This is a genomic window from Rhizomicrobium electricum (assembly GCF_011762045.1).
GTDB lineage: Bacteria > Pseudomonadota > Alphaproteobacteria > Micropepsales > Micropepsaceae > Rhizomicrobium > Rhizomicrobium electricum.
Genome location: NZ_JAASQS010000006.1, coordinates 1 through 54,225 on the forward strand (window position 1 = coordinate 1; position 54,225 = coordinate 54,225).

Consider the following 54,225-nt stretch of genomic DNA (forward strand, 5'->3'; position numbering starts at 1 on the left):
TCGCCGTCGCCAGGCGGTTACTCACCATCCTCAACGCCATCCTCAGGGATCGACGCCCATGGCAACCCGCTTGACACCCAAGACAGTCGCTCCCCCGCTATTCGCAAAACGTGCAGCTCTTCGGGCAGAACACCGCGGGGGAGGAAAGAGTGGGGATCGCATCAGAACGCGCGTCGCTCTAGCGGCCGATCCACAGCGAGAGTTCGACGTTCTCGATACACGGCAGCGACAGATACCCATTCGCAGTTTCACGCACCACGGCGACATAGTCCGGACACATATCGGAATTGTCGGCGACCACCAGCGTGCCGACGCCGAAATGCGGTTCGAGCAGCTTGAGGATTTTCGGGTAGAGCGGCTTGGCGCCGTCGAGCAGCACGAGATCGATGCGCGCCGGCAGATCGCGGGCGAGCGTTTCGAGTGCATCGCCTTCGCGGACATCCACCAGATCGGCGATGCCGGCCGCGGCCAGGTTCTTGCGCAACTGCGCCGCTTTTGCCGGTTCGAATTCGGTGGTGATGAGCCGGCCGCCGGTATCCTTCAGGGCAGCCGCCAGATGCAAGGTGGAAACGCCGAACGAGGCGCCGAACTCGACGGCGGCCTGGGCGTTGGTGGCGCGCGCCAGCACATAAAGAAGCCGCGCGGTCTCGGGCGCGACGGCGAGATAGAAATCCTTGGTGCGGGCGTAGAAATCGCGATAGTCGCCGGTGGGATCGCCGGTAAAGGCGGCTCGCTGCGCGTTCATGGCGATCTCACTGGCGTGCGCCTCGGCCAGAAGGCGGGCAATCTCGGGAGCAATCGGGGACTGGAGCAAAGCGGTCATCGGGGAAGCCTTGTATCTGTCGGTTACTCCAACAATAATGCGAATGTTTCGTCGCATTCACAATTCGCATTTCCGACGGTCATGACACAGCGCGAAAATCCCGCAGTAACCTTGCGAAAAGAGCCGCAACAGACGCGCTCGCGCCATCTCGTCGGCGCGGTTCTGGAAGCGGCGGTTCGCATTTTGAACGACGGCGGGTCTTTCACCATGGCGGCCATCGCCGACAAAGCGGGCGTCAGCGTCGGCTCGCTCTACCAATATTTTCCCAACAAGCAGGCGGTGCTGTTCCGGCTGCAGACCGAAGAATGGCGGGCGACGGCGGCGCTGATCGAAACCGCCCTCTGCGACCGCAGCAAACGCCCCGACGACCGGTTGCGCGCCATGATCCGCCTGTTCTTCCGCTCGGAATGCGAAGAGGCGCCGTTCCGCCGCGCGCTCGACGAGGCCTTGCCGCTCTACCGCCACACCCCGGAAGGCCAAGCCCAGCACCGGCGTTCGAAGAAGATCATGAGCGATTTCATTGCCGAAGCGCTGCCGCACGCAAGCCCGTCGGCCCGCGCCTTTGCGGCCGAGTTCGTGAAAACGACCATCACGGCGATGGGCGTGCGCCTCTCCGACCGCGCGCGTCCGCTGAAGGAGATCGACGCCTTCGCCGAAGCGACCGCCGATATGCTGACCGGCTGGCTGAAACGGATGGGGTGAGTGCGATGTTCAACGAGAGGGCCAGTACGCGGAGGCGCGGAAACACAAACCTGTCATTCCCGGCCGAACGATCTGAGCGCAGCGAAGAGCGTGGGAACCCAGGTGCTGTAGAGGTTTCGGTGATGAGGAGCGAGCGAAGATCGCCAGCAGCGTACTGTTGTCTCTACCTGGGTCCCCTTCCCGTCGCTGCGCTGCGCTAACTCCGCCGGGGATGACAGAGGTGTGTGCGCCCTAGATCTTCGTCGACAAGGCAATCGCCAATTTGCAGCCTTGTTTGATCGCGCTCGTGAGGAGCGTGTGGCCCAAGGCTTGTTCGGAGCCGTGGGCGAGCGCGGCGTCGCGATGGGCGATTTCGTCGGCGCGGAATTTTTCGATGGCGGTCTTCAGCTCGGGATCGCTGTCGCCCAGTACCGCAATCTGATGGGCATAGTGATCGTCGATCACCTCTTCCACCGCTTCGGTGCAGGCCATGGCGGTATGCTCGCCCAGCAAAGCGGTGGCGGCGCCGAGCGCAAATCCGGCGGCGTGCCAGACCGGCTGCAACACGGTGGGACGCACGCCGCGCTCGGCGATCAATGCATCGAAACGGGCGAGATGCTCGTCTTCCTGCGCCGCCATATGCCGGATCGCGTCGGCGGCCTTGGAGTTGCGCGCCCCGAACACCGCCTTCTGCCCGGCATAGATGCGCACGGCACCGTATTCGCCGGCGTGATCGACCCGGATCATCGCGGCGGTATCGGCGTGCGTGCCGGGCGCGGCAGGACGCGGTCTTCTCAGATGAGCCTCCTTACGAATTGGCCCAGCGGTCGAGCGCCGGAACCGGCAGTTTGATCTTCTTCAGGAGCAGCAGCGCGCCGAGGATCGCCACGCCCATGGAACAAAGGAAATTGTAGCCGGCCAACGAGATCCCGAACAGGCGCCAACCCGCGTTCTCGCAGGATACCACAGGCGAATTGATGTCCATGCTCGCGCTGAGGACGAACCGCGGGCCGCTGCAACTCGACGGTCCGGGCCACCAACGCCATTCAAGACCGGCCTGCCAGCCGCCGATCATCGCCGTCACGACGAGGAGAAGCAGAGCGAGCCACGCCAAGAGTTTGACCGTATTGCGGTCGATCACGTGCGTATAAAAGAGGACCGCGCCGCCCAATCCGGCCACAATGGCGCCATCATGCGGCCAACGCTGCCAGTGACACATCTCGCACGGCAGAACGCCGATCACGTATTGAAAGAACAACGCTCCGAGGATCATCGCCAGAGAATAGGCGCCGGCGAGCAGGGCCACCTTGTCTTCACGCATGATGCAATCGTCCTTTGAAGAAGACTTATTTCACAACGCTTCGGTGGTAAGCGAAAGCCATCCGGGATTACAAAGTCAACATGTCCGGCGGACAATTTTTCTTGCGTACGGTGATTTGAAGGCTAGAAACAATGCCGCATCCGCGTTGAGACGACGGTTTCATCGCGTATAAGAAGCGCTTCATTCCAAAAAAGGATCGAACGGTTGGCCAGACGCATTGTGCGGCGCGAGTTGTTGAAAATCGACGGACGGGCCGTCGAGCTGAACGTCAGGCTGAATCCGCGCGCGCGCCGGCTGATCGTGAAAGTGCATCCGACCACCGGCGAAGTGATGGTGATCGCCCCGTCCAAGCGCGCGCTCGACCGTGCGGTGGAATTCGCCCGCGGCGAATCCGATTGGATTGCCAAGCAGCTCGCCCACGTGCCGGCGCGCGTCGTGCTGGCCCCCGGCGCCCGCATTCCCTTCCGCGGCACCGATCATCTGATCCTCAGGTGCGAGAGCGGACCGGTGTCGGTCGAACCCGGCATCATCCGCATTGGCGGCCATGCCGAACACGCGCCGCGGCGGCTGTTGGATTTCCTGAAAAAACAGGCAAAGCGCGAACTGGAGCAGAAAAGCTTCGAATACGGCGCCAAGCTCGGCATCAAGCCGAAACGCATCACCGTGCGCGATACCGCCAGCCGCTGGGGCTCGTGCTCGTCGACGCGCTCGCTGTCGTTTTCCTGGCGGCTGATCCTGGCGCCGACCTTCGTGCTCGATTACGTGGTGGCGCACGAAGTCGCCCACATGAAGGAAATGAACCACGGCGAAAACTTCTGGCGGATCGTCGAAAACCTCATCGGCAACGTGACGCCGGCCCAAGCCTGGCTGCGCCAGCACGGCCCCGCCCTGCACCGCTACGCGCCGCGGTAAGGGTCACGTCCCAAACAATTTGTCCAGCAATTGCTGGAACGAATCCGGCTTCTGGTCGGGCGCCTGCTGGCCGTCCGCCGGCGGCTGATCGGTGGTGTTCTGCGCCGTGAGCGGTGTGCCGCCGGGCAGCGGTTTGGCGGGCAGGCCTTGTTCGGCGCCGCTCATGAAGCTCTTGAAAATGCGGGCCGGCAGGGTGCCGCCGGTGGCATGGATCATCGGCTGATTGTCGTCGTTGCCGATCCAGACGCCGCAGACGAGATCGGCGGTGAAGCCGACGAACCAGGCATCGCGATAATCCTGGGTGGTGCCGGTCTTGCCCGCGGTGGGATGATCGTCGAGCCGCGCCGCCTTGCCGGTGCCGTAGGCAACGACATCGGTCATCAGATCGTTCATGGCGGTGAGAGCGTCGGGCGCCACCACCTGGGCCGGGGCCGAGGTATTGCGCCGCCACAGCACCTTGCCCGCTTTCGTCTTGATGCTGACAATCCCGTACGGGCTGGCCGCCACGCCGCCGTTGGCGAACGGGGCATAGGCGGCGGTGAGTTCGAGCGGCGTCACCACCGAAGTGCCGAGCGCCAGCGACGACACCGCCTGCAGCGGCGTTTCGATGCCGAGGCGCCGCGCCGTATGCGCCACCGCCTTGGGGCCGACTTCCTGGGTGAGCTGCACCGCCACCGAATTCGACGAGATCGCGAACGCTTCGCGCAGCGAAACCTCGCCGCGATACTTGCCTTCGTAATCCTCCGGCTGCCAGCCGCGGATGTTGATGGGACCGTCGTTCATCACGTCGCTCGGCTTGCGGCCATGTTCGAAGGCGGTGAGATACACGAACGGCTTGAACGAGGAGCCCGGCTGGCGCAACGCATCGGTGGCGCGGTTGTAAGGGCTTTGCAGATAGGATGCACCGCCGACCATGGCGCGCACGGCGCCGTCGGGCGTCATCGCCACCAGCACCGCCTGGCTGGCGTTGAGCTTGGCGCCTTCCTCGCGAAGACCGGCGGTGACGGCGCGTTCGGCCTCGTTCTGCACGTCGACGTCGAAGGTGGTTTCCACCACCAAGGCTTCCTGCACCTCGCCGACATAGCCGGGGATCTGGCTCATCACCCAATCGGCGAAATAGCCGGCGCCGGGCGTGCCCGAGCCGCGCACGATGCGGGCGCGCGTGGTTTCGGCATCGATGCGAGTCGCCTGGTCGATGAAACCGGCGTCCTGCATGGCGGCCAGCACCACCGAGGCGCGGTTGTGACTGGCGTCGGGATCGAACATCGGATTGTAGCGCGCCGGGGCTTTCACCGAGCCCGCCAGCATCGCCGCTTCCGGCAGCGTGAGCTTCGCCGCCGGTTTGCCGAAGAAGCGCTGCGACGCCGCCTCGATGCCGTAGACGCCGGCACCGAAATAGACGCGGTTGAGATAGAGGGTGATGATCTGGTCTTTGGAATAGCGGTACTCGAGATAGAGCGCGAGCATCGCTTCCTGCATCTTGCGGCGGAAATTGCGGTCGGGAACCAGGAACAGGTTCTTGGCGAGCTGCTGGGTGATGGTCGAGCCGCCCTGCACCACATGCCCGGCGGAGGCGTTCTGGTAAGCGGCGCGGGTCAGGCCGATCGGATCGACGCCGAGATGGGAGCGGAAGCGGCGGTCCTCGATGGCGATGAAGGCATTGGGCACGTAGTCCGGCAAGGTGCGGACTTCGATCAGTTCGCTCTGGGTCAGGCCGCGGCGCGAGATCAGGCGATGGGCGTCGTCGTAGATGGTGATGTCGCGCGACGGACCGTTGGTCAAAAGACTGCCGACGTCGGGCAGTTCGGACAGAAAGCGCGAGAAGAAGATGCCGCCGAAGATCGTGCCCCAGGCGAGCAGCAGCACGATCACATACGGCCAGGTGCGATGACGCTTCGCCGGCTTCGGCGGCGTCGCCGCACGCTCGGCAATCTCATCCACCCGGTTGCGGGACCGCGCCATGCCCATGCCTCTTTCAGACCCATGATACTCGCGGCAGGTGGTTAACAGCCGTTAAACATTCCGGTTCCGCGGCACAAAAACGAACGGGCCGGAGCACCCTCCGACCCGTCCGCAAATCCGCAAAATCCGGGAAAATCAGCCGCCGATGTTCAGTTTGGCGCCGTCATTCTGGAGATTGCCACGATAGGCCTTGATGCGGACGCTGCCCGAGCCCATCGCCTCGATCTTGGGATTGACCGCCATGCCGCCGAAACTGACGTTGCCGGAACCCATGATCTCGACCTTGAACGGATCGGCCTCGCCGCCGGCGATGGTCACCGAACCGGACCCGGCAATCGAGGTCTTGACGCCTCCCCGCACGGTACCGGCCGAGAAATCGCCCGAACCGGCAATGTCGACGTCGATCGGGCCGTTGACGGCACCGACCGCGATCGAGCCCGAACCGGCGATATCGGCCTTGATGCGGGCGACGTCGCCGATGCGGATGTTGCCCGAGCCGGCGCTGTCGATCTCGACCGGACCGTAGACATTGCCGACCGTCAGCTTGCCGGCGCCGGCCATGTCGAGCTTGGCCGAGGCGACGTTGCCGACCGAAGATTCGGTGTAGCCCTGCACTTCGAACTTGAGCGGGCCCATGGTGTTGCCGATCGTCACATTACCGGCGGTCTCTTCGACGTCGACGGCGCTGCCGCGCGGCACGGCAATGTGAATCTGGAGCTGGCCGGGATTGGAATTCACGCCGCGGAAATCGAACCAATGGCGCCAGTCCCACACCGAACCGACCATCTCGGACTCGACCTTGAGGGTGCCGCCGCTGGTGCTGACATGCACCCGCTTGACCCGGTCGGGCAGGCCCGAGACCTGGATCGCCATCGGGCCGCTGTCCTTGACGTCGATGCGGACGGTGCCGACCACCGAATCCATCTTGAGCGCACGGGCGTCGTAGGTCTGCCACGAGCCGTTGATCCAGCCGTCGGCGGCCAGCGCCGGAAGCGTAAGCGCGGCGGCCAGGCTTGCACCGATCAGAAGCGAAGAAATGCGCATGACGAACTCCAGCCACGAAATCTCACGTTACAGATAGGCTCTGCCCACTGGTGCGTACAGACGGCCAAATTTGCAGACCCCGGTATCGAGTCACGAAAGGCTTCAAACTAGTGGCGGCGATGATAGCCGGGAATTGTTGCCAAACACGCGGGCGCCGTCGAAAAACCGCCCATCTCGCCCAGAACTTCAAGCCAAGCCATTGAATCAGATACACTTCTCATGTGAGAGCCCCCGACAGAGCTGTCGTGCTTCGGCAACATAATTGTTTTGCGGATTTTGGCACCAAGGGGGAGCCCCCCTCCCCCGCACCCTTTATCCTGCGACCAAGTTGCAGGTTCTCCGGCGCGGTCAAACAACACCGTAGAGATGGGAGCCGCGGGGCCGACCTTCAAGCGAAGAAATGAGCACGCGAAGAGGGTGAACCCAATTCCACCAATTCATGGGTCATCCAAACACCATTCCAACACCCCAGACCACGGCGAACGCAAACCAAACAATCTCGACGGCGACACCGGCCCAGTATTTTCCGGACCGGTCTGAGCGTTTGATGATCAGCGGCCCACTCCAACGCTCCGGATTGAAAGCTTCGCCTCTGACAAACGACGTAACGAGAATTGCTGCGGTCAGGATCGCCGGAAGCAGAAACAGCAACTTCCACATCGTCAAACCAACTTTGAAAACCCGCTGATACTACATCGCGGGCGATGAACAACGACCTGCTCTCGCTTGCCCGGATCAGCCGCCGGTTCGGGTTCTCCGTTGAGACCGAGATGTGCGCGAACACCCCCCTTCGCCTCGCTGACGCGAGGCACTTCCCCCCGTGAACAACGGGGGGCAGAAAACAAGCGGTCTCGCGTGCCGTTCGGAACGGCTACTTCCCCTTCTTCATCCGCGTCTTGCCGTCGAGGATCAGGACGCCTTTTTCCAGCACCCATCGAAACGAAACCGGCGCGGCGTTCGTGGGATAGACCACCAAGACATCGCCGTTGATCGTATAGGTGCCTTGATGGGCGGCGATCAGCGGATTGATCCCCTTGGGATACTTCTTCAGCGCGGCGGCGGTGAATTTCGAGGTGAAGCTGTAGGTGCCGGTCTTGGTCAGCGACAGGCTCATCACGGCGTAATCGATCCCCTCTTGCGTGCCCGACCAGGCGCCGATCAGCGCCCCCACAGCGATGGGTTTTCCGGCCACGGGGGCCTCTGCCGCCTGTACGCCCGCTGCGGCCAGCGCACCGCCACCACCTCGGCCGGCGCGCTTGGCGTAATTGGCCGCCGTCTCACCGGCGCTGTTCTTGGCCTGCGCATTGGCGCCTTTGTCGATCAACAGCTTCACCAGCTTTTCGTTGCCGGCGCCCGCCGCCAGCATCAGCGCGGTCTGGCCCCGGTCATCGGTAAGGTCGAGCTTGGCGCCTTTATTGATCAGGAGCGTGGCGCGCGCCGTACCCATGCCGTTGTCGGTCTGGCGCGCCGCGGCCATCAGCGCCGTGGTGCCGTTGCTGCTGGCGAAATCGACATCGGCGCCCTTAGCCAGAAGCGTGTTCATGATCGCGAGGGTGTCGCGCGACTTGAACGGATCGGGATTACCGGCCGCCGCGACCAGCGGCGTCACCAGGGCGTTGGCTTTCGAACGGACATTGAGGCTGGCGCCCGCATCGGCAAGCACCGCCACCATATCCGGCTGGAACAATTGCACCGCCTCAGTCAGCGGCGTCGTACCCAGCTTGTCGACGGGATCCAGATTGGCCTTGCGCTTGATCAGGTATTTGACGGTGTCGATCTGTTTGCCGAGGACGGCGTAATGGAGCGCCGTTTGGCCCGTGGCCAGGCTCTTCAATTCGAGCGTGGCGCCGTTGTCGAGCAGAAGCCCCACAGCTTCGGTGTTTCCGAACCGCGCCGCCATATGCAAAGCCGTAAAGCCGCCATTGCCGGCCGCCGCATTCGGCTGCAAATCGAGCTTCGGCTTGTACGTCAAGAGCTGCTTGATAAAGGCGAAGGCGTACTTGCCTTTATCGCCTTTTAAGGAAAGCACGGCCTCGATCAGCGGCGTCATGCCGGTGTTGTCGACGTGGTTGATGTCGACACCCTGGGAAACCAGATAGTCGAGCACCGCGTGCTGCTTGTGAAAAATGGTGGTGACCAGCACCGACTTGCCTTCGCTGCTGATGACGTTGGCTACCGCGCCGCGCTCGCGCAGCATCTTCACTGCGACGAGATCTTCGGCCCCGGAAACGAACCACAGTGCCGTTTCGCCGTGCGGGGTCCTGAAGTTGATGTCCAGACCTTTGGCCTCGGTCAGGAGAACCCGGATCACATCGGTATGGTCGCGCGCCGCCGCTCTGATGAGGGCGGTAACGCCGCGCGCCTCGGGTATTTCGTCGGTCGAGTCCTTGGCGTTGACCGTGGCGCCCATTTTCAACAGGATGCTGACGATCTCCGCCTGCCCCATATGCGCTGCCAAAATCAGCGGCGTGCGCGTCCAGGAGCCCATATCGTCCGTATAGGTGCCGCGCTTGTTGACAGCGATGCCGGGCGCCGCCAGCAGCGCCTTGGTGACCTCGATGTCCTTTTCGCGGATCGCCTTCAGCAGCATGGTTTCGCCGTCATAGGTGGCGTTGACGTCGGCCCCGTTTTGCAGCGCCGCGCGAACCTTTCCCAAATCGTTATATTCGATCGCATCATACAGCGGCGTCCTGGTCTCGGCCGCCGCCGCTGCGCAAACCGAAACGCACGCCCCGGACACGGTCAGCGCCAGCGCCGCCGAGCAAAAAATGTTCCTGAAATTCACAAAAGCCCCCGATGTCGCCAGCGCGTCGGCCGGTGTTGCCGGCGCACGCTATAGAGCGGCGCACGGCTTGACAACGTAGGGTCAATTTTGGCGGCCGCGCCCGCCACGATCCAGGCTCAGGAAGGATCGCAAACGTCTTTGCTCACCCGCGGCGTTCAATTAGCAGAGTGGCACGCTCTAAAAATAGCGGAGGGAATCGACCGAACGCCTGCGCACGCCCCCCTCCGTCTCAGCTTCGCTTGCGCTACGCCGCTCCCCCGCTATTTCACTATCTGAGCAACACTCCGGCCGGAGCACCGCTGGGGAGGAAAGAGGGGGATACGCTTGACGCTCGAGATGACCGCCGATCTACGGCAGCAGACGATACCCGCCGGTCTCGGTGATCAGGATGCGCGCGTCGCCGGGGTTTTCTTCGATCTTCTGGCGCAGCCGGTAGATGTGGGTTTCGAGCGTGTGCGTCGTCACCGCAGGGTTGTAGCCCCAGACCTCGTTGAGCAGGGTCTCGCGCGGCACCGTCTCGCCCATCCGGTAAAGGAATTTGAGGATGTTGGTTTCTTTTTCCGTGAGGCGGATCTTGCGCGACTTGGCATCGAGCAAGAGCTTGGCGCTGGGCCGGAAAGTATAGGGGCCGATGCGGTACATCGCTTCTTCGCTACGGTCGTGGCTGCGCAAATGCGCATGCACGCGGGCCATCAGGACGGCGAAGCGGAACGGCTTGGTGATGTAATCGTTGGCGCCCGAATCCAGTCCGGCAATGGTGTCGGCATCGCTGTCGGCGGCGGTCAAAAGCACGATCGGGCAGGTGACGCCCTGGGCGCGGAGCTCGCGGCAGAGATCGCGGCCGTCGCCGTCGGGCAGGCCGACATCGAGGATCATGAACTCGTACAGGCCGTCGGCGGCGCGTTCGCGCGCAGTGGCGCAATCGCCGGCCCGCACCACGGCGTATTCGCCCTCCTGCCCCAGTTGTTCGGCCAGGGATTCGGCGAGCATTTCGTCGTCTTCCAGCAACAGGACACGCTTGGCTTGCGTCATGATCGATCAGGCTTCCTAGGGACCGAAGCAGGCGGACTCTACCCGGTTTTCCCGTGCTGGTGTATTGGGATAGCCGTCATGCCGCAATCCCGCTCCCTGCCGCCCCCCGAAACCCGCCTTGATACCGTCGCCGCCGCCATCGACGCCTTGCGCGCCGGCCGCCCGGTGCGCCTAATGACGCCCGGCGTGCACACCATGTTCGCCGTCGAGACCATCCCGGCCGCGGCCCTGAAACGCCTGGAACGGCCGCTTCTTATTCTCAGCCATGCCAGGGCGCGGACCTTGAAAATCCGGCTTTACACGCCCCAAGTGGTGGCGCTGCCGGTCAAGTCCGGAACCAGTCCGGCCGACCTGCGGGCCATCGCCGACCCCACCATCGACCTCGACGCCCCGATGAAAGGCCCGTTCAACGCCCGCCGCGCCAAGCTCGGCCCGGCCTATGCGGCAGCGGTCAAGCTCGCCAAACTGGCGGGGCTCTTGCCGGCCGCGGTGGTGGTCAACGGCCCGGTGCGGGGCGGCCTCGATCTCAAAATCGCGGACATCACCGCCTACGAGACCCGCGCCGCCGACAGCCTTGCCATCGTGACGCGGGCGCGGGTGCCGCTCGAAGCCAGCGAGAAGACCGAACTCGTCGCCTTCCGCGCCGGGGACGGCGGGCCGGAAAACGTCGCCATCGTGATCGGCGAGCCGAAAAATCCGGTACTGACGCGGCTGCATTCGGAATGCTTCACCGGCGACCTTTTGGGCTCGCTCAAATGCGATTGCGGCGAACAGCTGCGCGGCGCCATCGCGACCATCGCGCGGGCCGGCGGCGGGGTGCTGCTCTATCTCGCCCAGGAAGGGCGCGGCATCGGTCTCATCAACAAGCTGCGCGCTTATCGTTTGCAGGATCAAGGCTACGACACCATCGAAGCCAACGAGCGCCTCGGTTTCGAAGCCGACGAGCGCGTCTATGCGGTGGCGGCGCGGATGCTGCAACTGCTCGGCTTCTCGTCGGTTCGTTTGTTGACCAACAATCCGGAGAAAGTCGTGGGACTCGAGAAAGCCGGGATCGCAGTCGCCGAACGGGTGCCGCACGCGTTTCCTTCCAATCGCCACAACGAATTCTATCTGCGCACAAAGGCGGAAAAAGCCGGGCATTTGTTGTAAGTAGAGCGTACAGACGCCACATGCGTTCTGCTCTCCGCGCGCTGCAAGCCCCCCTTCCCGCGCTGCGCGCGGACTTCCGCCCGCGTTCCCAGTGCATGCTCGCCCAGCCTTGCGCCCGCGTGGGGCAGAAAAGATAGAGCGACGTGCCCCCAACCGGCAATTCTTGCCGGGTGATGCGCAAGCGAAACTGAACGATTCCGCGGCGGGCCGGGTTGGCAAGGGGCTTGCTTTACTAAAGGCATGCCCGGAACCGATATGGTCCTTCGTAACCAGGATTACGCCCGCCAGCTTGCGGCCCCGCCCGCGCCGGCGAAGGCAGCCGAGTCCGGTTCCGGCTTCAGTTTCGGCGACTTCCTCGACATCATCAATCCGCTGCAGCACATCCCGGTGGTGTCGACGATTTACCGCCACCTGACCGGCGACAAGATCAGCACGCCGGAAAAGATCGCCGGCGATACGCTGTACGGCGGACTGACCGGCCTCATCTGCTCGCTCGGCGATGCCTTGTTCACCGAAGTCACCGGCAAGAGCGTCGGCGATACGGTGTATGCGGCCGTCATCGGCGACGACGAAGAACCCGCCACCGCCGTGGCGCAGAACGGCACCGCCGCGGAACGCACCGGCCTGACGCGCACGGCCGAGCTGTGGTCGCCGGCCCCGGCGCCAGCCACGCATCAGCAGGCCGCCGCCGCCTATCGCGCCAGCGGAAGGCTTCTCGCCGCGTATTAGCCCAACCCTGTCATCCCCGGCCGAGCGATCCGCAGCACGACGTGCGCAGGATGGCGAGGGGAAGGGGATCCAGGTCGAGACGCACACACGCTTGCGCAGAACTGGCCGTGCCTATCCTTAGACACCAATGCAGCTTGAATACCTGGGTCCCCTTCCCCTCACTGCGCTGACGCTTGCTCGGCCGGGGATGACAGCTTTTTTGCTGCTCTAGGGTTTTGAATAATCCCGTGCGCCGAAGATCGCGGTGCCGACGCGAACATGCGTGGCGCCGAATTTGATCGCGATCTCGAAATCGTCGCTCATGCCCATCGACAGAAGCGGCAGAGCGGCTTCGCCCGCGAGCTTTTTCAACAGGCCGAAATACGGCGCCGGGGCCAGGTCGAACGGCGGCACGCACATCAGGCCGACGAGATCGAGCTGAAGCGCGCGCACCTCTTCGACCAGCGCCAGGGTTTCGCGGGGGGCGACGCCGGATTTCTGCGGCTCCTCGCCGATATTCACCTGCACGAACAGTTTCGGATTTTTGCCCTGCTTGTCGCGCTCACTGGCGATGGCGCGGGCGAGCTTGATGCGGTCGACCGAATGGATGGCGTCGAACAGACCGACCGCCTCTTTCGCCTTGTTGGTCTGCAGGCCGCCGATCATGTGCAGTTCGGCATCGGGATACTCGGCTTTCAACGCCGGCCACTTGGCGAGCGCCTCCTGCACCTTGTTTTCGCCGAACAGGCGATGGCCGGCATCCAGCGCTTCGCGCACCACCTCGGCGGAATGGGTTTTCGACACCGCAATCAAATGGGTGGCGGGCGCAGGCGCAACGGCGGCCTGACGCGCTGCCTCGATACGGGCCTTGATGTATTCTAGATTGGCGGCGACGGGAGACATGGGATGAGCGATAGCGCTTCACGCCGGAGCATAGCAAGGGCGGCGGCCCGGCTGCGGGGTAAGGCGGAACTGCCGGCGCTGATACTGATGACCGACGACGTGCGGCTCCGCGATCCGGTGGCGGCGGCCCTTGCCCTGCCGCGCGGCAGCATGGTGATCGTCAGGAGCCGCGATGGCGCGCGACGGCAGGCTTTGGCGCACGCGCTGCGCGAGGTGGCGCGCACCCGCAGTCTTTTCCTGCTGATCGCCGGGGACGTGGCGCTGGCGCGGCGGATCGGCGCGGACGGCGTGCATTTGCCGGAAACGCGGATCGGCGAGGCGGCGGCGATCCGGGCGCGTAACCCGATGCTGGTGACGGTAGCGGCGCATTCGCTGCGCGCGCTGCGGCAGGCGGGATATGTCGATGCGCTGATCCTGTCGGCGGTGTTTGCGACCGCGAGCCATCCCGGCCGGGCGGCGCTGGGAGCGGTGCGGGCCAATCGAATGGCCCAGCAGGCGCCGCTGCCGGTGTACGCCCTCGGCGGCATTACCGCCCGAAACGCCCAGCTTCTCTTCGGTTTTTGCGGAATTGCGGCGATCGGGGCGTTAGGGGTTGACCCGGCCTGACCGCTCGACAATGTTCGGCCCGGTTTCGGGTCGGAGAAATGCCGTGCAGGAGTTGATCGAGGTCATCAGAGAGCGCTCGTACCGGCGCGGGCATTTCAAGCTCGCGAGCGGCGCCGAGAGCGAGTTCTATTTCAACCTCAAGCCGACCATGATGAACCCCAAAGGCGGCTATCTCTGCGCCAAGGCGCTCCTCGAAAAGATCCGTTCGGTCGACGGCATCGATTACGTCGGCGGGCTCGAAATGGGCGCGGTGCCGGTGATCGCGGCGCTGGCGGCGCAGTCCTATGCCGACGGCAGGCCGGTCGCCACCTTCTTCGTGCGCAAACAAGCCAAGGATCACGGCACCGGTGAAGTGATCGAAGGCCTCGCCAGCGGCGAAAGCCTGGAGGGCAAGCGCGTCATCATCATCGACGATGTGGCGACCACCGGCGGCTCGATCGTCAAAGCGGCGGAAGCGGCGCGCAAAGCCGGCGCCATCGTCGACTACGCGCTCGTCATCCTCGACCGCGAGGAAGGCGGCACCGAAAACCTCGCGCAGGCGGGGATGAAACTCCTCAGCGCGGTGAAGAAAAGCGATTTTATCTAGAGCATTTCACCGTTTCACAGAAACGGATGAACTGCTCCAGATTCTTGAGTGGTCGCGCTTTCGAACGGAAAACCGGATTCCACTTTTCCTGAAAGCGCTCTAGTCACCGCTGCCGGGCACCTTGAACGTCAGGTGCAGGAAGAGGGCGTTCATCGCGATCCGCTGCGAGCCGTCGTAGAAGGTGCCGGTGTCGCGGGTGTAGTGCAGCTCTTGCCAGCCGAGGGTCGCCTGCAGGTTCTCATTGATGCGATAGCCGGCGGCGACGCCGAAACCGCGCACGCCCAGCTTGGGTTCGCCGAGGGTGCGGGTGGTGCCGCTCGAATATTCCCCGCCCAAGGTCCAATCGTTCCAGGCGAGCGTGGTCGACAGATGCGCGCCTTCGGTATCGGCGCTGTTCTGGGCCTCGTAGATCTCGAAGCCGTAAGTGTTGGTATGGCGGTAGCTGCCGCCGACAGCGAGCTTCCACTCCTCGCCGAACGGCACGTCGATTTCGCTGCCGATGCCCCAGTCGGTCAGACCGGCATCGTTGGCGCCTTTGCCGTCGCCGTGGCCGAACGCGGCAGAGCCGTAAAAGCCGAGGCTGAAGTCTTCGAATTGCTGCGAATAGCTGACCGCCGTTTCCCAGATGCTTTTCTGGCGATTGGGCGCATGCGGGCCGTTGTTGAGGAAGGGGATGACCTCGCGCCCCTCGGACGGGGTGTAGGACACGCCGATCTGAATCCCGAACAGGCGGGGCGTGTAATAGGAGAATTTGGCGTAGTTGAGCGAGGATTCGACCTCGGTCTCGAGGTTGAAGGCCTCGATGAACGGCCGGCCCGTCGACGGATCGATGAAGAACGTCGTGTTGGGATTGTCGAGCGAGACATATTCGTCGACCACCGGCCCGGTCACCGACAGCACATAGCCGGGGCCGTCGGTCATGCCGAATTCGAGGCTGCCGAGGCCGGTCTGGGCGACGGCATAGACCTTCTGCACCAGATTGCCGCCGTAATTGTCGTAACTGAGCCGGTCGCGCAGCACTTCGAACGAGGATTTGAGCGCCAGGGTGAGGCCGCTGTCGTAATCGCGCTGCAGTTTGAGGCTGAGATCGGCCGCCCCGCTGGCCCAGCGCTGATCGGCCGGACCGCCTTTGGGCAGCCACGGTCCGAACACCGCGCCATGCGCTTCGCCGCCGATCGTCGCGGTCAGATTGTCGTAGGAGCCCGTCCACGGCGACACGGTCAGGTCGTCGGCCAGGGCCGGTACGGCCATCACAGCGGCCGCCGTTGCGAGCAATAAGGCTTTCATGACCCCCACTTTATCCCGGCTGGACCGCAAGATGGTAAAGAGCGTCCCGGATTAAACCTCGATCATAATAGACAGAATTGTCCCAAGCCATAGACGGCCACGTTGCGCCGCGGCACCCTCGCCTTTATAAGCCGAGCCCTCGACACGGAGTTTGCCTGATGCGAGCCTTTATCCTTGGAGCCTGCGCCCTTCTGTTGGCCGGCTGCGGTTCGTCCGACGACAAGCAGTACATCCAGGATACCGATAGCGGCACGACTGCCATCTCCAGTGAGAGCGGTCAACGCATTTTAGGTGTCAATTCCTACTTGTGGCACGCCACCCTCGACACCCTGTCGTTCTTGCCGCTGCAGTCCGAAGATCCGTTCGGCGGCGTCATCATCTCCGACTGGTACAGTTCGCCGCAGACCCCCAACGAGCGCGTCAAGATCACGGTCTACATTCTCGACCGCCGCCTCAGGGCCGACGGCCTCAAGGTCGCCGTCTTCCGTCAGACCAAGTCCAACGAGGGCTGGGCCGACGTGGCGGTCAACCCGGAGACCGCGGTGAAGCTGACGGACGCCATCCTGACGCGGGCCCGCGAGCTGCGCCTGGCGACCAAGCAGTAAGCCTGCGCCACCGTTCCCTTCTGAAATACTGGAAAATGCGGCCCGTTTGCCGCAAAAGGACGTCGCGCGGCCGCAGTCCTTTTCCGGCCGTGTTTTGGAAAGGTACCGACTGATATGGCGCGCTATAACGCAAAAGAATCCGAAAAGCGCTGGCAACAGGCCTGGAACGAAGCGTCGGTCTTCTTGACGCCGGAAAACCACGACAAGCCGAAGTGCTACGTCCTCGAGATGTTCCCCTACCCGTCGGGGCGCATCCATATCGGTCACGTCCGCAACTACACCATGGGCGACGTGCTCGCCCGCTTCAAACGCGCCCAGGGCTTCAACGTCCTGCATCCGATGGGCTGGGACGCCTTCGGCCTGCCGGCGGAAAACGCCGCCCGCGAGAAGCACGTCAATCCGCGCGACTGGACCTACGACAACATCGCCAACATGAAAGAGCAGCTGAAGCTGATGGGCCTCAGCCTCGATTGGAGCCGCGAGTTCGCGACCTGCGATGTCGAATACTTCTCGCGCCAGCAGAAGCTGTTCCTCGATTTCTATCGCGAGAACCTCGTCTACCGCTCGGAAGCCGACGTGAACTGGGACCCGGTCGACATGACCGTGCTCGCCAACGAGCAGGTGATCGACGGCCGCGGCTGGCGCTCGGGCGCCCTGGTCGAGCGCAAAAAGCTGTCGCAATGGTTCCTCAAGATCACCGCCTATTCCGACGAACTTCTGTCGGCCCTCGACGGACTGGAACGCTGGCCGGAAAAAGTCCGGCTGATGCAGAAGAACTGGATCGGCCGCTCCGAAGGCTTGAAGTTCAAGTTCGATCTGTCGAGTGGCGGCCAGTTGGAAGTCTTCACGACGCGGCCCGACACGCTGTTCGGTGCCTCGTTCGTGGCACTGTCGGCCGATCATCCGCTGACCGTCGAACTCGCCAAGAACAATCCCAAGCTGGCCGCGTTCCAGGCCGAATGCCGGCGCATGGGCACGGCGGAAGAGACAATCGAAAAGGCCGAGAAGCTCGGCTTCGACACCGGCCTCACCGTCACCCATCCGTTCGATCCGACCTGGAAGCTGCCGGTCTATGTCGCCAACTTCGTCTTGATGGGCTACGGCACCGGCGCCATTTTCGGCTGCCCGGCGCATGACCAGCGCGACCTCGATTTCGCCCGCAAATACAATCTCAGGGTCCAGGCGGTCGTCATTCCCGAAGGCGCCGACCCGAAGACGTTCGACGTCGGCAACGAGGCCTATGTCGGCCCCGGCAAGCTGGCGAACTCCCAGTTCCTCGACGGCATGGACGTCGACGCCGCCAAGGACAAGGTCGCCGCCATGCTGGAAGGCCGCGGCATCGCCAATCGCACGGTGCAATACCGCTTGCGCGACTGGCTGGTCAGCCGTCAGCGCCCGTGGGGCTGCCCGATCCCGATGATCCATTGCGCCAAATGCGGCGTGGTGCCGGTGCCGGAAGATCAGTTGCCGGTGAAAGTACCCGAGGATCTGAAGTTCAACGTCAAAGGCAATCCGCTCGACGCCCATCCGACCTGGAAGCACGTCAAATGCCCGTGCTGCGGCGGCGAAGCCCTGCGCGATACCGACACCCTCGACACCTTCGTCGACTCCTCCTGGTATTACGCCCGCTTCACCGACACCAAGGCGCCGGGACCGGTCAATAAGGATGCGGTCGATTACTGGCTGCCGGTCGATCAGTATATCGGCGGCATCGAGCACGCGATCCTGCATCTGCTCTATGCCCGCTTCTTCCTGCGCGCCATGAAGAAGGCCGGTTACGTCAAGATCGACGAGCCGTTCGCCGGCCTGTTCACCCAGGGCATGGTCTGCCACGAGACCTACAAGGACCCGGCCGGGGCCTGGCTGTCGCCCGATCAGATCGAGAAGCGCGACGGCGGCTGCTTCATCAAGGGCAGCGGCGAGCCGGTTACCGTCGGCCCGTCCGAGAAGATGTCGAAATCGAAGAAGAACGTGGTGGCGCCCGAAACCATCATCGACATCTTCGGCGCCGATACCATCCGCTGGTTCATGCTGTCGGACACCCCGCCGGAACGCGATATCGAATGGACCGACGAAGGCGCCGATGCCTGCTGGAAGTTCGTCCAGCGCGTCTGGCGCCTGGTGACCGAGACCGAAGGCCTGCCGCCGGCCGGTACGCCGGTTGAAGGCGCATCCGATCTGCGCCGGGCGGTCCACCGCACCATCGCGGCGGTCACCGACGATCTCGCCGCCCTGCGCTTCAACCGCGCGGTGGCGCAGATTTACACCCTGACCAATGCTATAAGTGCCGCTCCGAATGCGCCGGGGGCCGAACGCCGCGAGGCTTTGGAGACCCTGGTCAAACTGATCGGACCGATGATGCCGCATCTGGCCGAAAGCGCCTGGGAAGCGTTGGGGCACAAGCCCTTCCTCGCCACCGCCGAATGGCCGAAGGCGGTTCCCGAACTGACCGCGCTCAACACCGTGAAAATGGCGGTGCAGGTCAACGGCAAGCTGCGCGGCACCATCGAAATCGCCCCCAATGCCGACAAGGCCGACGCCGAGAAAATGGCGCTCGCCCTCGACACCGTGGTCAAGGCGATGGACGGCAAGGCGCCGAAAAAGGTGATCGTGGTCCCCAACCGCATCGTCAACATCGTGGTGTAAGGATGAAATACGCAGCCGTCGTCCTCCTCGGATTGTTGCTCAGCGGCTGCGGCTTCCGTCCGCTCTATGCGGTGCCCGATACGCCGGGCGGCTCGATGCAGGCGACGCTGCGCTCGATCTATGTCGAGCCGGTGCCGGAGCGGCTCGGCTATCAGCTGCGTAACCGGATGATCGACGTGCTCGACGGCCGCGGCCAGCCGGGCGGCGCGCGCTACGCCCTGAAGCTCACGCTCACCACCAAGAGCGAAGCCATCGGCGTGCAGAGCCAGACCACTTCGGGCGGCATCACCCAGACCGCCATCACCCGCTACAACGACACCCTGACGGTCGATTACGAACTCAGTGACGCGCGCTCGGGCGCGGTGGTGACCAAGGGCGTCGAAACCGGATTGTCGGCCTACAACGTGCTGAACTCGCCCTATGCGACGCTCGCCGTGCAGCAGGACGCCGACCGCCGCGCCGCCGAAGACATCGCCGACCGCATCCGCATCGCGCTGGCGGTGTGGTTTGCCCAGCAGGCGAAGAAGTGAATCTTCTTTCTGCCCCCACGCGCGCAATGCGCTTCTCGCCTGCACTCAGAGCGTGGGGGAAGTGGCGCGAAGCGCCGAAGGGGGCTTATGACGGCGTGAGCCCCCTTTCCGCGCTGGGCGCGGACTTCCCCCGCGTTCTTAGTGCCAGCGGCGCAATCGCGTCGCCCGCGGGGGCAGAAAAGGTGGCCTCATGACCGTCATCAAATCCAACGAAGCCGACCGGTTCGCGAAAAATCCGCCCAAGGCGATCATCGCGGCGCTGGTGTTCGGACCGGATGCGGGGCTGGCGCGCGAGCGGGCCGAAACGCTGCTCAAAACCGTGGTCGACGATCTCACGGACCCGTTCCGGGTATCCGATCTCGATGAAGCGGCGCTGTCGGCCGATCCGGCGCGGCTCGCCGACGAAGCGGCGGCGATCTCGATGCTGGGCGGGCGGCGTGTGGTCAGGGTGCGCGGCGCCACCAACGGCCTCGCCAAAGTGTTCGAGACCTTCCTCGACGATCCCAAGGGCGAAGCGCTGGTCGTGGTCGAGGCCGGCGATCTCGCCAAAGGCTCGGCGCTGCGCAAGCTATTCGAAGAAGCCGACAACGCTGCCGCCATCGCCTGCTATCCCGACAGCGCCAAGGATCTGCCGGACGTGGTGCGCGACGCCCTGCGGGCCGAAGGGTTTTCGATCTCGGGCGACGCACTGGCCGATGCGGTGTCGCGGCTGGGCTCCGACCGCGGCGTGACCCGGCGCGAAATCGAAAAACTGGCGCTCTATTGCCGCGGCCAGAAAGAAGTCGGCCTCGACGACGTGCGCGCCGCCATGGGCGACGAAGCCGAAGCGCGGGTGGAAGAAGCCTGCGATGCCGCCGGACTTGGCGATCTCAAGAAACTCGATCTGGCGCTGGAGCGGTTGTGGGCGTCCGACATCTCGCCCATCGCGGTGGTGCGTCCGGCGCTCGGTCATTTCCAGAAACTGCTCGGGGTGGCGACCGATGTGGCGCGCGGCGACAATGTCGAGTTCGCCATCAAGAAACTCCGCCCGCCGCTGCATTTCTCCCGCGTCAACGCGTTCAAGGTGCAGCTCCAGAAATGGAACGAAACCCGCCTCGGCGATGCGCTCGATCTGCTCCTCGAAGCCGAAGCGATGTGCAAGACCACCGCCATTCCGGCCGAAGCCGCGCTCGGGCGGGCGCTCTTCAATGTCGCAGCGATGGCGCGGAAACGATGACGTCCGCCGCTGGGGAATCCGCTCCGGCGCGGTGACAAGCGATATCACAGGCGCTCGTCTCAGCCGCCGGATACCCATATCTGCCAACAGCTTATCGCGTCGGAGCCCGGCGGTCCGGCAGGGCGCTTTTCTTGTCACGGCACTTCGGCGCGCCGTGCGCCGTTCCTGCCCTGCTTCGCGCTAAATGCGGAGCAAGCAGAACGAGGTGACCTCATGAGAAAGCTCTTCTTGCTGGCAAGCGCCGCTTCTCTCGGCGTCTTGACGATGTTCAATCCGGCTGCCGCGGCGCCCCATGGGGTAAAGGTCGGCATGCTCACCTGTCATGTGCACAGCGGCTGGGGTTACGTGGTCGGCTCTTCGAAGGAGATGGATTGCGCCTATCGGCCGCGACACGGCGGACCGGACCGCTACACGGGCAGCATCACCAAGCTCGGCGTCGATATCGGCTATACCTCGGCGGGAACGCTGGTTTGGGACGTCGTGGCGCCGAGTTCGGACATTCGATCCGGCGCGCTTGAAGGCGAATACGCCGGTGCCACGGCCAGCGCCACGGTGGGCGTCGGCGTCGGCGCCAACGTGCTGGTGGGCGGGCTCGATAAATCCATCGCGCTGCAACCGGTCAGCGTCGAAGGCAATACCGGCCTGAACGTCTCGGGCGGAATCGGCGAGATGTCGCTGAAAGCGCGGGTCCAATCCGGCGACCGGCGTTAACGACGGCAATGTCCCTGGGGGGCGACCGGGTGAAACTGGACTCGGGCCCCCCACTTCGCTATTCGCTAGCCGTACCTCGCCTGGGACCGCCATGCTGAAAATCCGCATCATTCCCTGTCTGGACGTGAAGGACGGGCGCGTCGTCAAAGGCGTCAACTTCGTCGATTTGCGCGATGCGGGCGATCCGGTCGAACAGGCCATGGTCTACGACCGCATGGGCGCCGACGAACTCTGCTTCCTCGACATCACCGCCTCGAACGAAAAGCGCGCCATCATGCTCGATGTGGTGCGGCGGACGGCGGATGTCTGTTTCATGCCGCTGACGGTCGGCGGCGGCGTGCGCACGCTCGACGATATCCGCAGCCTGTTGCTGGCGGGCGCCGACAAAGTGTCGATCAACACCGAAGCGGTGCGCCGCCCCGAGTTCGTGCGCGAAGCGGCGGAGAAGTTCGGCAGCCAGTGCATCGTCGCGGCGATCGATGCCAAGCAAGGCAAGCACAATCACAACGGCCCGCCGTTCGAGGTCTATACCCATGGCGGCCGCAACGCGACCGGCATCGATGCGGTGAAGCATGCGATGAAGCTGGTCGACTACGGCGCCGGCGAAATCCTTCTCACCTCGATGGATCGCGACGGCACCAAGATCGGCTACGATATTCCCTTGACGCGCGCGATTTCGGATGCGGTGTCCGTGCCGGTGATCGCCTCGGGCGGGGTCGGAAACTTGCAGCATCTGGTCGAAGGGGTGCGCGACGGCGGCGCCAATGCCGTCCTGGCCGCGTCGATTTTCCATTTCGGTCAAGCCACTATCGCCGACGCCAAGAACGCGCTTGCGTCGGCCGGCGTGCCGGTGCGCAATAGCTGAGAAAACGGGTTTTTACGGAAAGAGAAACGTGCCTGCACGGCCGCGCGCCTTGCTGGTGCCGGTTTCGGCACGAGCGCCGTTGATCGATGCCGAGATGTCGGCGGGCGAAGCCTTGCGCGTCATCCTGTTGGAAGCCCTGGCGCAGGTGAACGCCAACGCGCCGGTGGCGGTCAAAGCCCGCGACGGCGAAGGCCTGCATCAGCTTCGCGTCGGATTGCGGCGGCTGCGCACGGCGCTGACGCTGACCGATCTGCCCGGACTTGGCGCACTGGATGCTCGCGCCAAGGCGATCATCAACGAGATCGGACTGGCGCGCGATCTCGACGTGTTCGTGACCGAACTGTTCCAGCCGGCAGTGAACGAGCTCGGATCGCGGCGCGGCTTTACTCCTCTGGCGGAACGGACCGAGCAGCTGCACGAGCACGCCTGGACCACCGCCATCGCCGCGATTGCGAGTCCGGAGTTTCGCACGTTCGACGAAGACGTCGCCGCCGCCGCGCGCGCGATCGTCTGGCCCGACACCGCGAGCATCGCCACCGTGGCGCCACCGCTTCTCGAGCATGCCTTGCGGCGGGCGAAGAAACGCGGCCGCCGTTTCCAGCATCTCGATCCGCCGGCACGCCATCGCTTGCGCATCGCGCTCAAGAAACTGCGTTATACGGCGGAGTTTTTCGCGCCGCTCTATCCCAAGAAGACGGCCAAGCATTGGCTGGCGCCGCTGAAAGAACTGCAAGACCTGCTCGGTCATTTGAACGACGTGGCGCAGGTGTGCGGCGTGGTGGAGCGTCTGTTGGCGGACAACGCCGGACGCGCCGCCGTGCAGGCCGATCTCAATCACGCCGCCGGTCTGTTGCAAAGCTTTCATCAGGCGCGCGCCGACGCCCTCGCGCGCACCACCCACAAGCAATGGAAGGCGTTCCGCGAGACGCCGCCGTTCTGGACGGCACGGGAAAGCTGACGGCGCCGCTGTCAGTGTGATTTACACCCGCACGGCAAACGCCCTTCCCGCTCCAAATAACTGTTTGAACCACCGACATTTCGCACCTTGGCCTCAGATTTGCTGACAGCGCCTGCACGACAACTCTGGAGGCTTTGGTGCGGAATCTTTCCAATATTCTTGCGGCTGCCGTCACGGCAGTCCTGATCGGCTTCGGCGTCGCGGCGCCGGCGCATGCCACGATCTTGAATTACGAACTCGATATGGTCGCCGAACATTCGGGCTGGATTCCGATGCCCAACGGCGATCCCTTGTTCGGGACCTACACAACACCGCCGAACGGTGAGACCTTCAAAGCAACGTTCAGTCTCGACAGCGCGCTGGTGACGCCCGGCACCAGCGTCACCATTCCGCTGGAAGCCTTTCATATGAAAGTCGGCGACACCGAGTGGTCGGCCAGCGATTTCTCGTCCTCGTGGTTCATAGTGGATATCTACGGCAACATCGAGAAGATGGGGATATTCGTCATGGATGCGGACAAGAATTCTTTCGCGGTGGGCTACAAAACCGGGCGTCCGAACATTGACACCATCATCAGCTTTTGGAGCGTCAATGACGGCGAGTATCCCGCCTGCGTCATCAGCAGCGATTTCACGTTCTCCGGCGCCTGCTTCGGTTCGGTGAACAACGATATCACGCTCATCAGGCTGCCGGACGGAACGCCAGGCGGCGGCGGCAACGGCGGTCCAGACGTGCCCGAACCGGCAACGCTGGTGTTGCTGTTGACGGGGCTTGGTCTCGCCGGTCTTCGCCGACGCGTCTGACCCCACAAAACGGCGACTGCTGAAAAACAACGCAGCCGCCGCTATTTTTTGCACGGCGTCCGATCCGATATTGAGCAGACCGCACGAAATTTGTGCGATGCATTTCGAAGCGATGATACGGCACGCAAAGCCGTGTCATCGCTTCGTCGCAAATCGGCGCCGCATCGTCGCAGCGCGTGCGATGCGCGGTGCGAATATGTGTATCCGAAACCTTCGATTAAGCCGTAGCCCCGTAGCCTTTGCGCGTCCGGCAACAAGACCGGTAGCGATCAACATGGTGGGTGCAATGACTGTTTCGAAATTTGGTTTGACGGCGATCGTGTTTGCGGCGGTGGTGACGGCGCCCGTGTGCGCAGGCGATCTTACCGAAGTGTTTCATAGCTGCGTGGCGAAGTTCGCCCGCTCGACTCAGGACGCGACCGTGACGCTGGAATGCACGGCGGCAGACGGCAAGGTCAGCGGCTGCAAGGTCCTCAACGCCCCGACGCCGAGCAACGGCTTCGACAAGGCCGCGTTGTGCGTCGCCGATGCGCTGCCGATCGGCGGCAAGACCGGCACGATCTCGTTCCCGATCAAGTTCGAGAAAAACCACTTCTGAGATCAACGCACCCGAAGCGGCACGTTCAGTCCGGCGATGGACGGCGTGCCGTCGGGGGCAAGCGCCAGAACCAGTGCGCATTTCAAATCGAGTTCGGCCGGCATCGGCGCCGACATGTCCCAGCCGGTGGCGAGCACATAGGCGGCACGCAACACGCCCATATGGGAGACGGCGATGACGTCGTCGCCCTTCGCCGCCACATCGGCGAAGAAGCCGGCAAGGCGCGCCTGCAATTCGGCGGTGGATTCGCCGCTGGGCGGACGGAAGGCCAAACCGCGGCCGGAGCGCTCGAACGCATCGGCGCCATCGCGCGCCAGCATTTCGGCACGGGTCAAACCTTCCCAATCGCCCCAATTCTGTTCGGCCAGACGCGGATCGAGATGGAGGTTCTTCAATCCCAGACATGCCGCCGTCTGGCGCGCGCGCAATTTGGGACTGCAATAGACCACCGCATTTTCGAATCCGGCGGGCGGCAAGAGCGCGCTCATCTTGGCTTTGCCCGCTGCGGAGAGCGGCGTGTCGACGGTGCCTTGCACGCGCCCTTCGGCGTTCCAATCGGTGGGACCGTGACGAAGCAAAGCTAGTTTCATGGGAAGTCAATCTCCGCGATCACCGGCACGTGGTCGGAGCATTTCTCCCAGCCGCGCATCTTCTTGACGATCTGCTGGCTCCTGATCTGGCCGCGCAAAGCCGGACTGACCCAGATGTGATCGAGGCGGCGGCCGCGATCCGAGGCTTCCCAGTCGGCGGCACGATAGCTCCACCACGAATAGATCTTCTTGTCCGGCGGCACCAAAGTGCGGGTGACGTCGGCCCAGTCGTAGGCGGCATACGCGGCAGCGAGCAGCTTGGTCTCGACCGGCGTGTGGCTGACGACGCGCAGCATCTGCTTGTGACTCCAGACGTCGTTCTCGAGCGGGGCGACGTTGAGATCGCCGAGCAGAACCACCGGCGCCACCTTGCCGTCCTTGCGCTTCTTGAACTCTTTTTCGAGACGGGCGAGGAAATCGAGCTTGTGATCGAATTTGGGATTGAGCGCCGGATCGGGAATGTCGCCGCCGGCCGGCACATAGAAATCGTTCAGCTCCAGCCCGTTCTCGAACAGCACCCGCAAATGCCGGCAATGACTCTCGCGGCAGAAGGCGTCGATCTTGAAGTCCTTGATCGGCAGACGCGAGACGACGGCGACGCCGTGATTGGCTTTCTGGCCGCTCACCGCCTGATGCACATAACCGGCCTTGGCGAAACCTTTGGCGGGAAACTGATCGTTGGTGCACTTGATTTCCTGCAGCGCCAGCACGTCGGGCGCGTGCTCGCGCAAGAAGCGCAGAGCCAGCGGCTCACGCAAACGCACCGAGTTGATGTTCCAGGTGGCGATCTTCATGGCATCTCGTGGGATAGCGGCCAGCGGGCGCGGGCGGGGGCGTCGAGCGGATCGAAGCGGCCCAGCGCGGCATTCTCGATGCCTGCCCAGGCGATCATCGCGGCATTGTCGGTGCAAAGTTTGACCGGCGGCACGGCGAAGCCGAAGCCCTCCTGACCGGCGAGATCGGCAAGAGCCGCGCGGATGGCGCCATTGGCAGCGACACCGCCGCCGACCACAAAAGCCGGCTCGGCCGTCTCCGGAAAATCGCGGCGGAACATCGCCATCGCCGCGGCTGAGCGATCGATCAAAATATCGATCACGGCGGCCTGGAACGAGGCGGCGACATCGACGGTCTCGACCGCGTTGTTCTGGATCAACTGACGCACGGCCGTCTTAAGACCCGAGAAGGAAAAATCGGCGCCTTCGCGCCCGCGCATCGGCCGCGGCAAGGCATAGCGGGCGGGATTGCCCTCGCGGGCCAGAATCTCAATCCGCGGACCGCCGGGATAAGGCAGATTGAGCAGCTTGGCGGTCTTGTCGAAGGCCTCGCCGGCCGCATCGTCGATGGTGGTGCCGTAAAGCCGGAAACGGCCTGGTCCTTCGACGCCGAGCAGCTGGCAGTGACCGCCGGACACCAGCAGCAACAGATAGGGAAACGCCACGCCGGTGGCGAGACGCGCGGAAAAACCGTGTCCTTCGAGATGGTTGACGGCGACCAGCGGCTTTCCGGCGGCGACCGCCAAAGCCTTGCCGGTGAGCAGGCCGACCATCACGCCGCCTATCAGGCCGGGACCGGCCGTCGCCGCGACGGCATCAATCTGCGCCAGCGTCAGCTTGGCCTCGTCCAGCGCCCGCGCGACGATCCCGTCGATCAATTCCACATGCGCGCGCGCGGCAATCTCCGGCACCACGCCGCCGAAAGGGCGGTGCTCCTCAAGCTGGCTGAACACCACATCCGACAGGATTTCGCCGGGGCCGGGCGGAAACCCGCGTACCACCGCCGCTGCGGTCTCGTCGCAGCTCGTTTCCAGGCCCAGGACGGTTAGGGTGCGCACGCGAAAACCTGTTCACATTCCAAAAAAGGCTGTAATCGAAAAAGCCCATGGCGGAAAGCGCTCTTCGCATCGGAACCCGAGGATCCCGGCTGGCCACAGCCCAGGCCGACATGGTCGCCCATGTGCTCGCGGCGGCCGGTATCCCTTGCGAAACCGTCCTCATCAAGACCACCGGCGACCGTATTCAGGACCGCCCACTGGCCGATGCCGGCGGCAAGGGCCTGTTCACCAAGGAGCTGGAGGAAGCCCTTCTCGACGGACGCATCGACCTCGCCGTCCACTCGATGAAGGACGTGCCGGTGGCGCTGCCGCCCGGCCTCACGCTGGCGGCCATTCTCGAACGCGAGCATCCCGCCGACGTGTTCATTTCGCCGGCGGCGCCGTCGCTGAAAGCGCTTTCCAAGGGCGCGCGCGTCGGTACCAGCTCGGTGCGGCGGGCGGCGCAGCTGAGGCGCGCCCGGCCGGACCTCGTTCCCGTCCTGCTGCGCGGCAATGTCGACACCAGGCTCAAGAAACTCGCCGAGGGCGGCATGGAGGCGATCCTGCTGGCCTTGGCGGGGCTCAAGCGCCTGGGGCTCGAGCGGCACGTGACGGAAATTCTGTCTACGGACGAATGGCTGCCGTCGCTGGCACAAGGCGCCGTCGGCATCGAGATCCGCGACGGCGATGCGCGCGTGGCCGAAGCCGTGGCGCCGCTCGATCACGAACCGACCGCAGTCGCGCTTTCGTGCGAGCGGGCGTTCCAGGCCGCGCTCGACGGATCGTGCAAAACCCCGATCGCGGGACTGGCCACGTTCGACGGCACCCATTTGTCGTTCAGAGGAGAAGTGCTGGCGCCCGACGGCAGCGACTTCGTTGCGACCGCATTCGCGGACCGTCACATCAGATGCGGGAAAACGGATGCAGTGCGCGTTGGACGGGAAGAGGGGATCAAACTGAAACCTCTGGCGGCCCGCTGGCTCGCCAGTTGACGATCGGAAAACTGCGCTATTGCGCGTTTTCCGTGCTGTCTTCGGCCAGGCTCTTGACCAGATCGAGCACGCGCTTACGCACCTTGGGATCCTTGATGCGCATGTACGCAAGCGAGAGCTGCAGACCGTCGCCGCTCGAAACGAATTCGAGCACGGGCTGAGAATCGCGTTCGGCGAATCCCGGTGCGCTGGCGAGCTGTTCGGTCACGCTCTCGTAGAAGTACTGGATCGGAACGCCAAGAATGCGCGCGATCTCGAAAAGACGGCCCGCACCGATGCGGTTCACGCCTTTCTCGTACTTCTGTACCTGCTGGAACGTCAGGCCGAGCAACTCGCCCAGCCTTTCCTGACTCATACCGATCATCATGCGACGCAGGCGGAGTCTATTACCCACTTGGCCGTCGATCGGATTGGCTTGTTTTTTTGGCAAGGTCTTCGACTTGAGGGTTGGAGATGAACTTCTATGTGCCGGGTAGCACATCCGGAAGACGAATTCACTGCCCGACGCAGCGACGCATCATTTTCCCTTGGAAAAAAGCCAAGTCAAAGCGACGTTTGCGCATACCAGCAGCACGAACCACAGGTCGCCGAAACGCGAATAGGGCGTGGGCGCAATTGCTGCGGGAAGCGGACCGTCGACAGTGCCCGTTTGGTTCAGTCCAAGCCGATGAGTGATTCGCCCGAAGGGATCAATAATGGCGGAAATGCCTGTGTTCGCCGCGCGCGCCACCGGCAGGCCTTCTTCGATCGCGCGCACACGTGCGACCAAAAGATGCTGCTGCGGTCCAGCCCAAGGCCCGAACCAGGAATCGTCGGTGATATTCACAAACCAATCCGGGCGCGTCGCACCCACAACTTCACCGGGAAACAAAATCTCGTAGCATATCAATGGTGTCAACGTGCCGGCGCCCGGCACCGCATAGGCCTTCGGCCCATCGCCCGGCGTGAAGCTGCCGTCGATTCCGGTCAGTTTGGTAAGGCCGAGGCTGTTCAGCGTTTCTTCGTAGGGTAGATACTCGCCGAACGGCACCAGATGGTACTTGTCGTAAGTCGCAATCGCTTTGCCGTCCCGGCCGAACACGAACAGGCTGTTGAAGTAGCGGTATTTGTCCGCAGACAGATAGTCGACGCGAACGGCACCGGTGATGAGACCTTGGCGTCCCACGGTCAGCGCAGCGATCTGCTCGAGCGCCAGCGGCTGTTCATCCAATCCGGCAAACGGCGGCGCCGCTTCCGGCCAGACGATGAGCGTCGGATCGCCGGGCGCGCGGGACAGTTCGATCAACCGGCGCCAGTTCCGCGCTTTGTAGCGGCGCAGATACTTTTCCGCCTGGGGTACATTGGGCTGCACCAGCCGCAAATTCACGCCCGGCACCGTCTGCGCCGCCGTCTCCAGCCGCACCGCACCGCCGACAAAGAACACGGCGAACACGCCGGCGAGCGCGGCAGCGATCTTCCAGCGCGGCGGCGGCGCAAAAAGATCGGCCAGCGCGGCGCCGAACAGCACCGTCAGCAGCGACAGGCCATAAGCACCGAACACCGCTGCCGACTGCAACACGCCGAGCGAAGCGCCCCAGCCGTATGCCGGGATATTCCAAGGAAAACCCGTAAAAATGTGGCCGCGCAGCCATTCGAAGACGCCATAGCTGAGCGCGAACGCGAACAGCCGGCCGCGGCCGCGCCAGAAACGGGCTGCCAGCGCGCCGGCGCAGAGCTGAAACAGCGCCAGCGCCGCGAAGAAAACGAAGACGAACGGAATCTGCCAGGCGTGGGCGACCGGATCGACCATGAAGGCATAGGCGATCCAGTGCATGCCGAGCGCGTACTGGCCGAAACCGAAGGCCCAGGTGACCGCCGCGCCGGTGCGGATGCGCCGCGCCGGTTCGGCGCCATCGATCATCAGAACGACGGCGGCAAAGCCGAGCAGCAACGCGGGAAAGACATTGAACGGCGCAAAACCCAAGGCCGAGACCAGGCCGGCCGCGAAGGCAAAACCGAGCCGGCGCCAGCCGTTCAGACCGCGCACGAAATCACCGGCCGCGGCCAGTGCTGGCGTCAAGCGTTCAAGCATGCGCGGGCGATCTTTCTTTGGGCGGACGGATCAACAGGCGTTTGACGCGGCGCGGATCGGCTTCGAGCACTTCGAACTCGACGCCGTCGGGATGAGCGACGATCTCGCCGCGTTGCGGCACCCGGCCGATCAGCGACACCACCAGCCCGCCGAGCGTGTCGATATCGCTGTCTTCGTCGCGCGGAAATTCGATGCCGGTCTCGGTCTTGAAATCCTCGAGATCGATGCGCGCGTCGGCGACGAACCCGCCCGACGGCAACTGACGGGCGCCCGGCTGTTCTTCGTCATGCTCGTCGGCAATGTCGCCGACGATTTCCTCGATCACATCCTCGATCGAGACGAGGCCGTCGGTGCCGCCGTATTCGTCGATCACCAGCGCGAGATGAATGTGGGTCGTCTGCATCTTCAGAAGCAGATCGAGCACCGGCATCGACGGCGGCGCGAACAGGATGTCGTGCTTGATCGCCGAGATCGGCGCTTCGCGCAGGGTAAAACCGCTCTCGGTGGTCTCCATCTGCTGCAGGACGCTCTTCAGGTGGACGAAGCCGACCGGATCGTCGAGGGTTTCGCGATAGACCACCAGACGCGAATGCTGCGCTTCGCGGAACTGCATGATCAGCTCGGCGAGCGGCGTCGATTCCTCCACCGCCACGATGTCGGCGCGCGGCACCATCACGTCCTTGACCCGGAGCTCGCCGAACTTGAGCAGATTGGCGAGCATGATGCGTTCCTGATCCGACAAACCAGGGCTCTGCCGGTCGGCCTCTTCGATGGCTTCTTCCAGGGTCTCGCGCATCGTCGCCGCCGCATCGTCGCCGCGCAGCAGATGGGCCAGCCGCTTGAGCAGCGAAGGCGATTTGTCGTCGTCGGTGTCGGCCGCGCTGGTCATCGGGTCTCGTAGGGATCGGCTATGCCGAGGGTTGCGAGGATACGCGTCTCCATCGGCTCCATCACCTTGGCTTGGCGCGCCGTGACGTGATCGTAACCGACGAGATGCAATACGCCATGGACGGCAAGGTGGGTGGCGTGATCGAGCAGCGTCTTGCCTTCGGCCTTGGCTTCCTTGGCGGTCACGCCATAGGCCATGGCGATATCGCCGAGATAATCGTTCCCGCCGGAGGGGAACGACAACACGTTGGTCGGCTTGTCCTTGCTGCGAAAATCGCGGTTGAGCGCCTGGACCCGCTTGTCGGTGGTCAAAAGCACGGTCAGATCGGCCGCCTCATCGGCCCCGGCTTCGGCGAGCGCGGCGCGGACGGCTTTCTTCAGGCGGGCGGAAAGACTGCGCGTCCTGCGCCAGCGTCCATCTTCGATTTCGAGCGTAAGGCTCAATCGCGGTTCTTGCGCGGTTTGACGCGCTCCTCTTCGGCGGCATTATAGGCGGCGACGATGCGCGTGACGAGAGCGTGCCGGACCACGTCATGCTCGGAAAACCGGGCCACGCCCGCCCCTTCGATGCCGCCCAGGATGTCGAGCGCCTGGATCAGGCCTTCGGCGCGGCCGCCCGGCAGGTCGCTTTGCGACGGATCGCCGGTCACCACCATGCGCGATTCCTCGCCCAAACGGGTGAGAAACATCTTCATTTGCATCGGCGTGGTGTTCTGGGCTTCGTCGAGAATGACGAAGGCGCGCGTCAGGGTGCGTCCGCGCATGAACGCGAGCGGCGCCACTTCGATCACGCCCTGCTCCATCAGCTTCAGACACGGCTCGCCGATGACGTCGAACAACGCGTCATAGAGCGGGCGCAGATAGGGATCGATCTTTTCCTTGAGATCGCCGGGCAGAAAGCCGAGCCGCTCGCCCGCTTCGAGGGCCGGACGCGACAGGATCAGCCGCTCCACCTGCCGCTTGTGCAACAGATAGGCGCCGAACGCGGCGGCGAGATAGGTCTTGCCGGTGCCGGCCGGGCCGACGCCGAACACCAAAGGATGGGTGCGCATCAGATCGAGATAGGCAAGCTGCGCTTCGGAGCGCGCCCGCAAGGTACGCCCAGTCCAGGTGGCGATGGTGGGCGAGCCGCTCTGGCCCGACACGACCCGGTCGTGATCGGCGCTGAAGCGGATCTCGGCATCGATTTCCGCCGCGCCGACGGCTTCACCGCCCTCCAGCCGGGCATACAGCGCCCGCAGCACATGAGCGGCCTTATCGCGGGCATCGCCTTCGATCGCGACGATATTGCCGCGCTGGCCGATCTTCACCGCCAGTTTGTGTTCGAGGCGGACGAAATGCTTCTGATGCGGACCCGACAATTCCAGCAGCAGTGCGTTGTCGGGGAATTCCAAGGTGACCTTGGACAGTTTTTTTGCGCTCAATGGGCCAATGCCTTTTCGCGAGAAGAGACGAGCACGCCTTTCAGGCTGTTGGAGAGCACGGCCTCGATCCGCACATCGACGATCGAACCGATCAACGACAAGGCGTCTTCGACATGAACGGGTTGCAGATAGGGCGAACGGCCGACCGCCTGCCCCGCTTTGCGCCCCGGATTCTCGAACAGCACCGGGAAGGTACGCCCTGCGCACGACGCGTTGAACGCCTTCTGCTGCGCCGTCAGCAACGCCTGCAATTCGGCGAGACGGGCTTCCTTGACCTCCTCGGGCACCTGGCGCGCGATGGCGGCGGCGGGCGTGCCGGGACGGGGGCTGTATTTGAACGAATAGGCCTGGGCGTATTCGACCTGCTTCACCAGATCGAGCGTGGCCTTGAAATCGGCGTCGGTTTCGCCGGGAAAGCCGACGATGAAATCACCCGACAGCGCGATATCGGGACGGGCGGCGCGGATGCGGTCCACCAGCTTCAGATAATCGGCGGCGGTATGGCCCCGGTTCATCGCGGCGAGGATCGTGTCGGACCCGGCCTGCACCGGCAGATGCAGATACGGCATCAACTGCGGGATATCGCGATGGGCGGCGATCAAGTCCTCGCTCATGTCGCGCGGATGCGACGTGACGAAGCGCAAGCGCTGCAGGCGATCGATCTTCGCCAAGGCTTCGATCAATTTTGCCAGCGACCAAGCATTGCCGTCGGGACCGGTGCCGCAATAGGCGTTGACGTTCTGCCCGAGCAGCGTGATTTCGCGCACACCGCTGTCGGCGAGACCTTTCGCTTCGGCGAGGATCTGCGCCACCGGGCGCGAGAATTCGGCGCCGCGGGTATAGGGTACGACGCAGAACGTACAAAACTTGTCGCAGCCTTCCTGCACCGTGAGAAAAGCGGTGGTCGCACCGTGCGCGGCCGGCGCCGGCAGGGTGTCGAATTTGTCCTCGGCCGGGAATTCGGTTTCGAGGGCGTGACCGGTGCCGCGACTGATCTTGGCGATCATCTCGGGCAGGCGCTGATAGGATTGCGGCCCGACCACGATATCGACCGCCGGCTGGCGGGCGATGATCTCTTTGCCTTCGGCCTGGGCGACGCAGCCCGCCACGGCGATCACCATGCGGCCGCCATCCTTGGCGCGCGCCTCTTTCAGCCGCTTCAGCTTGCCCAGCTCGGAATAGACCTTCTCGGCGGCTTTCTCGCGGATGTGGCAGGTGTTGAGGATCACCATGTCGGCGTCGGCGGCCGTTTCGGTGGCGGTAAAGCCCAGCGGCGCCAGCAAATCCGCCATGCGGGCGGAGTCGTAGACGTTCATCTGGCAACCGTAGGTCTTGATGAAAAGCCGCTTCATGGGCCGGTTATGTTCGATGCCTCGCCGGAAAACAAGGAACGGTCAGGCCGCCGCCGCGGAAGCCGGGGGTTCCTCGCCCCAGTTGCCTTGCAGCGCCCGCATCTGGCCCTCGCGGACCAGCTTTTCCGTCACGCCCGCCAGTTGTTTACGGCCGAAACCGGGGCCGACCTTGAGCGGGGCATGGAATTCCACCACCACATCGAGCGGCCCGGTTTTGAAGGCCTCCCAGACATGGGGCATCAGATCCATATCGCCGTACCAAGCGAAGAACGGCCGGTTCTCCCGGCCGAGGGGAATGCCGTGGAAGCCGACATAGGAAATCGACACCGGCTGCACCGGCACGTATTCGGTGTGGCCTTCGGCATCGACCCCGACCTCGGATTCGACTGCGCCCATCAACGCGCTCTTGAAGGTCTGCACATGGTTGCCGTCGGTCGACGTGCCTTCCGGGAACAGCACCAGGGCATCGCCGGCTTTGAGGCGGTCGCGGATCACCTTGGCCGAATCCGCCGCCGCGGCGCGGCGCGAGCGATCGACGAACACCGAACGCTGCAACTTGGCCATCAGCCCGAACAGCGGCCAGCCCGCCACTTCCGACTTGGCGACGAACGACACCGGCGCGGCCGCCGACATGATGAGAATGTCGAAATAGCCGGTATGGTTGGCGACCATCAGCACGCCGCGGCCTTTGACCGGCTCGCCGATCACATGCAGGCGGATGCCGAACAAGCGGCAGAGGAATTTATGGTAGGCGTGCGGATAGCGTGTCTGCAGCTTCCAGCCGAAGCGGATGGAAATCCATTGTACGGGGGCGCTCAGGACCGTCAGGGCGAAAAACGCCAGGGCCAGTGTGAACGCACGAAGGGTCGGCATGCTTAACGGGGCTTCTTGGGAACGCCGTAAAGCTCTAGCCGGTGATCGACCAATTCGAAACCGAGTTCTTCGGCGATGCGACGCTGAAGGCGTTCGATTTCCTCGTTGCGGAATTCGATGACACTGCCGGATTGCACGTCGATCAGGTGATCGTGATGCGATTCCGGGGTTTCCTCGTAGCGCGAACGGCCGTCCCGGAAGTCGTGGCGTTCGAGAATCCCCGCATCCTCGAACAACTTGACGGTGCGATATACGGTTGCAATCGAGATGTGCGGATCCAACGCCGAGGCGCGCCGGTACAACTCTTCGGCGTCCGGATGATCCGCCGCGTCCGACAGCACGCGCGCGATGACCCGGCGTTGCTCGGTCATCCGCAGCCCCTTATCAACGCAGAGTTTTTCGATCCGCGTCATAGCTTTCCCCTGCTCCCTACCTAGGTGCGACTCTATCCGAGTTGCAGCAAAAATCACACCCGCATCAGTGGAATTGACGCCCTAAGCACTAGGGCATCTTCGCGCATGCCGTGTGGGGCGAGATAATAGTCTTTGCGGCGTCCGACCTCGCCAAAGCCGAGGCCTTTATACAATGCTATCGCGGCATTATTGGCTGCGTTCACTTCCAGAAACAGGACCGCGGCACCGGCTTCGACGGCACGCTCAGAGGCGCTCAGAACCAGCGCTTTTGCGATCCCGCGTCGTCGCGCCGCAGGCTTCACACCCAGGGTCAGAACCTCGGATTCTCCGCCTGCGGCCCGCACCATGATGAAGCCGCCGGCGTCTTCGTCGAGCAGCACGAAGGTGCCGGGCGTCGCCAGCAGCGCGGCGATCGCGGCCGCATCCCAGACTTCCATACTGAAGCATTGGGCGTGAATGGCGGCGAGCGCCGGCGCGTCGGCACTGCTGGCGTCTCGCAATCTCATCGCACGGCCGCCGGCAGTTTGGCATCGGGCGGACGCAGATAGAGCGGGCGCGGCGCGGCCTCGGTATCGGGCGCTATCCCAGCCAATCGCGCCACCCAAACCGCATCGGGTGCCAGGATGTTTGTGACCGTCGCGTGCGGCAAAGCCATCAGCGCGGCGCCGGTGCCGGCGAGCGCCATCGAGGAAAACGCCGCCACGATCGCTTGCGCGTCGGCGACACTCATCACGGCGGCGGCATGGCCGGCGGTGGTTTCGAGATAGACCTCGCCGCGTTTGGCATCGTGCACCGCAGCGGCCACCGCGCATCCGGTTTCCGCCCGTGCCGCCGCCGCCATCGCCGCCAGACTGGTGACGCCGATCAACGGTTTGTCGAGCGCGACGCGCAAACCCCGCATGAACGCAAGCCCGACACGCTGGCCGGTGAACGAGCCGGGGCCGGTGGTGACGGCAAGCCGGTGGAGATCGGCGAAAGCGAGTCCCGCCCCGGCCATCACCGCTTCGACCATCGGCGCCAAAGCTTCGGCATGACCGCGCTGCATGATCTCGCAGCGATGCGCCAGCACGCGCCCGCCTTCGAGCACGGCAGCCGAACAGGCCCCGAAAGTGGTATCGACGGCGAGGATGCGATCAGACAATCCGGCACGCCTCGTCAAAGCTGAGCCGCTCGGCACGGGGATGGAGTTTGGCCGGATCGCCGTAGCCGAGATTGCACAAGAAGTTCGATTTCACCGCGGTTCCGGCGAAGAATTCACGATCGACGCCGGCATTGTCGAAACCCGACATCGGGCCGCAATCGAGCCCGAGGGCGCGGGCCGCAATGATGAAATAGGCGCCTTGCAGCGAGCCGTTGCGGAACGCCGTCACCTGGTTGGCGGCGGCATCGTCGAACGCGCTGGCACGCGGATTGAGCTTCGGCATATGGCGGGCGAAATCGAGATCGTAACCGAGGATGGCGGTGGCCGGGGCGGTCATCGTCTTTTCGACATTGCCCGCCTCGAGATGCGGTTTGAGGCGCTCTTTCGCTTCCGGCGAAACGACGAACACGATCCGCCCCGGATTGGTGTTGCCCGAGGTCGGTCCCCAGCGCATCAGATCGTAGATCGCCATCAGCAACGCCGACGACACCGGCTTGTCGAGCCAATGGCGATGGGTGCGCGCGGCGCGAAAAATCGTATCCAGGGCTTCGTCGTTGATCGCCATGGTGTGTCCCGGCTCGATTGCGAAGCAGGAGTCTAGACCGCTTCGACCGCGCTGACTTCGGGAATGTAGTGCTTGAGCAGATTCTCGATGCCGTTCTTCAGCGTCATGGTCGCCGACGGGCAGCCGGCGCAGGAGCCGCGCATATGCAGGAACACCACGCCGCTGGCCGCGTCGAAGCCGCGATAGATGATGTCGCCGCCGTCCTGAGCCACCGCCGGACGCACCCGCGTCTCGATCAGGTCGCGAATCTGAACCACGACTTCGGAGTCTTCCTCTTCGGCCGCTTCGGTTTCCTCGGCGCCCACCTCGATCAGCGGCAGTTCGCGGGTGAAGTGTTCCATGATCACGGCCAGGATGCCGGGCTTCAGATGTTGCCACTCGCCATCGGTCTTGGTCACCGAAATGAAATCGGCGCCGAAGAACACACGCCCCACTTGCGGCATGTCGAACAAAGCTCGCGCCAGAGGCGAACGGGCGGCCGCGTCGCGGCTGTCGAAGTCGGCAACCCGCCCTTCGCCCATGACCTCACGGCCGGGCAGAAATTTCAAAGTGGCCGGATTCGGAGTGGATTCGGTCTGAATAAACATGGATTGGTTCCAATTCGCTGGGGCGGACATTTGTTACATGGACCCTCGAACCCCTTCTGACAAGGGATTCAGAAGTCCGAGGCAATGCCCTTTTTTTCCCAGTCGCCATAACGGGTTGGCTCAGGGCCTCGGCGTCCGCCCAGCTCCTTGGGCAAGGGCGGTTTGGCATCGGCCGCCTGACGCCGTTCTTCGGCCTCGGCGAGCGCCCGTTTGCCGGCTTCGGCAATACGCGCCTGGATTTCGGCCTCGGACAAGGCACGCTTGGGTTTTGCCATGGTCTTTCCGTCACTTGACTGCGAGGCAAGACACCATACATCACAGGGGCAACCGACTGGGAAGTGACTTTCGTGAACACGCTGCGCACCGGCATCCTGATGGCCGCCCTGACCGGCCTTTTCGTCGGCGTCGGGTTTTTGATCGGCGGCCCCGCCGGCATGATGATCGCCTTCCTGGTCGCGGTCGGTTCCAACGCCTTCGCCTATTGGAATTCCGACAAGGTCGTGCTGCGCATGTATGGCGCCGTCGAAGTCGACGAGCGTAGCGGGCCGCGGCTTTACCGGCTGGTGCAGCAGCTTTCCCGCGCCGCCGGATTGCCGATGCCGCGCGTCTGCATCGTCGAGAACGAGCAGCCCAACGCCTTTGCCACCGGTCGCGATCCCGAACACGCCGCGGTCTGCGCCACCACCGGCCTCTTGAACCGCCTCAATGACGAAGAGCTGGCGGGCGTCCTGGCGCACGAACTCGGCCATGTGAAGAACCGCGATACGCTGACCATGACGATCACCGCAACGATTGCCGGCGCCGTTTCGATGCTGGCGAATTTCGCGCTGTTCTTCGGCGGCGGAAACCGGCGCGAAGGCGGCAATATCGTCGCCGTGCTGTTGATCTCGATCCTGGCGCCGATCGCCGCGATGCTGGTGCAGGCCACCATCAGCCGCACCCGCGAATTCGAAGCCGATAAGGCCGGTGCCGAAATCTCGCGCCATCCGTTGTGGCTCGCCTCGGCGCTGTCGCGCATCGAGCATTCCGCCCAGATCACCCATAATCCCGACGCCGAAGCCCATCCCGCCACGGCGCATATGTTCATCATCAACCCGCTCTCCGGCGGCGGCATCGCCGGCCTGTTCGCCAGCCATCCCCCGACCGAAGAACGCATCGCGCGGCTGCGCAGCATGGCGGGGAATGGGGCAACGGGCGGGGCGCTGATCGATGCGCCGAAAACCACCGGCGTATTCGAAACGCCGCGCAAAGGACCATGGGGTTGAGCGCCGGATTCGAAGCACGGGCTGCAGCCCTTCAGGTTCTCTCCGACGTTCTGAGACGCCGCAAGCCGCTCGATGCGGCATTGGAATCCACCCACGCGCTCGATCCGCGCGACGCCGGATTTGCCCGCGCCATCGCCAGCGAAACCTTGCGGCGGCTGGGACAACTCGAAGATCTCATCCGTCATTTCGTGCCCAAGCCGCCGGCGCGTAACCGGGCCGGACCGGTGCCGGAAATCTTGCTGGCCGGCGCCTGCGAACTCGTCTTTCTCGACGTGCCGCCCCACGCCGCGGTCGACGGCGCCAACTGCCTCGCCAAAGCCGATCAGAAAGCGGTGCACTTCAAGCCGCTGATCAATGCCGTGCTGCGCCGGATTTCGCGCGAAGGCAAAGACGTGATTGCGGCCCAGGATGCCGCCGCGCTGAATGTCCCCGATTGGCTGTTCAGTCGCTGGATCGACGCTTACGGCGAAGAGACCGCGCGGGCGATTGCCGAAGCCCATCACGGCGTGCCGCCGCTCGATCTGGTTGCCAAAGGCCCCGTGACAGTGGAAGGCGCCGCGCCGTTATTCGGATCGGTGTGGCGCTTGAAGGACCCGATGCGGGTCGACACCTTGCCCGGTTTTGCCGAAGGCGATTGGTGGGTGCAGGACGCCGCCGCCACCCTGCCGGCGCATCTGCTCGGCGATGTCAAAGGCGTCCGTGTGATCGATCTCTGCGCCGCACCGGGCGGCAAGACCGCGGAACTCGCGGCCGCCGGCGCGTTGGTGACCGCGGTCGAACGCGAACCGGCCCGCATGGACCAGCTTCGCGCTAATCTCGAACGCTTGCATCTTTCAGCCGAATGCGTGGTCGACGATGCGCGCGAATGGCGGCCGCAAGAACCGGCGCCGTTCGTCTTGCTCGATGCGCCCTGCACCGCCACCGGCACCATCCGCCGTCATCCCGAATTGCCGTGGATCAAGAGTGCCTCCGACGTGACGATGCAAAGCCAGCTCGCCGGCGAACTCCTCGATGCGGCGGCGGAGATGACCGCGCCGGGCGGCACGCTGGTGTTCGCCACCTGCTCGCTCGAACGCGAAGAAGGCTCCGAGCAGATCGAAGCCTTCCTGGCGCGCAATCCCGATTTTTCACGCGCGCCGCTGACCGATGCCGACGTGTTCGGTCATAGCGAATTCGTCGATGCGGCGGGCGATCTCAGAACCCTGCCCTGTCACCTCAAAGACCAAGGCGGCATGGACGGGTTTTATGCGGCAAGACTGAAGCGGGCCTGAGCGGTTCCCCCTCCGTCGCTTTCAGAGCCGCCCCAGCGCATAGGCAATGGTGAGATAGATCTTGCCGGTGTCGGACGACAGGATGGTCGGGGCCAACAGGCCGTTGCCGTCGCCTTCGCGGGCGCGGGCGTGCAGCGCTTCGAACTCCTGCATGAAGACATTGGCGGAATCGCGGAAGCGGGCGTTGTCGCGATAGAGCACCGTGATGCGATGCACGGCATCGTCGTCGAGCGCGGTGGCGAGCTTGCGCGCAAACACGGCGCGGTCGCCGGCCAGATACCGCCGCCATTCGTCGTCGTGCGGCTGGACGTCGGCGGCAATCGCGGTGAGGTCGATCGCCATGTCGTTGAGCGCCGCCTGCAACGCACCGAGCGCCGCAGCCGCAGCCGGACGCAGGTTCCGCTTTTCATCCGTGTTTTCGACCGCCGCCAGCAGCGTCGACATCTGCCATTTGCCCTCGGGCTTCTCGGGCTTTTTGGCGCTGCGCGAGGTCAGCTTGCGGGCGAGGCCCCTGAGGCCTTCGTTGTCGCTCGAGGCGGCGTGTTCGGGATGCTCTTCGCGCGGGGTGATGCGCGGATTGGAGCGGGCGTGGACGGTGGAAATGGTGCGGGCCGACAGATCGAGAATTTCCTCGGTCTCGGCGCGGACCATCTCGCGCACGCGCTGGGCCTCCTGCTGGGCGACGCTCGGCAGGTTGACGATGTGCTTCTGCACTTCTTCCACGGCCCCGGACAGCGCCGTGCGGATCTCGTTGGCCTGGGCCGACAGTTCGCCCGCAGTGCGCAGCAGCCGCTCGCATTCGGCCATGGCTTCGCCCACCAGCGCCTTGGCGTCGGCCTTGGCCTGGCCGGCGGTTTCGCCGATCAGGGTCTGGGCACCGATACCCGCTTCCTGCAACGCTCCGAGCAGATGGGCGATGGTGTTGTTGGCGGCATCGCCGATTTCCTTCAGCCGTTCGGCTTCCTTGGCGAAGCTCTGCGACAGCTGCGCGGTGCGCGTCGCCGTACCGGCCATGGCGAGTTCGAGATTGTGCTCGGCATCGGCGGTGAAGTTCTCGAACTTCTTGGTTTCGGCGGTGAAGGCGGCAATCGACTGTTCGAGCGCGGCGCGCTGCGTGCTCAACGCCTGTTCGAAGGCGGTGGAATCCTCTTTGAGGCGCGACATCAGCTCGTTCATCGCGGTGCGGTGGCGTTCCTGACGGCCGAGTACGAATTCGGCCCGCGCCATGGCGGCATCGGCGACGGATTCGATCCGCTTGGCCTGCTTGTCGAGTTCGACCGCGGCGGCGTGCGGGGCATCGGCGGCAGACCCGGCGGCGGCGCGGAAATTGGCGGCCTGGGTGTCGAGCGTCTGGCCGGCGGTCTTGAGATTGGTCTCCGCCGCTTCGATGGTGGCTTTGAGCTGCGCGGTGCGGCCGGCGACGATCTCGCTGGCGCGGGTGGCGGCATCGCCGAGGGTGGAGGCAACCCCTTCGATGCGCTCGCGTTCCTGGGTCAGACGGGTGGTCAGCGCCTCGCCGCGGACATCGACGCGGGCGCCGGCCTCATCGAGGGCGGCGATCTGAGCTTCGAGCACGCTTTCGAGCGCCCGGAGCCGGGTGAACGCGCCATCGAGACCGGCATTGAGGGCATCGAGTTCGCGGCGGACGGCGCGGCCGAGACGGGCGGCGGTGCGCGAGGCGGTCTCGTCGGCGGTGAACAGCCGGTCGGTCGCCTCGGCCAGAAGCTCGGCGCTGATCGAGAGCTGATAGCCGCGCGACAGCATCCAGGCGATGATGATGAAGAGGCACGGCGGCACCACCGTCACCGACAGGGCGATGGCAAATTCCGGCAAGCCGAAGCTGGCGGCGGAAACCTTCTCGTACCAGCCCCAGAAATAGGCGGCCGCGGTTCCTGCCCAGAATACCGCCAACGTCGCCGCCGCGATCTGGCCCACCATGGCGCCCATGTCGGTTTTGGGCTGCGGCCGGTCGATCTCGGGCGTGTCAGTCGTGTCGGTGGACGGAACTAGGGTCGGCGGAGTAACGGACGGCGTCGCCATGGAACTTCCTCGTGCCGGGGGTTGGGGTAAGTTTAACCATGCGGTCGGCGGCAGCGCGAGAGAATGATTCCGGTTTTCGACGGGATCCTGTGGGTGAGGGGAGCAATGACCAGTTTGATTGCAGCCGCGGCGACATTCCTCGGCATCCATCTGTTGGTGTCGGGTACGGCCTTGCGCGATCTCATCACCGCGCGGATCGGCGAGAAGCTCTATATCCCACTGTTCGCGCTGGCCTCGCTGGTCGCCATCGTCTGGATGTGCATCGCCTATAACCTTGCCAGCAAGAGCGCGGCGAACAGCGTTCTTTTCGCCCCGCCGACCGGGCTCAAAGCGCTCGGCGTGGTGGTAATCGCGGCCGCATTCGCGCTGGCGGTACCGGGAGTGCTGCGCGGCAACCCGACCTCGGCAGGCCAGGAGACAGCCCGGATCGACGGCATCCTGCGGATCACGCGGCACCCATTCCTGATGGGCGCGGCCTTGTGGGCGGCGTTTCATCTCGTCGCGACGGGTACGCTGGCAACGACGATCTTCTTTGCTACCTTCCTGATCCTGGCGGTGTTCGGCACCCATGTCATCGACCGCAAAGCGGAGCGTCGGCGCCCCGCCGAATGGCCTGCGATTGCCGCCCAAACCTCGGTGATCCCGTTCGCGGCGATTGGCGAAAAGCGCAACCGCTTCCTGGCGCCGGAGGTAATCGACTGGCGGTTCACCGTGGCGGCCGTGGTGTTCGGGGCCTTCCTCTATTTCCACCAAACGCTGTTCAGCGCGGCACCGTTTCCGGCCGAATGGCTGGCGTTTTTAACCGCACATTGACGCAAAGGCGGCATGCTCAAGCCCTATACCCGAGGGATGCGCGATGAAGCCTGCCGTCGATCTTCAGCATTTGTGCCGCTACACCGGCGGCGATGAAGCGCTCAATGCGGAAGTCCTGGAGCTGTTCGACTCTCAGATCAGCGAAATGGTCGGCAAGCTACGGTCGATCCTCGACGCCCAGGACGCCAAGAGCTGGAAGGAAGTCACCCATACCCTGAAGGGCGCCGCCCGCGGCGTGGGCGCCTTCCACTTCGCCGATGCCGCCGCTGCCGCCGAGCCGATCGATCCGGTGCGCGACCGCGGCAACGCCTCGATCGCCATCCGCACCCTGGTCACCTGCTCGGCCGACGTGCAGAGCTTTATCCGCGGCTATCTCAAGCGCTGAACGGCCTGAATTTCGTCGAACCGCTCCATCTCGAGGGCGATCGAGTGCTCCATCAGCGTGCGCCAGACGGCGCGTGCAATGTGGACGCTGAGCCCCGCCTCTTGTGCCGCTGCCGTGATCTTGGCGAGGACGTCAGCGATACGCGCCTCGTCACGGATTTCGCTCCGTCGGCCTTTGATTTCCGCCGCCCGTTCGATATAGCCCTGGCGCTCGGACAGCAGCGCCACCAGCGAGCGGTCCAGCCGGTCGATTTCCGCCCGCAGGTCGGTCATATCAAGGCATTGATCTGGCGATTTATTTTTCTGGTCCTGGGCAGCCATGGGCCGCTGATCCTAAAGTTCTCGGCATCCTGTATAAGACATCTGGACCGCCGACGATGTTATTGCAAATTGGACTTTTTACAATTATAGACTGGTTGACGCTTAGGGAATAACCGGGGACGGCAGTAAATACACATGTCTACGCCTATCGAAACCGATGTCGTGATTATCGGAGCGGGCCCCGCCGGCCTGTTCGCCGTGTTCGAACTGGGTCTGCTCGACCTCAAGGCCCATCTGATCGACATTCTCGACCGCCCCGGCGGCCAGTGCACCGAGCTCTATCCGGAAAAGCCGATCTACGACATTCCCGGTCTGCCCGTCGTCACCGGCCAGGAGCTGGTCGACCGCCTGATGGAGCAGATCAAGCCGTTCGGCGCCACCTTCCACCATGGCCAGATAGCGGCCGGTCTCACCAAGCTGCCCGACGGCCGCTGGAAGCTGACCACGGACACCGGCACGGAATTCCTGGCGCCGGTGATCGTGATCGCCGCGGGCGCCGGCTCGTTCGTGCCCAAGCGCCCGCCGATTGCGGGCATCGAAGCCTATGAAGGCACCTCGGTCCATTATGCCGTGCGCAAGATGGAGCACTTCCGCGACAAGCATGTGCTCATTGCCGGCGGCGGCGACAGCGCCCTCGACTGGACGCTGAATCTGGCTCCCATCGCCAAGAGCCTGACCCTCGTTCATCACCGCGACGGCTTCCGTGCCCAGGCGCACAGCGTCAATCAGATGCGCGAGCTGGTGGCGGCCGGAAAAGTCAATTTCCACGTCGCATCGGTGAAGGCACTGCACGGCGACGGCGGCAAGCTGATGGCCGCAACCCTGCAAAGCCACGACAAGAAGGAATGGCAGATCGATACCGACGCCTTCCTGCCGTTCTTCGGGCTGACCATCAAACTCGGCCCCATCGCCGAATTCGGCATCGGCCTGCACGAGAACCTGATCCCGGTCGACACCGCCAAGTTCGAAAGCGAACAGCCGGGCATCTTCGGCATCGGCGACATCATCACCTATCCGGGCAAGCTGAAACTGATCCTGTCCAGCTTCCACGAAGCGGCGTTGATGGCGCAGGCCGCCTTCCATATCTGCCGTCCGGGCGAGAAGCTGCGGTTCCAGTACACGACCTCGTCGTCGAACCTGCAGAAGAAGCTCCACGTCCACGACTGATAATTTTTGACGGAACAAAGCGGCGCGTTCGGCTATAAGCACACGCGCCGCCAAGGGACTTGTTACGCATGAAAATCTACGCGACCGACCGCGAAGGCAAATTGCACGAGATCGAAGGCCGTGAAGGCTGGACGATCATGGAAATGCTGCGCGATGCCGGTTTGCCGGTGGCGGCCGAATGCGGCGGCGCCTGCGCCTGCGCGACCTGCCAAGTCTATGTCGAGGACGGCTGGTACGAAAAAATGAACCCGCCGGCCGATATGGAAACCGACATGCTGGATATGGCGCTGGGGGTGCAGCCCAATTCGCGCCTCTCCTGCCAGCTCGTCTGCTCCGAGGAACTGGACGGCATCAAGGTCACGCTGGCGCCGGAATAAGGCGTTATTCCAGTCTCTTAGCAGAATCGCCCACCGCCTTTCTTGATATGTTCGAATGTTTGTTATAACTTCGCCGTTATAACAAACGTGGGAACGGTCATGAACGTCAAACTGAAGCTGACTTCGATCGGCAATTCCGTGGGTGCCGTGTTCCCGCGCGAGCTGCTGGCTCGCCTCAAGGCAGACAAAGGCGACACGCTGTTCGTGACCGAAGGGCCGAACGGCATTTGCCTCACGCCTTACGATCCCGAGTTGGAAAAGCAGATCGAGACGGGACGCGAAGTCATGCGCGAATACCGCGACGCGCTCCGCGCTCTGGCCAAATGAGCGAGCCGGTCTGGGTTCGGCCCGATGTCTTGAAACTGCTGCACGGCGAGAGCATCGCCGAACACGGTGGCGCCGACGGTCTCAGGGATGAAGGATTGTTCGAATCCGCCCTGGCGCGGCCGCGCAATCTCTTCTCATACGAAGGCGTCGAGGACCCGGCGCGACTGGCCGCCGCGTATGCGTTCGGTCTGGCCAAGAACCACGCCTTCGTCGATGGCAACAAGCGGATTGCTTTTATTGCCTGCGCCCTGTTCCTGCGTTTGAACGGGTTGCGTCTGGTTGCCGACCAAAGCGAGGCGGTGCTGACTTTTCTTACTCTCGCGGCCGGCGATCTCGACGAAACCGCTCTCGCCGATTGGATCCGGCAGCACGCCAAGGCGGTCTGACGTATTCCTTCGGGCCTATTTCTTCGGGCCCTGGTAAATCGTGATCGCCTTGGTCTTGACGTTGACCACCGCCAGCGGTTTGGCGCGGCCATCGAAGAAATCCCGGATCAAGCGGCCCAAATCTTCGGGCTTGGGCCGTCCCGACCAGGCGCCGAACACCAGAACGTCGTCGCCATTTCTGAGGGTGACGATGAAATGGGTGGTGCCGTCGTTCTTGATCTCATCGAAGATCCGGCCGGTGCCGCCGGCCCCGGCCTCGAGCATCGGAGACGTATCGTAGGTCGTCACCGACACCCGATCGAAGCCTTGCGTTTTTCCATCGGCCGTCACCGCGTGCCACAACAGGAGCGGAATCGCGAAGCCTTCCACGGGAGTTTCGGCGCACCAGACGCCGGGCTTCTCGGACTTGGGCAGATCTTTTTTGTCCGCATCCGGCAGGGCGTCCGCCATAATGGTGGCCCCCGCCGCTACGCCGATCATCGTGATGTCGGCGTCTTCCGTGAGAGGCTTGCCCGTCCGTTCCGGCACCGCCGACTTCGCGCACAATGCCAGATGGGCGCCGGCATCGGCTTTGGCGCGGCGGGTGAGTTCGGCCATCTCGTCGAAAATTTCCTGCTGCGCCTCCGGCTTGTAGGTAGCGCGGAATTCGAACATCCAGCCGGAGAAATCCGCCATCCAGATGCCGGACCACAAGGCGCCGTTCTTCTCCGTATAGATCAAATGGAGGAAATCCCTGGCACCCTCGAACGTCTTCTGATCGGCCTCGGGGAGCGGTTTGGCATCGGGTGCGCTCTGCACCAACTGCTGCTTGGCATCGGCAAAGGCCGCATCGAGGCTCATCGCGCCGAGGCGGGTGAGATAGAGCGTGATGACGCCGCCGCGACCGTTATAGCCGCACGACACATCGAAGCCGTGACGGTCGTAGACCTGCAGATGGACCTGCCGGAAACCCGCGACCTCGGGGGCGCAGACCAATGTCGACTGCAGATGCGTCGCGGTCCCGTCGGGAGCGACCTGCCAAACGCTTTGCGGCACCTTCTCCGTTTCTTTCGGCGGGTTCGGCGCCACGTCGGCGTGCGCGGCCGCCAGACAGAATACGCCCGCCAGAATCCTTGCGAATCTTGCCATCGCATCCCCCCTGCCCCGATGGCGAGAGCCTAGCAGGGAATCCGCCCGTCTCCCACCCGCGGGGCGAGCCTCGTGCATGGCAGAACGAAGCGCGATAAGGTGAACGCAATGCGAGGGGGTAACATGGTGCTGGCTGCGATCTTGATTGCCGGCAGCTTGGCGGTCGCAACCGACTGGCTGTTCCTGGGCGTGCTGTTCCGCGAAGCCCGCGGCAATTATCCGGAAGTGTGGTGGCCGGCGATCCGCGACCGCGAAACCGTCCCGGCCAAGATCTGGACCGTGCTGCTCGGCTTCGTCGCCACCGCGGGCGTGGTGCTGCTGTGCAGCTTCGTCAAAGCCACCGGCGTGTTCGACTGTCTCGCGCTCGCGTTGCTGGTCTTCGTCGCCCCGGCGGCCTTCCTGCTGACGGCGTTCCAATTCATCAAAATGGATTTGTGGGTGATGGCGGCGGCGGGCTTTGCCTGGCTGGCGCGCCTTCTCATCGCCGGTCTGATCGCGGGGCTCATGGTGTCGTGACCGTCGCGCACATCTACACCGTCGCCTTCCAGGGCATCGAGGCGCGCGAAGTCGATGTGCAGGTGCATGTGTCCGAGTCCGGCGGCGGCGGCATTTTCAATATCGTCGGCCTGGCCGACAAAGCGGTGGCGGAATCCAAGGAACGGGTGCGGGTCGCGCTGTCGGCGGTAGGACTGTCGCTGCCCTATAGCCGCATCACCGTCAATCTGGCACCGGCCGATCTGCCCAAGGAAGGCAGCCATTACGATCTGCCGATCGCGCTCGGTCTGTTGGCGGCGATGGGTGTGCTGCCCGCCAGCGAAATGGAACACTATGTGGCGCTCGGCGAGCTGTCGCTCGATGCGCAATTCATTCCTGTTGCAGGCGTGTTGCCGGCGGCGCTGGCAGCGAGCGAACAGCAACGCGGCCTCATTTGTCCGGCGGCATGCGGAGCGGAAGCCGCCTGGGCCGGCGATATCGACATCATCGCGGCGCCGTCCTTGATCGCGCTCGTCAATCACGTTCGCGGGGTGCAGGTGTTGAACCGGCCGACCGCGAAGCTGGCCGAAGAGGGCGGCATCATTCCCGACCTCAAGGATGTGAAGGGCCAGGAGACCGCCAAGCGCGCGCTCGAGATCGCGGCGGCGGGCGGCCACAACATGTTGATGATCGGACCGCCCGGTTCCGGCAAATCGATGCTGGCCCAGCGCCTGCCCGGCCTGTTGCCGCCGCTTGATGCCCGTGAGGCCCTCGAAATCTCGATGGTGCAATCGCTCGCGGGCGAGCTTCCCGGCGGCACGATTTCGCGGCGGCGCCCGTTCCGCTCGCCGCATCATTCGGCGTCGATGGCGGCTCTGGTCGGCGGCGGGCTGAAGGTCAAACCGGGCGAAGTTTCGCTGGCGCATTTGGGCGTGCTGTTTCTGGACGAGCTGCCGGAGTTCCAACGCGCGGTGCTCGACAGTCTGCGCCAACCGATCGAGACCGGTGAAGCCATCGTGGCGCGGGCCAATGCCCATGTGCGCTTTCCGGCACGCTTCCAACTGGTGGCGGCGATGAATCCCTGCCGCTGCGGCTATTTGAGCGATCCGGCACAAGCCTGCGCCCGCGCCCCCAAATGCGCCCAGGAATACCAGTCGCGGATTTCGGGACCGCTGTTCGACCGCATCGACATCCATGTCGAAGTGCCGAGCGTATCGGCGAGCGATCTCACCTTGCCGCCGCCGGCTGAAGGGTCGGCCGAGGTTTCCGCCCGCATCGCTGCCGCGCGCGAGGTCCAGCGGAGGCGCTATGAAGCAAACGGTTTGCGGGTGAATGCCGAAGCCGAAGGCCAGTTACTCGATCGCGTCGCTACGCCGGAGCCGGCGGGGGCCGAGCTTCTGACCAAGGCGGCCGACGCAATGAAGCTGACCGCGCGCGGCTATCACCGGGTGCTGCGCGTCGCCCGCACCATTGCCGATCTTGGCGCCAGCGAAGGCGTCAAGCGCGTCCACATCGCCGAAGCCCTCAGCTTCCGGCGGCTGACGCATCTGCATTAGGTAATTCTGCCTTAGCGGCACCATCGCGCTCGCTTGGCGAGATGATAGCAATGGCCTAATCATTCCGCGTGCCGATCATTGGGGGATATGCGCATGCGCCGTCGTTGGTACTACGTCCTATTGTTGCCGCCCCTGCTTCTCTTGTGGGTGCCGCATTACAATCGCATCGAGCCCGCGCTGGCTGGCATTCCCTTCTTCTACTGGTATCAGATGGCGTGGGTCGTCCTTACCGCCGGACTGACGTTCGTCGTCTACATGCTGGACAAACGGCGGGCACGATGAAAGCCGATCCGGTGGCGGTGACCATCTTCGTCACCCTGTTCGCGCTCGTCACGGTGCTGGGCTTCGTGGCGGCAGGCTGGCGGCGCGGCGATCTCACCCAATTGCACGAATGGGGTCTCGGCGGACGGCGGTTCGGCACCGTCATTAGCTGGTTCCTGCTCGGCGGCGATCTCTATACCGCCTACACCTTCATCGCCGTTCCGGCGCTGTTGTTCGGGGCGGGAGCGACCGGCTTCTTCGCCATGCCCTACACCGTGCTGGTGTGGCCGCTCCTGTTCGCGGTGTTTCCGCGGTTGTGGTCGGTGTGCCATCGCAACGGCTATGTCACCGCCGCCGATTTCGTGCGTGCCCGCTTCGGCAGCCGCACCCTGGCGCTCGCGGTCGCCCTCACCGGCATTATCGCCACCATGCCTTATATCGCGCTGCAGCTGGTCGGTATCGAAGTGGTGATCGCGGCGCTCGGCCTCAATGTCTCGGCCCATATCGGCGGCTTCGTCGTCGATCTTCCGCTGTTGATCGCGTTTGCGATCCTGGCCGCCTACACCTATTCGAGCGGCCTCAGAGCCCCGGCGATGATCGCCATCGTCAAGGACATCCTTATTTACGGAACGGTGCTGGCGGTGATCATCGTGGTTCCGGCCCAACTCGGCGGCTACGGTGCCATTTTCGCGGCAGCGAAATCGGCGACGATCCTGCCGAAGCCACCGGCGGGAAGTTTCGGCGCCTATTCCGGGTACGCAACCCTGGCGCTCGGATCGGCGCTGGCGCTGCTTCTTTATCCGCATTCGGTGACCGGCGTGCTGTCGGCCTCGGGACCGCAAGTGATCAAGCGCAACGCCGTCGCAATGCCGGTCTACTCGCTGGCGCTCGGCCTCATCGCGCTGATGGGATTGATGGCGCTTGCCGCCGGTGTGAAGTCCATGCCGCAATACGCCTCCGGCTTTGCCGCGTTCGGGCCGAATTTCGCGGTGCCGGCGCTGATCCTCCACAGCTTTCCGTCCTGGATGGTAGGGGGGGCGTTCGCCGCCATCGGCATCGGCGCGCTGGTACCTGCCGCGATCATGTCGATCGCTTCCGCCAATCTCTTCACCCGCAACATCTGGCGCGAATACGTCCGTCCCGGCATGAGCGCGGCGGAAGAAAGCCACACCGCCAAGATCGCGTCCTTGGTGGTGAAAGCAGGTGGGCTGATTTTCATCATTCTGTTGCCGCAGACCTACGCCATCACCCTGCAGCTTCTCGGCGGCGTCTGGATCAGCCAGACTTTGCCGTCAGTGATGCTGGGACTTTATGCGCGTTTCTTGAGGCCCTCGGCGCTGCTGGCCGGATGGGCGGCGGGAATCGCGACCGGCACCGTCATGGTGGCGCAATCGGGATTCAAATCGGCACTCGTCACGCTCGATCTGTTCGGCACCGCGGCACCTTGTTACGCCGCGGTGGCGGCGCTGGCCGTCAATCTGGCGATTGCGGTCGGCGTGAGTGTCGTACTGAACATCGCCGCTCCGGCGCGCGAGGCGGCCGACTGAAGCGAGCCGTCAGCGTGTCTGGGCAAATTCGCGCAGCAGAGCTTCGATATCCTCGGGCGCGGGGAATTGCGGATAGCTGTGAACCGCCGGGGTTGAAGCCCAGGGCAGCTTTTCGCTGGTGTAGGTTTCGATGAACGGCACGAACCAGCTGGGATCGTCCAGCATGGGCGCGCGAACATTGACGAAGGCGTCGGTGAAGCCGAGGCGGGTGAACATCCAGCTCATGCAATAAGGGCAGAAGAAGTGATGGTCCTCGCCATGCATGCCGCCGATGACCGGCTCGCCTTGGATGACGGCAAAGCCGTCGCCCGGTATGGCCACACTCAAGGAATAGGCGCTGCCCGTCATGCGCTGGCAGCCGGTGCAATGGCAGGCGGCAGTCAGCAACGGCGAAGCGGTGATGCGAAAGCGCACACGACCGCAACGACAGCCGCCTTCCCACGGAAGATTCCAGTCTTTGCTCATGACGCCCCGTGTATCACGCCGGCGTCGCGGAGCAAACCGGCTAACCGAAGCGGCCGGTGATGTACTGCTCGGTCTTCTTGTTGGTCGGGGCGGTGAAGATCTTTTCGGTGTCGCCGAACTCGATCAGTTCGCCGAGATACATGAAGGCCGTGTAGTCGGAGGTGCGCGAAGCCTGCTGCATGTTATGGGTGACGATGACGATGGTGTAGTCTTTCACCAACTCGTCGATCAGTTCTTCGATCTTGGCGGTCGATATCGGATCGAGCGCCGAGCAGGGTTCGTCGAACAGAATCACTTCGGGCCGCGTCGCCACCGTGCGGGCGATGCAGAGGCGCTGCTGCTGGCCGCCCGACAGCGACAGGCCGGATTCCTTCAGCTTGTCCTTGACCTCGCCCCACAGCGCGGCGCGCTGCAACGCATCTTCCACCCGGCCGTCGAGCTCCGAGCGCGGCAGGCGTTCGTAGAGTTTGATGCCGAAGGCGATGTTGTCGTAGATCGTCATCGGGAACGGCGTCGGCTTCTGGAACACCATGCCGACACGGGCACGGAGCAGGTTGAGATCCTGCTTGCCGTGGAGAATATCTTCGCCGTCGAGCGTCACTTCGCCTTCGGCGCGCTGGTTCGGATACAGCATATAGATGCGGTTGAGGACGCGTAAGAGCGTCGACTTTCCGCAGCCCGACGGGCCGATGAAGGCCGTCACTTTGCGGTCGTAGAGCGGCACGCTGACATTCTTCAGGCCTTGGAACGAACCGTAGAAGAAGTTCAGGTTCTTGACCGAGAGCTTGGCTTTTTCCGTGACGACGGCATCCATGATCTAGTTCTTCCGAGAAGATTCGAGAATGCGGGCGATGATCGACAAGGTCAGCACCGCGATGGTGATGAGCAGCGCGCCGGCCCAAGCGAGCTTGTGCCAGTCCTCGTACGGGCTCATCGCGAAGTTGAAGATCATCACCGGCAGGCTGGCGATCGGCCCGCCGAGATGCGTCGACCAGAACTGGTTCGACAGCACGGTGAGAAGCAGCGGTGCGGTCTCGCCTGAGATGCGGGCAATGGCGAGCAGAACGCCGGTGACCATGCCGGCCCGCGCAGCGCGCCAAGTCACCGACTGGATCACCGTCGCGCGCGGTGCGCCCATCGCGGCAGCGGCTTCGCGCAAGCCGTTCGGCACCAGCAGCAGCATGTTTTCGGTGGTGCGCACCACCACCGGAATGACGATCACGGTCAGCGCCGCCGCGCCCGCCCAGCCCGAGAAGGTGTGGGTGGTCGCCACCACGATGACGTAGATGAAGAGGCCGATCAGGATCGACGGCGCACTGAGCAGGATGTCGTTGATGAAGCGCACGGTGTCGGAAAGCCAGGAATAGCGGCCGTATTCGGCGAGATAAGTGCCCGCCATGATGCCGATCGGCGTGCCGGCGAAAACCGCGAGAAGGCTCATCACCACCGACCCGAAGATGGCGTTGGCAAGGCCGCCATCCTGTCCCGGCGGCGGCGTCATCTCGGTGAAGACTTTGAGTGAAAGCCCTGAGAAGCCGTTGTAGAACAGCGAATAGAGGATCAGCGCCAGCCAGACGAGGCCGAAACCCGCCGCCAAAGTCGACAGCGTGAGGAACACGCCGTTGGCGCGCTTGCGGCCGTGATAGATGCGCTTGTTGATCGCGATGGTCATGCCGCAACGCCTCCGGCGCGCTTGTGCAGGATGCGCAGCATGATCTGCGCCGCGGCCAGCACCACGAAGCTGATGAAGAACAGGATCAGGCCCGCTTCGATCAGCGAGGAGTGGTAGATGTCGCCGACCGCTTCGGTGAATTCATTGGCGACGGTGGCCGAAATCGTCGTGCCCGGCGCGAACAGCGAGGCATGGATGCGGTGCGAATTGCCGATCACGAAGGTGACCGCCATGGTCTCGCCCAGCGCGCGGCCGAGCGCCAACATGGCGCCGCCGACCACACCGGCGCGCGAGAACGGCAGCACCACGCTGCCCACCACTTCGGAGGTGGTGCAGCCCAGGGCATATGCCGACTCCTTCAAGGTGGCCGGTACGGTCTCGAATACGTCGCGCGTCACCGCCGAGATGAACGGCAGGATCATGATCGAAAGAATGAACGAGGCGGTGAAGACGCCGATACCGTAGGGCGGACCTTCGAATATGGTCCCCAGGACCGGGATATCGGCGACGGCATCGACCAGCCAGGGCTGGACGTGCTCCTGGAAATAGGGCGCGAACACGAACAGACCCCAGATGCCGTAAACGATCGAGGGGATACCGGCGAGCAGTTCGATGGCGATGCCGATCGGGCGACGCAATGTCCGCGGGCAGATCTCGGTCAAGAAGATCGCGATGCCGATGCCGACCGGAACCGCCAGCAGCATCGCCAGAACCGAAGTCACCACGGTGCCGTAAACGGCGGCCAGCGCGCCGAACTGCTCGGTCACCGGATTCCATTTCTGCGAGGTGAGAAACGAGGCGCCGAAGGTGCGGATCGACAGCCAGGCGCCTTCGGTCAGCGCCGCCATCATGCCGAGGAACAAGAGCACCACGATCGCGGCCGCGGCCACGGTCAAAGCGCGAAACCGGGTGTCGCCCGCGCCACTGCGTTTGACGGCGGCAATCTTGGTGTCGGAGACGGTCATGGGATTCGATTCATATGCGACATCAGCCATCGTGCGCGTCCTTGGCGGCGGCGCGCAGAAGCCGGATTTCCGACCTCGACCCACCGAACCAGCCCTGGGCGGCATCACGTCTGGCCTTGGTGCAAGCAGCATCACAGTTCTGCAAAGGTTTTGTGACAGCCTGCGAAGGCCGTCGAGGACGGAGCGGAAATGCCGCTATTCCGCCCTCACAAGTCCTTGAACGACGTTCGAAATCGCGATTCCACACCCGGTTTTAAGGCTTCCGCAACCACACCTGCGGCTTAGTTTCCGGGGGAGAGGCTTTATGGCCCTGCGCATTGTCCGGACCGTTTTCGGCCTGGCCGCTTTGGCCTTGCTGGTGGTGTCGTT

At 64.0% G+C, this 54,225-nt stretch carries 62 protein-coding genes (1 of these 62 only partly in view); 29 read left to right on the forward strand and 33 right to left on the reverse strand.

Annotated elements, in window-relative coordinates; translation table 11 throughout:
• Positions 1-178: 178 nt before the first annotated feature.
• Positions 179-823, reverse strand: coding sequence for an O-methyltransferase (locus tag FHS84_RS12435; protein ID WP_166934721.1), 645 nt, complete (start codon positions 821-823; stop codon positions 179-181).
• An 81-nt stretch (positions 824-904) separates the two neighbouring features.
• On the opposite strand from FHS84_RS12435, the gene FHS84_RS12440 reads away from it, so the two are divergent.
• Entirely contained in the window at positions 905-1,525 is a 621-nt protein-coding gene (locus FHS84_RS12440) for a TetR/AcrR family transcriptional regulator (RefSeq protein ID WP_166934723.1), read from the forward strand.
• A gap of 231 nt (positions 1,526-1,756) precedes the next feature.
• Here FHS84_RS12440 and FHS84_RS12445 read toward each other — a convergent pair whose 3' ends face one another.
• Positions 1,757-2,251 carry a demethoxyubiquinone hydroxylase family protein gene (locus FHS84_RS12445; protein WP_166934725.1) on the reverse strand — a complete coding sequence of 165 codons (495 nt, stop codon included), beginning with the start codon at positions 2,249-2,251 and terminating at the stop codon, positions 1,757-1,759.
• A 61-nt stretch (positions 2,252-2,312) separates the two neighbouring features.
• Positions 2,313-2,825: a disulfide bond formation protein B gene (locus tag FHS84_RS12450; RefSeq protein ID WP_166934727.1), complete on the reverse strand. Its 513-nt coding sequence runs from the start codon at positions 2,823-2,825 to the stop codon at positions 2,313-2,315.
• A 204-nt stretch (positions 2,826-3,029) separates the two neighbouring features.
• On the opposite strand from FHS84_RS12450, the gene FHS84_RS12455 reads away from it, so the two are divergent.
• Entirely contained in the window at positions 3,030-3,737 is a 708-nt protein-coding gene (locus tag FHS84_RS12455) for a M48 family metallopeptidase (RefSeq protein ID WP_166934729.1), read from the forward strand.
• A 3-nt stretch (positions 3,738-3,740) separates the two neighbouring features.
• Here the strand turns inward: FHS84_RS12455 and FHS84_RS12460 are convergent, their stop codons facing one another.
• The 5 genes from FHS84_RS12460 to FHS84_RS12480 form a co-directional block, all read right to left on the reverse strand.
• Positions 3,741-5,699, reverse strand: coding sequence for a transglycosylase domain-containing protein (locus tag FHS84_RS12460; RefSeq protein WP_166934731.1), 1,959 nt, complete (start codon positions 5,697-5,699; stop codon positions 3,741-3,743).
• Between the two features lie 135 nt (positions 5,700-5,834).
• Positions 5,835-6,743 carry a GIN domain-containing protein gene (locus tag FHS84_RS12465; protein WP_166934733.1) on the reverse strand — a complete coding sequence of 303 codons (909 nt, stop codon included), beginning with the start codon at positions 6,741-6,743 and terminating at the stop codon, positions 5,835-5,837.
• Positions 6,744-7,187: 444 nt separating this feature from the next.
• Positions 7,188-7,403 carry a hypothetical protein gene (locus FHS84_RS12470; RefSeq protein WP_166934735.1) on the reverse strand — a complete coding sequence of 72 codons (216 nt, stop codon included), beginning with the start codon at positions 7,401-7,403 and terminating at the stop codon, positions 7,188-7,190.
• 211 nt (positions 7,404-7,614) lie between these two features.
• Complete coding sequence (locus FHS84_RS12475) at positions 7,615-9,528, reverse strand: ankyrin repeat domain-containing protein (RefSeq protein WP_166934737.1); 1,914 nt, start codon at positions 9,526-9,528, stop codon at positions 7,615-7,617.
• 348 nt (positions 9,529-9,876) lie between these two features.
• Positions 9,877-10,560 (reverse strand): response regulator transcription factor, encoded by a 684-nt coding sequence (locus FHS84_RS12480; protein ID WP_166934739.1) that lies wholly within the window; start codon positions 10,558-10,560, stop codon positions 9,877-9,879.
• A 78-nt stretch (positions 10,561-10,638) separates the two neighbouring features.
• On the opposite strand from FHS84_RS12480, the gene ribA reads away from it, so the two are divergent.
• Entirely contained in the window at positions 10,639-11,709 is a 1,071-nt protein-coding gene (gene ribA, locus FHS84_RS12485) for a GTP cyclohydrolase II (protein WP_166934741.1), read from the forward strand.
• A 255-nt stretch (positions 11,710-11,964) separates the two neighbouring features.
• On the forward strand, positions 11,965-12,438 hold the full coding sequence (locus tag FHS84_RS12490; RefSeq protein ID WP_166934743.1) for a hypothetical protein: 474 nt from the start codon (positions 11,965-11,967) through the stop codon (positions 12,436-12,438).
• Positions 12,439-12,645: 207 nt separating this feature from the next.
• On the opposite strand, the gene FHS84_RS12495 is transcribed toward FHS84_RS12490, so the two are convergent.
• On the reverse strand, positions 12,646-13,320 hold the full coding sequence (locus FHS84_RS12495; protein WP_166934745.1) for a YggS family pyridoxal phosphate-dependent enzyme: 675 nt from the start codon (positions 13,318-13,320) through the stop codon (positions 12,646-12,648).
• 87 nt (positions 13,321-13,407) lie between these two features.
• On the opposite strand from FHS84_RS12495, the gene FHS84_RS12500 reads away from it, so the two are divergent.
• On the forward strand, positions 13,408-13,926 hold the full coding sequence (locus FHS84_RS12500) for a thiamine phosphate synthase (protein WP_166934747.1): 519 nt from the start codon (positions 13,408-13,410) through the stop codon (positions 13,924-13,926).
• A gap of 43 nt (positions 13,927-13,969) precedes the next feature.
• A complete protein-coding gene (gene pyrE / locus FHS84_RS12505) occupies positions 13,970-14,512 on the forward strand; it encodes an orotate phosphoribosyltransferase (RefSeq protein ID WP_208393842.1) in 543 nt (180 codons plus the stop codon).
• A 99-nt stretch (positions 14,513-14,611) separates the two neighbouring features.
• On the opposite strand, the gene FHS84_RS12510 is transcribed toward pyrE, so the two are convergent.
• Positions 14,612-15,799: a porin gene (locus FHS84_RS12510; protein ID WP_166934749.1), complete on the reverse strand. Its 1,188-nt coding sequence runs from the start codon at positions 15,797-15,799 to the stop codon at positions 14,612-14,614.
• Positions 15,800-15,957: 158 nt separating this feature from the next.
• Here FHS84_RS12510 and FHS84_RS12515 point away from each other — a divergent pair, with 158 nt between their 5' ends.
• From FHS84_RS12515 to FHS84_RS12555, 9 genes are all read left to right on the forward strand, one after another.
• The gene (locus FHS84_RS12515) at positions 15,958-16,404 is read left to right on the forward strand and encodes a DUF3576 domain-containing protein (protein WP_166934752.1); all 447 of its coding nucleotides are present in this window, start codon (positions 15,958-15,960) and stop codon (positions 16,402-16,404) included.
• A gap of 114 nt (positions 16,405-16,518) precedes the next feature.
• Positions 16,519-19,050: a leucine--tRNA ligase gene (gene leuS / locus FHS84_RS12520; RefSeq protein WP_166934754.1), complete on the forward strand. Its 2,532-nt coding sequence runs from the start codon at positions 16,519-16,521 to the stop codon at positions 19,048-19,050.
• 2 nt (positions 19,051-19,052) lie between these two features.
• Entirely contained in the window at positions 19,053-19,580 is a 528-nt protein-coding gene (gene lptE, locus FHS84_RS12525; protein WP_166934756.1) for an LPS assembly lipoprotein LptE, read from the forward strand.
• A gap of 190 nt (positions 19,581-19,770) precedes the next feature.
• A complete protein-coding gene (gene holA / locus FHS84_RS12530; protein ID WP_166934758.1) occupies positions 19,771-20,796 on the forward strand; it encodes a DNA polymerase III subunit delta in 1,026 nt (341 codons plus the stop codon).
• A gap of 213 nt (positions 20,797-21,009) precedes the next feature.
• Positions 21,010-21,507, forward strand: a complete 498-nt coding sequence (locus FHS84_RS12535) for a DUF992 domain-containing protein (RefSeq protein WP_166934760.1) — start codon at positions 21,010-21,012, stop codon at positions 21,505-21,507.
• Positions 21,508-21,598: 91 nt separating this feature from the next.
• Entirely contained in the window at positions 21,599-22,372 is a 774-nt protein-coding gene (hisF, locus tag FHS84_RS12540; RefSeq protein WP_166934762.1) for an imidazole glycerol phosphate synthase subunit HisF, read from the forward strand.
• Between the two features lie 28 nt (positions 22,373-22,400).
• Positions 22,401-23,330, forward strand: coding sequence for a CHAD domain-containing protein (locus FHS84_RS12545; RefSeq protein WP_166934764.1), 930 nt, complete (start codon positions 22,401-22,403; stop codon positions 23,328-23,330).
• Between the two features lie 137 nt (positions 23,331-23,467).
• Positions 23,468-24,133 carry a PEP-CTERM sorting domain-containing protein gene (locus tag FHS84_RS22250; protein ID WP_166934766.1) on the forward strand — a complete coding sequence of 222 codons (666 nt, stop codon included), beginning with the start codon at positions 23,468-23,470 and terminating at the stop codon, positions 24,131-24,133.
• A 286-nt stretch (positions 24,134-24,419) separates the two neighbouring features.
• Positions 24,420-24,731 (forward strand): hypothetical protein, encoded by a 312-nt coding sequence (locus FHS84_RS12555; RefSeq protein ID WP_166934768.1) that lies wholly within the window; start codon positions 24,420-24,422, stop codon positions 24,729-24,731.
• A gap of 2 nt (positions 24,732-24,733) precedes the next feature.
• Here the strand turns inward: FHS84_RS12555 and FHS84_RS12560 are convergent, their stop codons facing one another.
• Genes FHS84_RS12560 through tsaD form a run of 3 tightly spaced genes read right to left on the reverse strand, consistent with a single transcriptional unit; the run spans position 24,734 to position 27,152 of the window.
• Positions 24,734-25,321, reverse strand: coding sequence for a histidine phosphatase family protein (locus FHS84_RS12560; RefSeq protein WP_166934770.1), 588 nt, complete (start codon positions 25,319-25,321; stop codon positions 24,734-24,736).
• Positions 25,318-26,115: an exodeoxyribonuclease III gene (locus FHS84_RS12565; protein ID WP_166934772.1), complete on the reverse strand. Its 798-nt coding sequence runs from the start codon at positions 26,113-26,115 to the stop codon at positions 25,318-25,320. Before FHS84_RS12565 ends, FHS84_RS12560 begins: the two co-directional genes overlap by 4 nt.
• Complete coding sequence (tsaD, locus tag FHS84_RS12570; RefSeq protein WP_166934774.1) at positions 26,112-27,152, reverse strand: tRNA (adenosine(37)-N6)-threonylcarbamoyltransferase complex transferase subunit TsaD; 1,041 nt, start codon at positions 27,150-27,152, stop codon at positions 26,112-26,114. Before tsaD ends, FHS84_RS12565 begins: the two co-directional genes overlap by 4 nt.
• Before the next feature lie 47 nt (positions 27,153-27,199).
• Between tsaD and hemC the strand changes: the two genes are divergently transcribed.
• Positions 27,200-28,123 carry a hydroxymethylbilane synthase gene (gene hemC / locus FHS84_RS12575; protein ID WP_166934776.1) on the forward strand — a complete coding sequence of 308 codons (924 nt, stop codon included), beginning with the start codon at positions 27,200-27,202 and terminating at the stop codon, positions 28,121-28,123.
• A gap of 16 nt (positions 28,124-28,139) precedes the next feature.
• On the opposite strand, the gene FHS84_RS12580 is transcribed toward hemC, so the two are convergent.
• The 13 genes from FHS84_RS12580 to FHS84_RS12640 form a co-directional block, all read right to left on the reverse strand.
• A complete protein-coding gene (locus FHS84_RS12580) occupies positions 28,140-28,604 on the reverse strand; it encodes a helix-turn-helix domain-containing protein (protein ID WP_166934778.1) in 465 nt (154 codons plus the stop codon).
• A gap of 36 nt (positions 28,605-28,640) precedes the next feature.
• Positions 28,641-30,194 (reverse strand): apolipoprotein N-acyltransferase, encoded by a 1,554-nt coding sequence (gene lnt / locus FHS84_RS12585; protein ID WP_166934780.1) that lies wholly within the window; start codon positions 30,192-30,194, stop codon positions 28,641-28,643.
• Entirely contained in the window at positions 30,187-31,083 is an 897-nt protein-coding gene (locus FHS84_RS12590) for a hemolysin family protein (RefSeq protein ID WP_208393844.1), read from the reverse strand. The genes lnt and FHS84_RS12590 overlap by 8 nt, the downstream gene beginning before the upstream one ends.
• On the reverse strand, positions 31,080-31,526 hold the full coding sequence (gene ybeY / locus FHS84_RS12595; RefSeq protein WP_166934782.1) for an rRNA maturation RNase YbeY: 447 nt from the start codon (positions 31,524-31,526) through the stop codon (positions 31,080-31,082). The genes FHS84_RS12590 and ybeY overlap by 4 nt, the downstream gene beginning before the upstream one ends.
• A complete protein-coding gene (locus tag FHS84_RS21890) occupies positions 31,523-32,506 on the reverse strand; it encodes a PhoH family protein (RefSeq protein ID WP_243851007.1) in 984 nt (327 codons plus the stop codon). Before FHS84_RS21890 ends, ybeY begins: the two co-directional genes overlap by 4 nt.
• Complete coding sequence (gene miaB, locus FHS84_RS12605) at positions 32,503-33,858, reverse strand: tRNA (N6-isopentenyl adenosine(37)-C2)-methylthiotransferase MiaB (RefSeq protein ID WP_166934783.1); 1,356 nt, start codon at positions 33,856-33,858, stop codon at positions 32,503-32,505. Before miaB ends, FHS84_RS21890 begins: the two co-directional genes overlap by 4 nt.
• A 42-nt stretch (positions 33,859-33,900) precedes the next feature.
• Positions 33,901-34,731 carry a lysophospholipid acyltransferase family protein gene (locus FHS84_RS12610; RefSeq protein ID WP_166934784.1) on the reverse strand — a complete coding sequence of 277 codons (831 nt, stop codon included), beginning with the start codon at positions 34,729-34,731 and terminating at the stop codon, positions 33,901-33,903.
• 2 nt (positions 34,732-34,733) lie between these two features.
• A complete protein-coding gene (locus tag FHS84_RS12615; RefSeq protein ID WP_166934786.1) occupies positions 34,734-35,144 on the reverse strand; it encodes a Fur family transcriptional regulator in 411 nt (136 codons plus the stop codon).
• 53 nt (positions 35,145-35,197) lie between these two features.
• Positions 35,198-35,650 (reverse strand): GNAT family N-acetyltransferase, encoded by a 453-nt coding sequence (locus tag FHS84_RS12620; protein WP_166934788.1) that lies wholly within the window; start codon positions 35,648-35,650, stop codon positions 35,198-35,200.
• A complete protein-coding gene (tsaB, locus tag FHS84_RS12625; protein WP_208393845.1) occupies positions 35,647-36,285 on the reverse strand; it encodes a tRNA (adenosine(37)-N6)-threonylcarbamoyltransferase complex dimerization subunit type 1 TsaB in 639 nt (212 codons plus the stop codon). Before tsaB ends, FHS84_RS12620 begins: the two co-directional genes overlap by 4 nt.
• Entirely contained in the window at positions 36,278-36,850 is a 573-nt protein-coding gene (locus FHS84_RS12630; protein ID WP_166934790.1) for a malonic semialdehyde reductase, read from the reverse strand. The genes tsaB and FHS84_RS12630 overlap by 8 nt, the downstream gene beginning before the upstream one ends.
• Positions 36,851-36,882: 32 nt before the next feature.
• Positions 36,883-37,437 (reverse strand): NifU family protein, encoded by a 555-nt coding sequence (locus tag FHS84_RS12635; RefSeq protein ID WP_166934792.1) that lies wholly within the window; start codon positions 37,435-37,437, stop codon positions 36,883-36,885.
• 68 nt (positions 37,438-37,505) lie between these two features.
• Positions 37,506-37,712, reverse strand: coding sequence for a DUF1674 domain-containing protein (locus FHS84_RS12640; RefSeq protein WP_166934794.1), 207 nt, complete (start codon positions 37,710-37,712; stop codon positions 37,506-37,508).
• A gap of 72 nt (positions 37,713-37,784) precedes the next feature.
• On the opposite strand from FHS84_RS12640, the gene htpX reads away from it, so the two are divergent.
• Positions 37,785-38,702: a zinc metalloprotease HtpX gene (gene htpX / locus FHS84_RS12645; protein WP_166934796.1), complete on the forward strand. Its 918-nt coding sequence runs from the start codon at positions 37,785-37,787 to the stop codon at positions 38,700-38,702.
• A complete protein-coding gene (locus tag FHS84_RS12650) occupies positions 38,693-39,973 on the forward strand; it encodes an RsmB/NOP family class I SAM-dependent RNA methyltransferase (protein WP_166934798.1) in 1,281 nt (426 codons plus the stop codon). The genes htpX and FHS84_RS12650 overlap by 10 nt, the downstream gene beginning before the upstream one ends.
• A gap of 21 nt (positions 39,974-39,994) precedes the next feature.
• Here the strand turns inward: FHS84_RS12650 and FHS84_RS12655 are convergent, their stop codons facing one another.
• Entirely contained in the window at positions 39,995-42,013 is a 2,019-nt protein-coding gene (locus FHS84_RS12655; protein ID WP_166934800.1) for a coiled-coil domain-containing protein, read from the reverse strand.
• 105 nt (positions 42,014-42,118) lie between these two features.
• On the opposite strand from FHS84_RS12655, the gene FHS84_RS12660 reads away from it, so the two are divergent.
• Positions 42,119-42,826, forward strand: a complete 708-nt coding sequence (locus FHS84_RS12660; RefSeq protein WP_166934802.1) for an NnrU family protein — start codon at positions 42,119-42,121, stop codon at positions 42,824-42,826.
• Between the two features lie 43 nt (positions 42,827-42,869).
• The gene (locus tag FHS84_RS12665) at positions 42,870-43,211 is read left to right on the forward strand and encodes an Hpt domain-containing protein (protein ID WP_166934804.1); all 342 of its coding nucleotides are present in this window, start codon (positions 42,870-42,872) and stop codon (positions 43,209-43,211) included.
• On the opposite strand, the gene FHS84_RS12670 is transcribed toward FHS84_RS12665, so the two are convergent.
• On the reverse strand, positions 43,196-43,531 hold the full coding sequence (locus tag FHS84_RS12670; RefSeq protein WP_166934807.1) for a chorismate mutase: 336 nt from the start codon (positions 43,529-43,531) through the stop codon (positions 43,196-43,198). The two genes, FHS84_RS12665 and FHS84_RS12670, sit on opposite strands and share 16 nt — an antisense overlap.
• Positions 43,532-43,666: 135 nt before the next feature.
• Between FHS84_RS12670 and FHS84_RS12675 the strand changes: the two genes are divergently transcribed.
• The 4 genes from FHS84_RS12675 (at position 43,667) to FHS84_RS12690 (ending at position 45,788) form a co-directional block, all read left to right on the forward strand.
• A complete protein-coding gene (locus FHS84_RS12675; protein WP_166934809.1) occupies positions 43,667-44,698 on the forward strand; it encodes an NAD(P)/FAD-dependent oxidoreductase in 1,032 nt (343 codons plus the stop codon).
• A gap of 68 nt (positions 44,699-44,766) precedes the next feature.
• The gene (locus FHS84_RS12680) at positions 44,767-45,075 is read left to right on the forward strand and encodes a 2Fe-2S iron-sulfur cluster-binding protein (protein ID WP_166934811.1); all 309 of its coding nucleotides are present in this window, start codon (positions 44,767-44,769) and stop codon (positions 45,073-45,075) included.
• 99 nt (positions 45,076-45,174) lie between these two features.
• Positions 45,175-45,402 (forward strand): AbrB/MazE/SpoVT family DNA-binding domain-containing protein, encoded by a 228-nt coding sequence (locus FHS84_RS12685; protein WP_166934813.1) that lies wholly within the window; start codon positions 45,175-45,177, stop codon positions 45,400-45,402.
• Complete coding sequence (locus FHS84_RS12690) at positions 45,399-45,788, forward strand: type II toxin-antitoxin system death-on-curing family toxin (protein ID WP_166934816.1); 390 nt, start codon at positions 45,399-45,401, stop codon at positions 45,786-45,788. The genes FHS84_RS12685 and FHS84_RS12690 overlap by 4 nt, the downstream gene beginning before the upstream one ends.
• Positions 45,789-45,803: 15 nt before the next feature.
• On the opposite strand, the gene FHS84_RS12695 is transcribed toward FHS84_RS12690, so the two are convergent.
• A complete protein-coding gene (locus FHS84_RS12695; protein WP_166934818.1) occupies positions 45,804-46,916 on the reverse strand; it encodes a hypothetical protein in 1,113 nt (370 codons plus the stop codon).
• Between the two features lie 108 nt (positions 46,917-47,024).
• On the opposite strand from FHS84_RS12695, the gene FHS84_RS12700 reads away from it, so the two are divergent.
• The 4 genes from FHS84_RS12700 (at position 47,025) to mctP (ending at position 50,754) form a co-directional block, all read left to right on the forward strand.
• Positions 47,025-47,432: a hypothetical protein gene (locus FHS84_RS12700; RefSeq protein ID WP_166934820.1), complete on the forward strand. Its 408-nt coding sequence runs from the start codon at positions 47,025-47,027 to the stop codon at positions 47,430-47,432.
• Positions 47,429-48,946, forward strand: a complete 1,518-nt coding sequence (locus tag FHS84_RS12705; RefSeq protein WP_166934822.1) for a YifB family Mg chelatase-like AAA ATPase — start codon at positions 47,429-47,431, stop codon at positions 48,944-48,946. Before FHS84_RS12700 ends, FHS84_RS12705 begins: the two co-directional genes overlap by 4 nt.
• Before the next feature lie 93 nt (positions 48,947-49,039).
• Positions 49,040-49,228, forward strand: coding sequence for a DUF3311 domain-containing protein (locus FHS84_RS12710; protein ID WP_208393847.1), 189 nt, complete (start codon positions 49,040-49,042; stop codon positions 49,226-49,228).
• Positions 49,225-50,754: a monocarboxylate uptake permease MctP gene (gene mctP / locus FHS84_RS12715; RefSeq protein ID WP_166934826.1), complete on the forward strand. Its 1,530-nt coding sequence runs from the start codon at positions 49,225-49,227 to the stop codon at positions 50,752-50,754. Before FHS84_RS12710 ends, mctP begins: the two co-directional genes overlap by 4 nt.
• Before the next feature lie 9 nt (positions 50,755-50,763).
• Here the strand turns inward: mctP and FHS84_RS12720 are convergent, their stop codons facing one another.
• The 4 genes from FHS84_RS12720 to pstC are packed head-to-tail and all read right to left on the reverse strand — an operon-like array spanning position 50,764 to position 53,886.
• Positions 50,764-51,219 (reverse strand): GFA family protein, encoded by a 456-nt coding sequence (locus FHS84_RS12720; protein WP_166934828.1) that lies wholly within the window; start codon positions 51,217-51,219, stop codon positions 50,764-50,766.
• 40 nt (positions 51,220-51,259) lie between these two features.
• Entirely contained in the window at positions 51,260-52,033 is a 774-nt protein-coding gene (gene pstB, locus FHS84_RS12725; protein WP_166934830.1) for a phosphate ABC transporter ATP-binding protein PstB, read from the reverse strand.
• Between the two features lie 3 nt (positions 52,034-52,036).
• On the reverse strand, positions 52,037-52,891 hold the full coding sequence (gene pstA / locus FHS84_RS12730) for a phosphate ABC transporter permease PstA (RefSeq protein WP_166934832.1): 855 nt from the start codon (positions 52,889-52,891) through the stop codon (positions 52,037-52,039).
• Positions 52,888-53,886 (reverse strand): phosphate ABC transporter permease subunit PstC, encoded by a 999-nt coding sequence (gene pstC / locus FHS84_RS12735; protein ID WP_166934834.1) that lies wholly within the window; start codon positions 53,884-53,886, stop codon positions 52,888-52,890. The genes pstA and pstC overlap by 4 nt, the downstream gene beginning before the upstream one ends.
• 274 nt (positions 53,887-54,160) lie before the next feature.
• Here pstC and FHS84_RS12740 point away from each other — a divergent pair, with 274 nt between their 5' ends.
• Positions 54,161-54,225, forward strand: the 5' end (the start) of a protein-coding gene (locus FHS84_RS12740) for a PAS domain-containing hybrid sensor histidine kinase/response regulator (protein WP_166934836.1). It continues 2,113 nt past the right edge of the window; the window shows 65 of its 2,178 coding nt (coding positions 1-65); it begins with the start codon at positions 54,161-54,163; the stop codon falls past the right edge of the window.

Bases quoted from the DNA above. Each gene is read 5' to 3' on its own strand.
- FHS84_RS12435 (WP_166934721.1), bottom strand. From the start codon at position 823: ATGACCGCTTTGCTCCAGTCCCCGATTGCTCCCGAGATTGCCCGCCTT.
- FHS84_RS12695 (WP_166934818.1), bottom strand. From the start codon at position 46,916: ATGGCAAGATTCGCAAGGATTCTGGCGGGCGTATTCTGTCTGGCGGCC.
- pstA (WP_166934832.1), bottom strand. From the start codon at position 52,891: ATGACCATCGCGATCAACAAGCGCATCTATCACGGCCGCAAGCGCGCC.
- FHS84_RS12690 (WP_166934816.1), top strand. From the start codon at position 45,399: ATGAGCGAGCCGGTCTGGGTTCGGCCCGATGTCTTGAAACTGCTGCAC.
- FHS84_RS12555 (WP_166934768.1), top strand. From the start codon at position 24,420: ATGACTGTTTCGAAATTTGGTTTGACGGCGATCGTGTTTGCGGCGGTG.
- leuS (WP_166934754.1), top strand. From the start codon at position 16,519: ATGGCGCGCTATAACGCAAAAGAATCCGAAAAGCGCTGGCAACAGGCC.
- FHS84_RS12655 (WP_166934800.1), bottom strand. From the start codon at position 42,013: ATGGCGACGCCGTCCGTTACTCCGCCGACCCTAGTTCCGTCCACCGAC.
- FHS84_RS12650 (WP_166934798.1), top strand. From the start codon at position 38,693: ATGGGGTTGAGCGCCGGATTCGAAGCACGGGCTGCAGCCCTTCAGGTT.
- FHS84_RS12610 (WP_166934784.1), bottom strand. From the start codon at position 34,731: ATGCCGACCCTTCGTGCGTTCACACTGGCCCTGGCGTTTTTCGCCCTG.
- FHS84_RS12635 (WP_166934792.1), bottom strand. From the start codon at position 37,437: ATGTTTATTCAGACCGAATCCACTCCGAATCCGGCCACTTTGAAATTT.
- FHS84_RS12515 (WP_166934752.1), top strand. From the start codon at position 15,958: ATGCGAGCCTTTATCCTTGGAGCCTGCGCCCTTCTGTTGGCCGGCTGC.
- FHS84_RS12440 (WP_166934723.1), top strand. From the start codon at position 905: ATGACACAGCGCGAAAATCCCGCAGTAACCTTGCGAAAAGAGCCGCAA.
- FHS84_RS12490 (WP_166934743.1), top strand. From the start codon at position 11,965: ATGGTCCTTCGTAACCAGGATTACGCCCGCCAGCTTGCGGCCCCGCCC.
- FHS84_RS12465 (WP_166934733.1), bottom strand. From the start codon at position 6,743: ATGCGCATTTCTTCGCTTCTGATCGGTGCAAGCCTGGCCGCCGCGCTT.
- FHS84_RS12580 (WP_166934778.1), bottom strand. From the start codon at position 28,604: ATGTGCTACCCGGCACATAGAAGTTCATCTCCAACCCTCAAGTCGAAG.
- FHS84_RS12460 (WP_166934731.1), bottom strand. From the start codon at position 5,699: ATGGCGCGGTCCCGCAACCGGGTGGATGAGATTGCCGAGCGTGCGGCG.
- FHS84_RS12510 (WP_166934749.1), bottom strand. From the start codon at position 15,799: ATGAAAGCCTTATTGCTCGCAACGGCGGCCGCTGTGATGGCCGTACCG.
- FHS84_RS12500 (WP_166934747.1), top strand. From the start codon at position 13,408: ATGACCGACGACGTGCGGCTCCGCGATCCGGTGGCGGCGGCCCTTGCC.
- FHS84_RS12450 (WP_166934727.1), bottom strand. From the start codon at position 2,825: ATGCGTGAAGACAAGGTGGCCCTGCTCGCCGGCGCCTATTCTCTGGCG.
- FHS84_RS12590 (WP_208393844.1), bottom strand. From the start codon at position 31,083: ATGACCAGCGCGGCCGACACCGACGACGACAAATCGCCTTCGCTGCTC.
- FHS84_RS12720 (WP_166934828.1), bottom strand. From the start codon at position 51,219: ATGAGCAAAGACTGGAATCTTCCGTGGGAAGGCGGCTGTCGTTGCGGT.
- FHS84_RS12630 (WP_166934790.1), bottom strand. From the start codon at position 36,850: ATGGCGATCAACGACGAAGCCCTGGATACGATTTTTCGCGCCGCGCGC.
- hisF (WP_166934762.1), top strand. From the start codon at position 21,599: ATGCTGAAAATCCGCATCATTCCCTGTCTGGACGTGAAGGACGGGCGC.
- FHS84_RS12700 (WP_166934820.1), top strand. From the start codon at position 47,025: ATGCGAGGGGGTAACATGGTGCTGGCTGCGATCTTGATTGCCGGCAGC.
- FHS84_RS12470 (WP_166934735.1), bottom strand. From the start codon at position 7,403: ATGTGGAAGTTGCTGTTTCTGCTTCCGGCGATCCTGACCGCAGCAATT.
- FHS84_RS12665 (WP_166934804.1), top strand. From the start codon at position 42,870: ATGAAGCCTGCCGTCGATCTTCAGCATTTGTGCCGCTACACCGGCGGC.
- ribA (WP_166934741.1), top strand. From the start codon at position 10,639: ATGCCGCAATCCCGCTCCCTGCCGCCCCCCGAAACCCGCCTTGATACC.
- FHS84_RS12670 (WP_166934807.1), bottom strand. From the start codon at position 43,531: ATGGCTGCCCAGGACCAGAAAAATAAATCGCCAGATCAATGCCTTGAT.
- FHS84_RS12445 (WP_166934725.1), bottom strand. From the start codon at position 2,251: ATGATCCGGGTCGATCACGCCGGCGAATACGGTGCCGTGCGCATCTAT.
- FHS84_RS12710 (WP_208393847.1), top strand. From the start codon at position 49,040: ATGCGCCGTCGTTGGTACTACGTCCTATTGTTGCCGCCCCTGCTTCTC.
- pstB (WP_166934830.1), bottom strand. From the start codon at position 52,033: ATGGATGCCGTCGTCACGGAAAAAGCCAAGCTCTCGGTCAAGAACCTG.
- FHS84_RS12620 (WP_166934788.1), bottom strand. From the start codon at position 35,650: ATGAGATTGCGAGACGCCAGCAGTGCCGACGCGCCGGCGCTCGCCGCC.
- FHS84_RS12660 (WP_166934802.1), top strand. From the start codon at position 42,119: ATGACCAGTTTGATTGCAGCCGCGGCGACATTCCTCGGCATCCATCTG.
- FHS84_RS12495 (WP_166934745.1), bottom strand. From the start codon at position 13,320: ATGTCTCCCGTCGCCGCCAATCTAGAATACATCAAGGCCCGTATCGAG.
- FHS84_RS12685 (WP_166934813.1), top strand. From the start codon at position 45,175: ATGAACGTCAAACTGAAGCTGACTTCGATCGGCAATTCCGTGGGTGCC.
- lnt (WP_166934780.1), bottom strand. From the start codon at position 30,194: ATGCTTGAACGCTTGACGCCAGCACTGGCCGCGGCCGGTGATTTCGTG.
- FHS84_RS12680 (WP_166934811.1), top strand. From the start codon at position 44,767: ATGAAAATCTACGCGACCGACCGCGAAGGCAAATTGCACGAGATCGAA.
- FHS84_RS12640 (WP_166934794.1), bottom strand. From the start codon at position 37,712: ATGGCAAAACCCAAGCGTGCCTTGTCCGAGGCCGAAATCCAGGCGCGT.
- hemC (WP_166934776.1), top strand. From the start codon at position 27,200: ATGGCGGAAAGCGCTCTTCGCATCGGAACCCGAGGATCCCGGCTGGCC.
- FHS84_RS12675 (WP_166934809.1), top strand. From the start codon at position 43,667: ATGTCTACGCCTATCGAAACCGATGTCGTGATTATCGGAGCGGGCCCC.
- FHS84_RS12565 (WP_166934772.1), bottom strand. From the start codon at position 26,115: ATGAAGATCGCCACCTGGAACATCAACTCGGTGCGTTTGCGTGAGCCG.
- pstC (WP_166934834.1), bottom strand. From the start codon at position 53,886: ATGGCTGATGTCGCATATGAATCGAATCCCATGACCGTCTCCGACACC.
- lptE (WP_166934756.1), top strand. From the start codon at position 19,053: ATGAAATACGCAGCCGTCGTCCTCCTCGGATTGTTGCTCAGCGGCTGC.
- holA (WP_166934758.1), top strand. From the start codon at position 19,771: ATGACCGTCATCAAATCCAACGAAGCCGACCGGTTCGCGAAAAATCCG.
- FHS84_RS12480 (WP_166934739.1), bottom strand. From the start codon at position 10,560: ATGACGCAAGCCAAGCGTGTCCTGTTGCTGGAAGACGACGAAATGCTC.
- mctP (WP_166934826.1), top strand. From the start codon at position 49,225: ATGAAAGCCGATCCGGTGGCGGTGACCATCTTCGTCACCCTGTTCGCG.
- miaB (WP_166934783.1), bottom strand. From the start codon at position 33,858: ATGAAGCGGCTTTTCATCAAGACCTACGGTTGCCAGATGAACGTCTAC.
- FHS84_RS12615 (WP_166934786.1), bottom strand. From the start codon at position 35,144: ATGACGCGGATCGAAAAACTCTGCGTTGATAAGGGGCTGCGGATGACC.
- FHS84_RS12535 (WP_166934760.1), top strand. From the start codon at position 21,010: ATGAGAAAGCTCTTCTTGCTGGCAAGCGCCGCTTCTCTCGGCGTCTTG.
- FHS84_RS12560 (WP_166934770.1), bottom strand. From the start codon at position 25,321: ATGAAACTAGCTTTGCTTCGTCACGGTCCCACCGATTGGAACGCCGAA.